The sequence below is a fragment of the Bifidobacterium sp. RTP21102st3_E2_RTP21102_210122 genome, assembly GCF_040916945.1.
Lineage (GTDB): Bacteria > Actinomycetota > Actinomycetes > Actinomycetales > Bifidobacteriaceae > Bifidobacterium > Bifidobacterium longum.
On sequence record NZ_JBCPAN010000002.1, the window covers coordinates 288357 to 345615 of the forward strand.

Annotated in this window: 57 protein-coding genes, 1 tRNA gene and 3 riboswitches (2 of these 61 only partly in view); of the genes, 44 read left to right on the forward strand and 14 right to left on the reverse strand. The window is 61.0% G+C overall.

Annotated features, from left to right (window positions below):
• Together AB5287_RS03180 and AB5287_RS03185 are read right to left on the reverse strand one after the other, a co-directional pair.
• Positions 1-227, reverse strand: partial view of a low specificity L-threonine aldolase gene (locus AB5287_RS03180; RefSeq protein ID WP_007056348.1) — the 5' end (the start) only. The gene continues 799 nt to the left of window position 1, outside the view; the window shows 227 of its 1026 coding nt (coding positions 1-227); the start codon lies at positions 225-227; the stop codon falls past the left edge of the window.
• Between the two features lie 149 nt (positions 228-376).
• Positions 377-452, reverse strand: a tRNA-His gene (locus AB5287_RS03185).
• 336 nt (positions 453-788) lie between these two features.
• On the opposite strand from AB5287_RS03185, the gene AB5287_RS03190 reads away from it, so the two are divergent.
• The 8 genes from AB5287_RS03190 to AB5287_RS03225 all read left to right on the forward strand — a co-directional run bounded on the left by AB5287_RS03190 (position 789) and on the right by AB5287_RS03225 (position 10118).
• Positions 789-1850, forward strand: coding sequence for a bile acid:sodium symporter family protein (locus AB5287_RS03190; RefSeq protein WP_007056371.1), 1062 nt, complete (start codon positions 789-791; stop codon positions 1848-1850).
• A 765-nt stretch (positions 1851-2615) separates the two neighbouring features.
• Positions 2616-2987, forward strand: coding sequence for a 30S ribosomal protein S12 (gene rpsL, locus AB5287_RS03195; protein ID WP_003813881.1), 372 nt, complete (start codon positions 2616-2618; stop codon positions 2985-2987).
• A 5-nt stretch (positions 2988-2992) separates the two neighbouring features.
• On the forward strand, positions 2993-3463 hold the full coding sequence (gene rpsG, locus AB5287_RS03200; RefSeq protein WP_003828652.1) for a 30S ribosomal protein S7: 471 nt from the start codon (positions 2993-2995) through the stop codon (positions 3461-3463).
• Positions 3464-3494: 31 nt separating this feature from the next.
• The gene (gene fusA, locus AB5287_RS03205; protein WP_003832662.1) at positions 3495-5618 is read left to right on the forward strand and encodes an elongation factor G; all 2124 of its coding nucleotides are present in this window, start codon (positions 3495-3497) and stop codon (positions 5616-5618) included.
• A gap of 172 nt (positions 5619-5790) precedes the next feature.
• The gene (tuf, locus tag AB5287_RS03210) at positions 5791-6990 is read left to right on the forward strand and encodes an elongation factor Tu (protein ID WP_007051202.1); all 1200 of its coding nucleotides are present in this window, start codon (positions 5791-5793) and stop codon (positions 6988-6990) included.
• A gap of 207 nt (positions 6991-7197) precedes the next feature.
• Positions 7198-7929: a DUF4391 domain-containing protein gene (locus AB5287_RS03215; RefSeq protein ID WP_007056866.1), complete on the forward strand. Its 732-nt coding sequence runs from the start codon at positions 7198-7200 to the stop codon at positions 7927-7929.
• Between the two features lie 136 nt (positions 7930-8065).
• Entirely contained in the window at positions 8066-8884 is an 819-nt protein-coding gene (locus tag AB5287_RS03220; protein WP_368220630.1) for a LysR family transcriptional regulator, read from the forward strand.
• A gap of 169 nt (positions 8885-9053) precedes the next feature.
• On the forward strand, positions 9054-10118 hold the full coding sequence (locus tag AB5287_RS03225) for a YeiH family protein (RefSeq protein WP_368220631.1): 1065 nt from the start codon (positions 9054-9056) through the stop codon (positions 10116-10118).
• 56 nt (positions 10119-10174) lie between these two features.
• On the opposite strand, the gene AB5287_RS03230 is transcribed toward AB5287_RS03225, so the two are convergent.
• The 3 genes from AB5287_RS03230 to AB5287_RS03240 all read right to left on the reverse strand — a co-directional run bounded on the left by AB5287_RS03230 (position 10175) and on the right by AB5287_RS03240 (position 11636).
• Entirely contained in the window at positions 10175-10654 is a 480-nt protein-coding gene (locus AB5287_RS03230; RefSeq protein ID WP_007051198.1) for a GtrA family protein, read from the reverse strand.
• Between the two features lie 80 nt (positions 10655-10734).
• Complete coding sequence (locus AB5287_RS03235) at positions 10735-11100, reverse strand: CrcB family protein (RefSeq protein WP_368220692.1); 366 nt, start codon at positions 11098-11100, stop codon at positions 10735-10737.
• Positions 11100-11636, reverse strand: coding sequence for a CrcB family protein (locus AB5287_RS03240; RefSeq protein ID WP_368220633.1), 537 nt, complete (start codon positions 11634-11636; stop codon positions 11100-11102). Before AB5287_RS03240 ends, AB5287_RS03235 begins: the two co-directional genes overlap by 1 nt.
• Positions 11637-11698: 62 nt before the next feature.
• Positions 11699-11768: riboswitch (Fluoride riboswitch) on the reverse strand.
• A gap of 271 nt (positions 11769-12039) precedes the next feature.
• On the opposite strand from AB5287_RS03240, the gene AB5287_RS03245 reads away from it, so the two are divergent.
• Both AB5287_RS03245 and AB5287_RS03250 read left to right on the forward strand, forming a co-directional pair.
• Positions 12040-13083: a zinc-dependent alcohol dehydrogenase family protein gene (locus AB5287_RS03245; protein ID WP_007051194.1), complete on the forward strand. Its 1044-nt coding sequence runs from the start codon at positions 12040-12042 to the stop codon at positions 13081-13083.
• Between the two features lie 370 nt (positions 13084-13453).
• Positions 13454-13645 (forward strand): hypothetical protein, encoded by a 192-nt coding sequence (locus tag AB5287_RS03250; protein WP_008782756.1) that lies wholly within the window; start codon positions 13454-13456, stop codon positions 13643-13645.
• A 20-nt stretch (positions 13646-13665) separates the two neighbouring features.
• Here the strand turns inward: AB5287_RS03250 and AB5287_RS03255 are convergent, their stop codons facing one another.
• The 3 genes from AB5287_RS03255 to AB5287_RS03265 all read right to left on the reverse strand — a co-directional run bounded on the left by AB5287_RS03255 (position 13666) and on the right by AB5287_RS03265 (position 15643).
• Positions 13666-15045, reverse strand: coding sequence for an ATP-binding protein (locus AB5287_RS03255; protein ID WP_368220635.1), 1380 nt, complete (start codon positions 15043-15045; stop codon positions 13666-13668).
• Positions 15046-15308: 263 nt separating this feature from the next.
• On the reverse strand, positions 15309-15479 hold the full coding sequence (locus AB5287_RS03260) for a hypothetical protein (RefSeq protein ID WP_007051191.1): 171 nt from the start codon (positions 15477-15479) through the stop codon (positions 15309-15311).
• Between the two features lie 23 nt (positions 15480-15502).
• A complete protein-coding gene (locus AB5287_RS03265; protein WP_368220636.1) occupies positions 15503-15643 on the reverse strand; it encodes a hypothetical protein in 141 nt (46 codons plus the stop codon).
• Positions 15644-15868: 225 nt separating this feature from the next.
• Between AB5287_RS03265 and AB5287_RS03270 the strand changes: the two genes are divergently transcribed.
• From AB5287_RS03270 to AB5287_RS03290, 5 genes are all read left to right on the forward strand, one after another.
• The gene (locus AB5287_RS03270; protein ID WP_368220638.1) at positions 15869-16246 is read left to right on the forward strand and encodes an ArsR/SmtB family transcription factor; all 378 of its coding nucleotides are present in this window, start codon (positions 15869-15871) and stop codon (positions 16244-16246) included.
• Complete coding sequence (locus tag AB5287_RS03275; RefSeq protein WP_368220639.1) at positions 16243-18747, forward strand: excinuclease ABC subunit UvrA; 2505 nt, start codon at positions 16243-16245, stop codon at positions 18745-18747. The genes AB5287_RS03270 and AB5287_RS03275 overlap by 4 nt, the downstream gene beginning before the upstream one ends.
• Positions 18748-18804: 57 nt before the next feature.
• Positions 18805-20163, forward strand: coding sequence for an MATE family efflux transporter (locus AB5287_RS03280; RefSeq protein WP_007056328.1), 1359 nt, complete (start codon positions 18805-18807; stop codon positions 20161-20163).
• A gap of 16 nt (positions 20164-20179) precedes the next feature.
• Positions 20180-20863: an endonuclease III domain-containing protein gene (locus AB5287_RS03285; RefSeq protein ID WP_007053630.1), complete on the forward strand. Its 684-nt coding sequence runs from the start codon at positions 20180-20182 to the stop codon at positions 20861-20863.
• Positions 20864-21024: 161 nt separating this feature from the next.
• Positions 21025-21699, forward strand: a complete 675-nt coding sequence (locus tag AB5287_RS03290) for a sugar O-acetyltransferase (protein WP_007053629.1) — start codon at positions 21025-21027, stop codon at positions 21697-21699.
• Positions 21700-21708: 9 nt separating this feature from the next.
• On the opposite strand, the gene AB5287_RS03295 is transcribed toward AB5287_RS03290, so the two are convergent.
• Positions 21709-21972: a DapH/DapD/GlmU-related protein gene (locus AB5287_RS03295; protein WP_007051184.1), complete on the reverse strand. Its 264-nt coding sequence runs from the start codon at positions 21970-21972 to the stop codon at positions 21709-21711.
• Between the two features lie 164 nt (positions 21973-22136).
• Between AB5287_RS03295 and AB5287_RS03300 the strand changes: the two genes are divergently transcribed.
• Both AB5287_RS03300 and AB5287_RS03305 read left to right on the forward strand, forming a co-directional pair.
• Positions 22137-23225, forward strand: coding sequence for an AEC family transporter (locus AB5287_RS03300; protein WP_007051183.1), 1089 nt, complete (start codon positions 22137-22139; stop codon positions 23223-23225).
• 106 nt (positions 23226-23331) lie between these two features.
• Positions 23332-23607 (forward strand): glycoside hydrolase family 2 TIM barrel-domain containing protein, encoded by a 276-nt coding sequence (locus AB5287_RS03305; protein WP_014485062.1) that lies wholly within the window; start codon positions 23332-23334, stop codon positions 23605-23607.
• Positions 23608-23684: 77 nt separating this feature from the next.
• On the opposite strand, the gene glnA is transcribed toward AB5287_RS03305, so the two are convergent.
• From glnA to AB5287_RS03325, 4 genes are all read right to left on the reverse strand, one after another.
• Entirely contained in the window at positions 23685-25121 is a 1437-nt protein-coding gene (gene glnA / locus AB5287_RS03310) for a type I glutamate--ammonia ligase (RefSeq protein WP_022527433.1), read from the reverse strand.
• Positions 25122-25440: 319 nt separating this feature from the next.
• A complete protein-coding gene (locus AB5287_RS03315) occupies positions 25441-26223 on the reverse strand; it encodes a DUF4191 domain-containing protein (RefSeq protein ID WP_368220642.1) in 783 nt (260 codons plus the stop codon).
• 83 nt (positions 26224-26306) lie between these two features.
• Complete coding sequence (locus AB5287_RS03320; protein WP_207121896.1) at positions 26307-27797, reverse strand: NAD(P)/FAD-dependent oxidoreductase; 1491 nt, start codon at positions 27795-27797, stop codon at positions 26307-26309.
• Positions 27798-27945: 148 nt separating this feature from the next.
• Positions 27946-28569, reverse strand: coding sequence for a DUF3043 domain-containing protein (locus tag AB5287_RS03325; protein ID WP_013582465.1), 624 nt, complete (start codon positions 28567-28569; stop codon positions 27946-27948).
• Between the two features lie 91 nt (positions 28570-28660).
• On the opposite strand from AB5287_RS03325, the gene AB5287_RS03330 reads away from it, so the two are divergent.
• The 15 genes from AB5287_RS03330 to AB5287_RS03400 all read left to right on the forward strand — a co-directional run bounded on the left by AB5287_RS03330 (position 28661) and on the right by AB5287_RS03400 (position 46298).
• Positions 28661-30028: a dipeptidase gene (locus tag AB5287_RS03330; RefSeq protein WP_010080809.1), complete on the forward strand. Its 1368-nt coding sequence runs from the start codon at positions 28661-28663 to the stop codon at positions 30026-30028.
• 90 nt (positions 30029-30118) lie between these two features.
• Positions 30119-30223: riboswitch (TPP riboswitch) on the forward strand.
• A gap of 104 nt (positions 30224-30327) precedes the next feature.
• On the forward strand, positions 30328-30927 hold the full coding sequence (locus tag AB5287_RS03335; RefSeq protein ID WP_008782764.1) for an ECF transporter S component: 600 nt from the start codon (positions 30328-30330) through the stop codon (positions 30925-30927).
• Positions 30927-32402, forward strand: a complete 1476-nt coding sequence (locus tag AB5287_RS03340; RefSeq protein WP_007053620.1) for an ABC transporter ATP-binding protein — start codon at positions 30927-30929, stop codon at positions 32400-32402. The genes AB5287_RS03335 and AB5287_RS03340 overlap by 1 nt, the downstream gene beginning before the upstream one ends.
• Complete coding sequence (locus AB5287_RS03345) at positions 32399-33226, forward strand: energy-coupling factor transporter transmembrane protein EcfT (protein ID WP_007053619.1); 828 nt, start codon at positions 32399-32401, stop codon at positions 33224-33226. Before AB5287_RS03340 ends, AB5287_RS03345 begins: the two co-directional genes overlap by 4 nt.
• 156 nt (positions 33227-33382) lie before the next feature.
• Complete coding sequence (locus AB5287_RS03350) at positions 33383-34261, forward strand: RNA methyltransferase (protein WP_007053618.1); 879 nt, start codon at positions 33383-33385, stop codon at positions 34259-34261.
• 65 nt (positions 34262-34326) lie between these two features.
• Positions 34327-35382, forward strand: coding sequence for a phenylalanine--tRNA ligase subunit alpha (gene pheS / locus AB5287_RS03355; protein ID WP_007053617.1), 1056 nt, complete (start codon positions 34327-34329; stop codon positions 35380-35382).
• Between the two features lie 7 nt (positions 35383-35389).
• Positions 35390-37999 carry a phenylalanine--tRNA ligase subunit beta gene (gene pheT, locus AB5287_RS03360; protein ID WP_368220646.1) on the forward strand — a complete coding sequence of 870 codons (2610 nt, stop codon included), beginning with the start codon at positions 35390-35392 and terminating at the stop codon, positions 37997-37999.
• Between the two features lie 30 nt (positions 38000-38029).
• The gene (locus tag AB5287_RS03365; RefSeq protein WP_008782767.1) at positions 38030-38716 is read left to right on the forward strand and encodes a hypothetical protein; all 687 of its coding nucleotides are present in this window, start codon (positions 38030-38032) and stop codon (positions 38714-38716) included.
• A 98-nt stretch (positions 38717-38814) separates the two neighbouring features.
• The gene (gene argC / locus AB5287_RS03370) at positions 38815-39909 is read left to right on the forward strand and encodes an N-acetyl-gamma-glutamyl-phosphate reductase (RefSeq protein ID WP_032736218.1); all 1095 of its coding nucleotides are present in this window, start codon (positions 38815-38817) and stop codon (positions 39907-39909) included.
• Positions 39906-41081, forward strand: a complete 1176-nt coding sequence (gene argJ, locus AB5287_RS03375) for a bifunctional glutamate N-acetyltransferase/amino-acid acetyltransferase ArgJ (RefSeq protein WP_131203515.1) — start codon at positions 39906-39908, stop codon at positions 41079-41081. The genes argC and argJ overlap by 4 nt, the downstream gene beginning before the upstream one ends.
• A 136-nt stretch (positions 41082-41217) precedes the next feature.
• A complete protein-coding gene (gene argB / locus AB5287_RS03380; RefSeq protein WP_011068277.1) occupies positions 41218-42174 on the forward strand; it encodes an acetylglutamate kinase in 957 nt (318 codons plus the stop codon).
• Positions 42164-43459, forward strand: coding sequence for an acetylornithine transaminase (locus AB5287_RS03385; protein ID WP_368220648.1), 1296 nt, complete (start codon positions 42164-42166; stop codon positions 43457-43459). Before argB ends, AB5287_RS03385 begins: the two co-directional genes overlap by 11 nt.
• A gap of 43 nt (positions 43460-43502) precedes the next feature.
• Positions 43503-44468 carry an ornithine carbamoyltransferase gene (gene argF, locus AB5287_RS03390; RefSeq protein WP_013582467.1) on the forward strand — a complete coding sequence of 322 codons (966 nt, stop codon included), beginning with the start codon at positions 43503-43505 and terminating at the stop codon, positions 44466-44468.
• Entirely contained in the window at positions 44465-44977 is a 513-nt protein-coding gene (gene argR / locus AB5287_RS03395) for an arginine repressor (protein ID WP_013582468.1), read from the forward strand. Before argF ends, argR begins: the two co-directional genes overlap by 4 nt.
• Positions 44978-45059: 82 nt before the next feature.
• Positions 45060-46298, forward strand: a complete 1239-nt coding sequence (locus tag AB5287_RS03400; protein WP_007053609.1) for an argininosuccinate synthase — start codon at positions 45060-45062, stop codon at positions 46296-46298.
• Positions 46299-46516: 218 nt separating this feature from the next.
• Here AB5287_RS03400 and AB5287_RS03405 read toward each other — a convergent pair whose 3' ends face one another.
• Positions 46517-46765: a type II toxin-antitoxin system YoeB family toxin gene (locus AB5287_RS03405; protein ID WP_007056372.1), complete on the reverse strand. Its 249-nt coding sequence runs from the start codon at positions 46763-46765 to the stop codon at positions 46517-46519.
• On the opposite strand from AB5287_RS03405, the gene argH reads away from it, so the two are divergent.
• From argH to AB5287_RS03465, 12 genes are all read left to right on the forward strand, one after another.
• Complete coding sequence (gene argH, locus AB5287_RS03410) at positions 46745-48217, forward strand: argininosuccinate lyase (RefSeq protein WP_007051162.1); 1473 nt, start codon at positions 46745-46747, stop codon at positions 48215-48217. The two genes, AB5287_RS03405 and argH, sit on opposite strands and share 21 nt — an antisense overlap.
• 70 nt (positions 48218-48287) lie before the next feature.
• A riboswitch (TPP riboswitch) is annotated at positions 48288-48391 on the forward strand.
• 174 nt (positions 48392-48565) lie between these two features.
• Complete coding sequence (thiS, locus tag AB5287_RS03415) at positions 48566-48760, forward strand: sulfur carrier protein ThiS (protein ID WP_007051161.1); 195 nt, start codon at positions 48566-48568, stop codon at positions 48758-48760.
• An 11-nt stretch (positions 48761-48771) separates the two neighbouring features.
• Positions 48772-49641, forward strand: a complete 870-nt coding sequence (locus AB5287_RS03420) for a thiazole synthase (RefSeq protein ID WP_003828815.1) — start codon at positions 48772-48774, stop codon at positions 49639-49641.
• Between the two features lie 76 nt (positions 49642-49717).
• A complete protein-coding gene (gene thiF / locus AB5287_RS03425; RefSeq protein ID WP_007056327.1) occupies positions 49718-50527 on the forward strand; it encodes a thiazole biosynthesis adenylyltransferase ThiF in 810 nt (269 codons plus the stop codon).
• Positions 50528-50583: 56 nt separating this feature from the next.
• The gene (locus tag AB5287_RS03430) at positions 50584-50940 is read left to right on the forward strand and encodes a rhodanese-like domain-containing protein (protein WP_007051158.1); all 357 of its coding nucleotides are present in this window, start codon (positions 50584-50586) and stop codon (positions 50938-50940) included.
• 161 nt (positions 50941-51101) lie between these two features.
• The gene (locus tag AB5287_RS03435) at positions 51102-51635 is read left to right on the forward strand and encodes an HD domain-containing protein (protein ID WP_007051157.1); all 534 of its coding nucleotides are present in this window, start codon (positions 51102-51104) and stop codon (positions 51633-51635) included.
• Positions 51632-52399 carry a putative ABC transporter permease gene (locus tag AB5287_RS03440; RefSeq protein WP_007051156.1) on the forward strand — a complete coding sequence of 256 codons (768 nt, stop codon included), beginning with the start codon at positions 51632-51634 and terminating at the stop codon, positions 52397-52399. Before AB5287_RS03435 ends, AB5287_RS03440 begins: the two co-directional genes overlap by 4 nt.
• A 125-nt stretch (positions 52400-52524) precedes the next feature.
• Positions 52525-53847 carry a tyrosine--tRNA ligase gene (gene tyrS, locus AB5287_RS03445; protein ID WP_007051155.1) on the forward strand — a complete coding sequence of 441 codons (1323 nt, stop codon included), beginning with the start codon at positions 52525-52527 and terminating at the stop codon, positions 53845-53847.
• A 27-nt stretch (positions 53848-53874) separates the two neighbouring features.
• Positions 53875-55662 (forward strand): lipopolysaccharide assembly protein LapB, encoded by a 1788-nt coding sequence (locus AB5287_RS03450; RefSeq protein ID WP_011068271.1) that lies wholly within the window; start codon positions 53875-53877, stop codon positions 55660-55662.
• A gap of 8 nt (positions 55663-55670) precedes the next feature.
• The gene (locus AB5287_RS03455; protein ID WP_007053603.1) at positions 55671-56711 is read left to right on the forward strand and encodes an HAD-IIA family hydrolase; all 1041 of its coding nucleotides are present in this window, start codon (positions 55671-55673) and stop codon (positions 56709-56711) included.
• A gap of 4 nt (positions 56712-56715) precedes the next feature.
• Complete coding sequence (locus AB5287_RS03460; RefSeq protein WP_007051152.1) at positions 56716-56862, forward strand: hypothetical protein; 147 nt, start codon at positions 56716-56718, stop codon at positions 56860-56862.
• Positions 56863-56967: 105 nt separating this feature from the next.
• Positions 56968-57259 carry the beginning of a TlyA family RNA methyltransferase gene (locus AB5287_RS03465; RefSeq protein ID WP_007051151.1) on the forward strand. It continues 482 nt past the right edge of the window, so only the first 292 of its 774 coding nucleotides appear in the window; it begins with the start codon at positions 56968-56970; its stop codon lies off the right edge, out of view.

Consider the following 57259-nt stretch of genomic DNA (forward strand, 5'->3'; position numbering starts at 1 on the left):
TACGCCGGGGTGATGGTGTCGATGACGACCTGGTTGGTCTGCGTGCCGCCGACGAGGAACCACACATCCGCGTCCGGCTGGCCGCAGGCCTCGCGGATCTTGGCCTTGGCCTGATCGCTCAGTTCGTCGGACCCGTAGCCCGAATACAGATGGTTGTTGGCTTCAGCCACGGCTTCAAGCACCGCGGGATGGGCGGCGCGGGAGTAATCGTTCTCAAAAGACAGCATGACGGACCTTTTGTCCTTATGTTCGGTGAATTGGATATGCCCTGAGTGTACAACGCGGTGGTTCCCGGCATGCCTATTTGGCCTATAACCCAGGAGCGGGGAATTCAGGGAGAAAAAACAAAACCCTTCCGCGAACGGAAGGGTTTTACTGGGGTGGCCAACGCGGCTCGAACGCGCGACCTTCTGAACCACAATCAGATGCTCTACCAACTGAGCTATGGCCACCATAGTGCCGTATTCAGCAAGCTGAATTCGCGCAACAGGTGAATACTATACACAACTTTGCGGATGTGTGCTCATCGGTGTGTCGCGATGGAATCAAGTGGTCGGTTTCATTCTTGGGGCCAGGCTGCGGGCTGTCTCAGATGGCGGGATGTGGATGAGTGGGTCTTGTGCGGCGATTGATGAAAAGTCAAGGCACACGACGGTGTGATGGTACGACCGGGGATTGCAGAAATGATTACGTGAGTGTTCGCAATGTGAGCATTATGTTTCATATCAACCGCGACCCGCCTAGTTTCATGCGATGTTACCTACACCAAACAAGGGAAGAGAAACACCATGGAAAAGGTTAAAGCCTTTGCAGATTGGCTGACCAAGTGGTTTACGGTCATCGTCATCGTCTGGGCCGTCTTCAACTACTTCGTGCCGGCCGCCAGCTTGTGGGGCAAGGCGTACACCGGCTACATGCTGGGCATCGTGCTGTTCGGCATGGGCCTGACCCTGACGCTGGACGACTTCAAGCGCATCCTGACCCAGCCGCTGATGGTCATCGTCGGCACCGTAGCTCACTTCATCATCATGCCGCTCATCGCCGTGGCCCTGTGCGCGATCTTCCACCTGTCCGGCCCGCTGGCCGTGGGCGTGATTCTCGTCGGCTGCTGCCCGTCTGGCACCTCCTCCAACGTGATGAGCTACCTGTCCCGTGGTGACGTGGCCCTCGATGTCTCCATCGGCATCCTCTCCACCCTGTGCGCCCCGTTCATGATTCCGCTGCTGATGCAGCTGCTCGCTTCTCAGTACGTGTCCGTGCCGACTCAGTCCCTGTTCCTCAACGCCGTCAAGGTGGTGCTCTTCCCGATCGCCCTCGGTGTGATCTGCCACATGATCTTCGGCAAGAAGATCGAGAAGGTTACGGTCGCCCTGCCTATCGTTTCTCAGGTGGCTATTCTGCTTATCATCGGCGTGGTCGTTGCCGCCAACGGTCCGAAGCTGTTCGTGGCCAGCTCCCTGGTGGCCATCCCGGTGGTCATCCTGCACAACCTGTGCGGCTACTCGCTGGGCTTCGGCTTCTCCAAGCTGATGTACAAGATCTACCCGAAGGGCTTCCGCTACGCACAGCAGAAGGCCATCACCTTCGAAGTCGGCATGCAGGACTCCGCTCTGGGCGCAACCCTGGCCCTGACCTCCTTCGCAACCAACCCACTCGCTGCCGTGCCGTCCACCTTCTTCTCCGTGTGGCACAACATCTCCGGCTCTATCCTGTCCAGCTGGTGGCGCAACCACGATGACAAGCACGAGATCCACTGGGATTCCGACAATGGCGAGAAGGGCTCTGCCAAGAGCACCGTTTCAGCGGCCCACCCGTTCGACGCCGATAAGGCCGCCAAGGTCGCTGCCTGAAATCCTGAAATGGTGAGAAAGGTCGGGTAAGGCACGACTCCAGTCAGTCGGTCATCCACCTTTCCTACCTCGCATAACATAGCCGCTCCCGCTTACTCCCGATTGAGGTATCGGGCGTTTCGCGAGGGCGGTTTTGCTATAATTGGTAATGCAGAAAGCGGCAAGGTAATACGGCAAAGAGGCCGGGTCGCTAGAGGTTCCCATCGGATATGGAAGAGCACGAGGATGTGCTGGAAACAGATAACACAGAAGCGGATGTGGTGAAAAGAAACATAATGTAACCTCCTTGGCGGTGCCCCCGTGTGACATAGTCTCCGCGGGGGCACCTGCTGTGTGGCGTTCCCTTTTTGCGACGCATTCCCGGGAATATTGCGTTGGGAGAATAGTTGGGTGTGTGTTTTGCGACGCATTGGAATATTGCGTTGGGAGGAGAGGAAAAGTACGGGGGCGCAGGAGGTCCCCAAACCAGTGAGTTGTGGCTCGGCGCGTCGTTGTCCGGAGGAATCGTAATATAGATATTCGTGTGTGCCAACAGCACGCCTTATGTAACAGGCGAGCATGCTGGGATATCCTTCAAACCGCTGATCGCACGCAGTAATGCGCCGACGGGAGGGGCGAAGGCCATCGGGCCGGTGGACTGGGCTATCTTTTCCGATTCGTCGGGTGCCGCCAACAGGCGGATACCAAGCGAGTGTGCTGAAAAGTGTGGGTGCAGTGCGGCGGTCACACAAAAGCAAGAGAAACCACTGAATCGGAGAATTCAAGTTGCCTACTATTGAACAGCTCGTCCGTAAGGGACGTCAGGCAAAGCCGAAGAAGTCCAAGACTTTGGCCCTGAAGGGCAGCCCGCTGCGTCGCGGCGTGTGCACCCGTGTCTACACCACCACCCCGAAGAAGCCGAACTCGGCTCTGCGTAAGGTCGCTCGTGTGCGCCTGTCCTCGGGCATCGAAGTCACCGCCTACATTCCGGGCGAAGGCCACAATCTGCAGGAGCACTCCATCGTGCTCGTGCGCGGCGGCCGTGTGAAGGATCTCCCGGGTGTGCGTTACCACATCGTGCGTGGCGCGCTCGATACCCAGGGTGTCAAGGACCGTAAGCAGGGTCGTTCCCTGTATGGAGCAAAGAAGGCGAAGTAAGAGATATGTCACGTAAGGGACCTTCCAAGAAGCACGTCGTGCTGCCCGATCCGATCTACGGTTCCACCGTGGTGGCGCAGCTCATCAACAAGATTCTGCTTGACGGCAAGAAGTCGATCGCCGAAGACATCGTCTACTCCGCGCTCGATATGGTCAAGGAGAAGTCCGACCAGGAGCCGGTGGCTGTGCTCAAGCGCGCCCTGGACAACATCCGTCCGTCCCTCGAGGTTCGCTCCCGCCGTGTCGGTGGCGCCACCTACCAGGTGCCGGTCGAGGTCAAGCCGAACCGCGCCAACACCCTGTCGCTGCGCTGGCTGACCGACTTCTCCCGCGCCCGTCGTGAGAAGACCATGGCTGAGCGTCTCGCCAATGAGATCCTGGATGCCTCCAACGGCCTCGGTGCTTCTGTCAAGCGCCGCGAGGATACTCATAAGATGGCAGAGGCTAACAAGGCCTTCGCTCATTACCGCTGGTAATCACTCGCCCTGAGTAAAACTAAGGAAAAAGATGGCTGAAGAGATTTCGGACCTCCACGACGTCCGCAATATCGGCATCATGGCCCACATTGATGCCGGCAAGACCACCACTACCGAGCGTATTCTGTTCTACACCGGTAAGAACTACAAGATCGGCGAGACCCACGACGGCGCCTCCACCATGGACTTCATGGCGCAGGAGCAGGAACGTGGTATCACCATCCAGTCCGCTGCTACCACCTGCTTCTGGAGCCGTCAGTCCCACGACACCAAGGACAAGTTCCAGATCAACATCATCGATACCCCTGGCCACGTGGACTTCACGGCCGAGGTGGAGCGCTCCCTGCGTGTGCTCGATGGTGCCGTTGCCGTGTTCGACGGCAAGGAAGGCGTGGAGCCTCAGTCCGAGACCGTGTGGCGTCAGGCTGACAAGTACGGCGTTCCGCGTATCTGCTTCATCAACAAGATGGACAAGCTGGGCGCGAACTTCTACTACTCCGTCGACACCATCAAGGAGAAGCTGGGCGCTACTCCGATCGTGATGCAGTTGCCGATCGGTTCCGAGAACGACTTCACTGGCGTTGTCGACCTGGTTGAGATGCAGGCTTACGTGTGGAACGGCACCGAGGAGCTCGGCGCCAAGTACGACACCACTGAGATCCCGGACGACCTCAAGGACAAGGCTCAGGAGTACCACGAGAAGCTCGTGGAAGCCGCTGCCGAAGCCGACGACGACCTCATGAACAAGTTCTTCGAGGACGGCGACCTGTCCAAGGAAGACATCCGCGCTGGCGTGCGTAAGCTCACCATCGCCAAGGAAGCCTTCCCGATCTTCTGCGGTTCCGCCTTCAAGGACAAGGGCGTTCAGCCGATGCTGGACGGCGTTGTCGATTACCTGCCGTCTCCTGAAGACGTGCCGGCCATCAAGGGCTACAAGCCTGGCGATGAGTCCGTCGAGATCGACCGTCACCCGGTCAAGTCCGATCCGTTCGCGGCTCTGGTCTTCAAGATCTCCACCCACCCGTTCTACGGCAAGCTCGTGTTCGTGCGCGTCTACTCCGGCTCCGTTGTGCCGGGCGACTCCGTGCTCGACTCCACCCGCGAGAAGAAGGAACGTATCGGCAAGATCTTCCAGATGCACGCCGATAAGGAAAACCCGATGGACCGCGCTGACGCCGGTAACATCTACACCTTCGTGGGCCTGAAGAACGTGACCACCGGTGACACCCTGTGCGCCATCGACGATCCGATCACCCTCGACTCCATGACCTTCCCGGATCCTGTGATCCAGGTGGCCGTCGAACCGAAGACCAAGGCCGACCAGGAGAAGATGGGCATCGCCCTGTCCAAGCTGGCCGAAGAGGATCCGACCTTCCAGGTCACGACCGACGAAGAGTCCGGCCAGACCCTGATCGCCGGCATGGGCGAGCTCCAGCTCGACATCATCGTCGACCGTATGCGCCGCGAGTTCAAGGTTGAGTGCAACCAGGGCAAGCCGCAGGTCGCCTACCGCGAGACCATCCGCAAGGCCGTCATGGACCAGGGCTACACCCACAAGAAGCAGACCGGTGGTTCCGGCCAGTTCGCAAAGGTCCTGATGAACTTCGAGCCGCTCGACACCACCGAGGGCAAGACCTTCGAGTTCGAGAATAAGGTCACCGGCGGCCACATCTCCGCCGAATTCATCGGCCCCATCGAGGCCGGTGTCAAGGAGGCCATGGAGTCCGGTGTTCTCGCCGGCTTCCCGGTCGTGGGCGTCAAGGCCACCGTCACTGACGGCCAGATGCACCCGGTCGATTCCTCAGAAATGGCCTTCAAGCTCGCAGGTTCCATGTGCTTCAAGGAAGCTGCCCCGAAGGCCAAGCCGGTCATTCTCGAACCGATCATGAAGGTCGAAGTCCGTACGCCGGAAGAGTACATGGGCGAAGTCATCGGCGATCTGAACCAGCGCCGTGGCAACATCCAGTCCATGACCGACGGTGTCGGCGTCAAGGTCATCGACGCCAAGGTCCCGCTGTCCGAGATGTTCGGCTACATCGGCGACCTGCGTTCCAAGACCCAGGGTCGTGCCATGTTCACCATGGAGATGGACTCCTACGACGAGGTGCCGAAGAGCGTCTCCGAGGAGATCATCAAGGCCCAGCGCGGCGAGTGACACGCGCCACTGCATGAAGTAGCCAGTGTCTTCAGTCAGCGGTAATATCGTATACCGCTGACTGGGTTCTGGCTCTTCAAAGTGGCACATAACCCAGAAACCCAGTAGAATAAGCGAGTTCCTGTGCGAAAGGGTGCAGGAAACTCACGAGACGTCCAGGAGGACAAAAGTAATGGCAAAGGAAAAGTACGAGCGTACTAAGCCGCACGTTAACATCGGTACCATCGGCCACGTCGACCACGGTAAGACTACCCTGACTGCCGCCATCTCCAAGGTGCTGCACGAGGAGTTCCCGGATGTCAACCCGGAGTACGACTTCAACCAGATCGATTCCGCTCCGGAAGAGGCCGCCCGCGGTATCACCATCAACATCGCCCACATCGAGTACCAGACCGAGAAGCGTCACTACGCTCACGTCGACTGCCCGGGCCACGCCGACTTCGTGAAGAACATGATTACCGGTGCTGCCCAGATGGATGGCGCTATCCTCGTTGTGGCCGCCACCGACGGCCCGATGGCCCAGACTCGCGAGCACGTGCTGCTCGCCCGTCAGGTTGGCGTTCCGAAGATCCTCGTCGCTCTGAACAAGTGCGACATGGTCGACGATGAAGAGCTCATCGAGCTCGTCGAAGAAGAGGTCCGCGACCTCCTCGACGAGAACGGCTTCGACCGTGACTGCCCGGTCATCCACACCTCCGCTTACGGTGCTCTGCACGACGACGCTCCGGACCACGAGAAGTGGGTCCAGTCCGTTAAGGACCTCATGGACGCTGTCGACGACTACATCCCGACCCCGGTTCACGACCTGGACAAGCCGTTCCTGATGCCGATCGAGGACGTCTTCACCATCTCCGGCCGTGGTACCGTTGTCACCGGTCGTGTCGAGCGTGGCCAGCTGGCCGTCAACACCCCGGTCGAGATCGTTGGTATCCGTCCGACCCAGCAGACCACCGTCACCTCCATCGAGACCTTCCACAAGACCATGGACGCCTGCGAGGCTGGCGACAACACCGGTCTGCTTCTGCGTGGTCTCGGCCGTGACGATGTCGAGCGTGGCCAGGTTGTGGCCAAGCCGGGCTCCGTCACCCCGCACACCAAGTTCGAGGGCGAAGTCTACGTGCTGACCAAGGACGAAGGCGGCCGTCACTCGCCGTTCTTCTCCAACTACCGTCCGCAGTTCTACTTCCGCACCACCGACGTCACCGGCGTCATCGAGCTGCCGGAAGGCGTCGAGATGGTTCAGCCGGGCGACCACGCTACCTTCACCGTTGAGCTGATTCAGCCCATCGCTATGGAGGAAGGCCTGACCTTCGCTGTGCGTGAAGGTGGCCACACCGTCGGCTCCGGCCGTGTGACCAAGATCCTCGCCTGATTTTCATCAGACAAGAATCTTCGCTTGAACTAGCGTTATAGGAAATCCCCTTCGAGGAAACTCGGAGGGGATTTTCTATAACCGCAGCAGGATATGGATATGTACCACGACTTCCGGCCTGGATGCGCTAGTGTTGCTTTCCAATAGATAAACGGACTGCTGCACTGCGAGGATATGACACTGATGGCAGGCCGGGAAAGAAGGTCGATGATGACTGGTGCACAGGCCGCTCACTGTGGTTCTGTATCCGCAATTTCGCTGGGACTGCCCGTTTCCACGGCGATTCCCGAAGCCAAAGGCACACTGCCGAAAGCCTTGTTCGTAGGCAAAGCGCCGATTTCCGGCAAACTCAAGCAGCGATTGGTGAACGAGATCGAATCCATCACCATGCTGGCGTTGGCCCGGTCGGCCAACACGGGGCTTGCGGACGGCAAACTGATCCCGGAAGTGCTGGTCATCGGACTGAAGCTTACGGCCAAAGCCACCGGCATACCGAACGAAGTCATCGACCTGATCGCCGGACAGCGCAAATCGGGCATCGTGTTCGTGTGCGTACGCGACGTGCCGTTCGAGGGCAGCACGCGTGAGGAATGCGCGTTCGCCGTGCGCCGCGCCATACCGGGGCGTGCCGGGCACACGCCGATCTATCAGGTATATGCCGGCGACTGGCAGCCGGCGGGGGAGGCCCAGCTGGAGCTGGCCGGCTCTACTATTGATGAGCTGTGGGCATCGCTGTGCTCACAGACCATTTTGGGTACGCCGGAGGTCGAGAATCTGGATGCGCGCATCATTCGCCATACTGAAATTGCTCGGCTCGAATCCGAAGTGGACAAGCTCACTCGTGACCATCAGCGCGTCAAGAACCCGGCCCAGCGCAACGAGATCTATGCCAAACTCCACAAGGCCAAGGCGCAGCTCGCAAAACTGCGCGAGGCATAGTGATGTGAAAGCCATTGGGCTTCCGCTGGCGGGAGCTGGCTCGCGAAGCGAGACTGAGGGTGGTCCAGGTCCGTGGCCTAGGGCTACGCCCAAGCTAATTGAAATATTCGTGCATCATACAGCGTACAGTTAAACCATGTTCCCTCTGCTCGAAACCCTGGTCGCCGTATACGAGGTGGGTCAGTTCACGCTGGCCGCCGATGAGCTGAAGGTATCGCAGTCGACGGTGTCGTCGCGTATCGCCCAATTGGAGCAGATGGTCGGCGCGCCGCTGTTCGTGCGCAATGCGAAAAGTGACGTGACGCCCACACAGGCCGGGCGGATGCTGTACCAGACTGCCATCGGCATCGACGGATTATGGCGGGATACGCGTGAGCAGATCGCCCGCGTGCAGGAGGCGCGTGAGCCGCTGGCCGTGTCGTTCTCGCACACGACCGCGGCGATTCTGCTGCCGAAGGCGTTGCCGGTGATGGCTCGGGACATGGACGGTTTCGACTTCGCTGTACACGTGATGAACTCGGATGCGATTCTCGAACAGGCCAGCATGAAGGCCGTGCAGCTCGGCGTGGTGGAAAAGCCGATCGTGAACGATTCGGTGGACCGCGTCACCCTGTGCGAGGACCGGCTGGTGTTGGCGGGGGAGCCTGACGGCGTGTGGATGGTGCGCGAACACGGTTCCGGCGTGCGGTATTACACGGATCTGTATTTCAAGACCGCTCAGGTTGTGCCTGCACGCACGATGGAAGTGTCCAGTAATGCGGCGATTGTGGCGGCGCTGCCCGCCGGGTTCGGGCAGTCGTTGATTTCGGAAGCCGCCGTGCCGGCGGGCGTGCCGGTGCAGCGGGAGCTTGGCGATGAGTTTGTGCGGCGGTTCTATGCGCTGGTGCCGAGATCCGGTCTGACGCACGATCAGCGGGAGTTGGCGGAGACGATTATTGCTGCGCTGCGCGGGTAGTCAGATAGTCGACTGAGGGGAGGTTGCGAACGTTGTTTCTCTCCCTCCGTCCGCCTGCGGCGGCCACCTCTCTCATCAGAGGGAGATCAATTAGGTATCGACAAAATCGATGATATGTATTGGTTGCAATGATTTGACCGATGTAAACGCTTGAGCTTCAATAGACATCATGAGAGAGTTCTGTACAAAATGGTGGAAGCGCATTGCCACCGTTGACATGCTGTTCATTGGTGTTCTGACTCTGCTGGCCTCGCTGTTCGCCTCCTGGCTCAAGCAGTTCCCCGGATTCAGCCTGTTCGGCGCGCTCATCATCGCGCTGCTCATCGGTATGATCATCCAGTTCCCGATCCGCAGTGCCTACGTCGGTTCCAATGATGGCCGCAAGGCAGGCGTCAAGGACGCCGCTGGCCTGATTTCCAACAAGCTGCTGCGCCTCGGCATCATCCTGCTCGGTTTCAAGCTCAACCTCGCCGTGCTGTTCACGCAGGGCATCAAGTGTCTGCCGATCGCCGCTGTGGTCGTTACGCTGACCATCATCGTGTGCTATGCCATCGCCCGCAAACTCGGTGTCGACCCGATGCTCGCCATCCTGACCGCCGGTGGCACCGGCATCTGCGGTGCGGCCGCCGTCATGGGCCTGGCCGGTTCCATCAAGGTGCCTGAGGACAAGCAGGACGAGAAGGACAACGACGTGACCATGGCCGTGGCCATCGTAGCCATTATGGGTACTGTGTTCGCGTTGCTGGAGATCGCGCTCGGCCCGCTGACCGGCATGACCAAGGACCAGCTGGGCATCACCGCCGGTGCTTCCCTGCACGAAATCGCCCACGCGGTCGCGGGCGGCGACGCGTTCGGCGCGGTGGACATCGCCACCATCATGAAGCTTTCCCGCATGCTCATGCTTGTGTTCGCGGCCATCATCATCGCCATCTGGTGGGAGAAGAAGCATTCCGAGGTTCAGAGCACCGGCAAGAAGACCGTGGCCTTCCCGTGGTTCATGCTCGGCTTCATCGGCGCTTCGATTATCGGCACCTTCGTACCGTTCGTCACCTCCATCACCCCGCAGCTCGTGGACTTTGCGTACATCGTGCTCGGCATGGCCATGGCCGCGCTCGGCATCAACGTGAACTTCAAGGCCATCGCTTCCAAGGGCAAGAAGCCGATGCTCGCCAGCTTCCTGACCTCGATCCTGCTCATGTGCTTCGCGGCAGGTGTTGCGATGCTGTTCTTCTGATAAGCGCTCCAAATACAAATAGGCGAAGGCGAACGACAGTGAGCAATTGGAATGTGTCACCTAAAAATCACGTACTTGCACAACGGATAACCCCAGCCGAACTGGCAGGCCATCGCAATGAACTTCACCACATATGGACTCAGCCCGGTCGCACCCGGCATCCAGCCGATCAGCAGCGTGCTGAACGTGAAGTTCCAGATCCACAGCAGCACGAACAGCGCCACGGAACGGGTGAAGTTGCTGGACGATTTGAATGTCACGTTGCGGTTCATCACGAAGTTGTAGGTCGCCGAACACACCACGGCGATGCCGTTGGCGATCTGTGAGGGTACGCCGATCAAGTGCAGAATGGCGAACGTCGCATACTCCACAATGGTCTGCGTGGCGGAAACACCCACATACTTGCCCAGCACGGCGAGTCCATTTTGCTTCGGGGTTGCCGTGCCCACGGTATTTTCCGCAGTATTCGTTGTGGTCGAGGTATTTGTGGCGCCCACACCTTGATTCGGCTTCACATCCGCTCCATTGTTCGCCATACCCATATACCTCCCGGATGTACCTGTGACGTTCGACCTCGCAATGATACCGCTGACCGCGTCGGGAATCGGCGTGGCGGTCAGACGAGAAAACCGCAGGCCGCAGCAACGACCGGCACACCCGGCGACAGCACCAGATAGGCCGCTGCGGTGGGGTAGCGGTGTTTGCGGAAGAGCGTCACCATTTCGTTGATTGCGGTCGAGAACGTGGAGAAGCCGCCGAGGAAACCGGTGGCCAGCACTAGCCGCCATGGTTCATCAAGTGTCCCGCCGAGTGCCAGCGCCGCGACCAAACCGGCTAGGAATCCGGCGATGAGATTGATGGTGAACGTGGAAAGTGGGAATGCGCGCTGCCAGTACGTTTTGATGGTCACGTCAAGCAGATAGCGGCAGGAGGCGCCTACGCCGCCGCACAGGCAGACCAAGATTGGTAGGAATACGGTCATCACGCCTTACCTCCCTTGCTGGTCGTAGCGGCATTCGTATCAGCGGACGCTTCGGCGGATACGTTCGAGGAGCCGGCCAGATGCGTTCCTGCCCACACGCCGGCAGACGCACAAACCAGACCCAGCGCGAACGTCACCAGTAGATAGGCAATGCCGGCCGCCACCTGACCGTCGCGGATTGCGGTAAAATCTTCCAGCGCGAGTGTCGACATCGTAGACAAACCACCGCATACGCCCATGCCGAGTCCGCGACTGGCAAGTTCTTTGGAACGTGCGCCGAACCGGGAAGCGCCGGCCAAGTAAGCGGTCAACCCTGCATAGCAGAAGCAAGCCAGCATGTTGGCCACAAACGTGCCGGTATGGAAGCTGCCAGCCGCGGGAATCTGTGCGAACGCATAGCGGATAGCGGTGCCGATCGCACCGCCGCAGAAGACGACCAACACAATATCAAGATGAATATCGGGGAGCTTGCGCGCCGGGGGAGTGGTCGTGTGCGTAATCGGCCGGGCACCTGCGGATGGGGATTGCGAATCCATAATAGCCTTTCCTGAAACCGCTGAATCCTGCTGAAGACACAACGATTCCATGCAATATCAAATCGTGTGTAGGAACTATCAGCAGTGTGCGGTTCGAAACGAGTTCAGGCGGGTTCCATCGCCGGTTCCTTAGCCTACTCGTGGCGGCGACAACAAACGGCAGCAGTATCTCGGATATTGGCCTATCGCGGTGGATTTCGGCAAGAGACTTCTGCAATGCCGATGAACTTGGTTGCCGTGAGGCGATAAAGCACGTAGATGAATTGCTTGGTTGCTTCCATACCTCGTGGGTATGGCTCAACATGGTTTATGGCTATTGGCTAATACAGATCGATTGTCGTTTAATGGAACATGAGGATAACGGGCCCTAATCGCTCGGTGCCGGAAACAAGGAGTTGTGAATATGTCTGAAACCATGAAAGCCGCGATTTTCGTTGAGCCTGGCAAGATGACCGTGGAAGAAGTGCCAAAGGCGGCACTTCAGCAGGATGATGACATCGTAATTCGCATGGTGCGCACCTGTGTATGCGGCTCTGATTTGTGGTTCTTCCGTGGGCTGAGCGGACAGGCCGCACACAGTCAGGTGGGCCACGAAGCCATTGGCGTGGTCGAGGAGACTGGCGCGGCGGTCGAATCCGTTAAGCCAGGTGATTTCGTGGTCGTGCCATTCCCGTACAGCTGCGGCAAGTGCCCGGTATGCAAGGCCGGCTTCGAATCCGTGTGCCCGCACGGGGGCTACTTCTCCGCTTGTCAGGCCGAATACCTGCGTGTGCCCGAGGCGGACGGCACCGTGGTCAAGGTGCCCGGTTCACCGGAAGATTATTCCGATGAACAGCTCGCATCGCTGCTGACCATTTCCGATGTGATGTCCACCGGTTATCACGCGGCGGTTTCTGCCGAGGTCAAGCCCGGTGACACAGCCGTGGTCATGGGCGATGGTGCAGTCGGCCTGTGCGGTGTGATTGCCGCCAAGATGCGTGGTGCCACGCGCATTATTGCCATGAGCCGTCACGAGGATCGCGCGGCGCTCGCCCGCGAATTCGGTGCGACTGATATCGTGCCCGAGCGTGGCCAAGAGGCTATTGACAAGGTGCTGGAGATGACCGGTGGCTATGGTGCGGACGCGGTGCTCGAATGCGTGGGCTCCAAGCAGTCCTTCGACACGGCGATTGGCCTGATTCGCCGCGGTGGCGTGATTGGTCGTGTGGGTCTGCCGCACGACGTGGAGATCAGCGCCGAAGGCACGTTCTACGGCAACATCGGCATCAAGGGCGGCCCGGCTCCCGTGCGCCACTACGATATTGACGGTGGTCTGCTGGATGCGGTGCTTAAAGGCGAGATTAACCCTGGCCGCGTGTTCACCGCCGAATATGACCTCGACCATATTCAGGACGCTTATGAGGCTATGGACCAGCGCAAAGTTATTAAGGCGTTGATCCGGTTCTAATCGCGTGGTGTGACGGGGTTTACCGCAGTGGTATTTAACGTCCGTATGTATGCGTCCCCTTTGTAGGGCCGCATACATACGGACGTTGTGATGTGTCTGACGCGGTTTACGCTGAACGATTGTGGTGACGCAAACCGGTCACCTGTTACTCGGCGAGCAGTGCCTTGTACTGTGCAGCGGACTGGGCGAGGGCCTCGTCGGTGATGCCGAAAGCGCCGCACGTGGCGAACGGCTTGAGTCAGGTCGCGCCGATGTATAAGCCGTGCCCTCGATCGGAATAAGCAGCTGCTCGATGGGGTAGTGGCCGGGGTGCCGGTCTGGTAGGCCGATTCCGGCGAACCGGTGGACACTGCGCATCGCGTCGGGAACCGTGGCCAAGGCGTACACCGAACTCGCCGACTGCGGCATCATCGACACCGGTGCCGGCCGCGCGGCGCGTGTAAAACGGGTCAAGCCGATTCCCGAACCGCTGGTGCGCGCGGCCAAGACCTATGCCGACGAGGCCCGCCGGCTTGGCGCGAGCCTCGATGACGCCTTCAACGCCCTGTGCGCGCAGTGGTAAAGCGCGCACCGATGCGAAGCCTACACGGGGTGCACCGTCAGCGAAAAGTCGCCGATGGTGCTGACGGTCGAGGGTGAGGCCAGATTGCAGACATCTCGCAAGCAGTACGTGGCATACAGCGGAAGATAGGTTGTTCCGCCGTCCTGCGCAATATTGGAGCGGGACAGCACCACGCCCTGCGAGATGCGATATTCGGCATTGGCCAATACGGCGTCGATGGCGGCGTGCGTGCGGTAGCTGCGCCCCGACTTGACCTCGAACGGCATCACAGAATCGGCGTTCGTGTCAGCGATGAAATCGACTTCACCATGTTTCTTTGCCATGTAGTAATACAGCGGAATGCCTTGCGCCGTCAGCTCCTGAGCAATCACGTTCTCGTAGATGGCACCCAGATTCGGTGAGGAATCATCAAGGTATGCGGCTTGCGCGGTCGGTTGCGGGTATCGTGCCATGAGCATACCGGTATCAGACTGGTACAGTTTGAACTTCGGTGATTGCGCCGTGCGTTTCAATGGTGTTTTCGGCTCGGTGACGCAGTTGGTTTTCAATGCCACACCCGCATCGACAAGCCAAAGAAAATCCTTCTGATTGCGGTCGTACCGAGCGCCGGTGCTGATGGAGGAGACGGCGAATCTGCCGTTACCGTCAATCAGCTGAGTGGGGAGCTGGTCGAAGATCTCCTGCACCTGCAATGCGCGATTGCCTGCGTACTGCGAAATATCGTGGCGATATTGCCGGTTCAACTCGTTCTGCGCCGCGCGCACAGCCGCCAAATCACCCTTGGTGTCCAGAAAACGTTGCACGACTTCCGGCATGCCGCCGACTACCAGATAGGTGCGGAAGTTCGTCATCATTGCATCGTGAATGTACCGGTCGATTGGCGTGACCGACCGGCAGGATTCTCGGATGTTTTCAAGTGTCGACTTCTGTACGCCGATGGCCCAACAGAATTCCTCAAAATCCATGGGACGCATGGTTTTTTCGATGACCGAGCCAACGGGGTAGGAGCGTACGCCCTTGAACTCAGTGCCGAGCATGGAACCGGAGAACACATAATCGAAACGGCCATCGGCCACCAGAAACTTGACCATGGTCATCACATCCGGTGCCTCTTGCACCTCGTCGATGAAAATCAACGTATCACCGGGAATGAGCGTTGAAGGTGAGAACAAGGTAAGGCGGCTGATGAACTCCTGCACGTCGTTCGCCGATGCGAGCGCTCGGGCCGCCTGCTTGTTCTCGTACAGGTTGATTTCAAGGTAATGGGCGTATTCGTGCTTGGCGAACTCGCGTACCGCGTAGCTCTTGCCGATCTGGCGAGCGCCGGTCAGCAGCAGTGCTTTGCCGGTACCGCTCCGCTTCCATTCCAGCAGATCGTCCGAGATTTTGCGCTCAAGCATGGCAGCTCCTTTCCGAATCCCTTATGAGGGTAGCATTTTCTGCCTTGTATGTGCAAAATGCCGCATTTCAAAATGGGGCTTTGGTGCAAAATGCCGCATTTTAAAGTAGGGTTTTGGTGCAAAATGCCGTGTAAATGGTGAATTGGACGTGCTTGTAAGGGGAGCTGGATGATCGTGCGGCTGGATGACCTTGTAACTAAATGATTGAACGATTGCGCGGCCGTCGTTTGCGTGGCCGCAAAGTTGTGTGGGCTGTTCGCGAATTATGCGCGGTCGGCCGTCATGTGCCTGCGCTTGGGGTGCTCGATAAGTAGCGCTCGCTTCTTGGCGTCCTCGGCGGTCGAAGCCGGTACGCCGTCGGAGGAGGCGTCGATGATGCGCTGCAGGTAGCCGTATAGGGTGTGCAGCTCGTCGTCATTCAGACAGTCCAGCATAGAGGGGCCTGATCAAAACCAGTTCACGAGGTCCTTTTTGCTTTAATCTCCGCTGAGAGCGCGTAGCGCCGGAGGATGATCGGATGCCGCGACGCCGAATCAAGATTCAGCCGCTCGCCGACCAGCCCGACCAGCAAGGAACCGGATTCGCGCATCGGCGGCATGCGCGCTGCTATTCGCGCTGAAACAGCATGGCATGGGTGCGCTGACACCGCGCCGGCGCAAAGGCCATCAGTGAAACTGGGGAATCGGATTGCAGGTGGCGGACGGTGCCCAAGACGAAAGATTCTCGTCCGGCGTTCAGCCGCCGTCGTTGGCCGTGATGATACTGGAGACCATGAAACTCAGGCGGCGGCAGCCAAGGGCGAAGTCGAGAAAGAGGTGACGGCGTGACACTTGAACAGAGGTCAGATAGCGCGGCGGCAGGCCACGAGGCATGTGACCAGCCGATCAGGAGCCTGGAAATCCTCAACCAATGCGTTCCGCTGTTCGAGACGCTGAAGGATCCGAACCGGCAGCAGTTGCTGGTGCAATTGGTGTGCCATGGGCCGCAGGCGGTGGGGGAGCTGGCCGAATCGTCGGCACTGTCCCGCACGGCCGTGTCCCATCACATCAAACTGCTGGAACAAGCCGGATTCATCGAAATCAGCAAAGACGCCACCCGCCGCATTTGCTCGGTGCGTGCGGATCGATGGCTGCCGCTGCTCGATGAACTGTCTTCCGCCCTGAAAGCCGACCTTGCGGCGGCGGAGCAGTGCCGAGCATGAGCGACGATCAACGGCCGCAGGCGATTGAGGTGCGCGGTGCGCGCGTGCATAACCTCAAGAACATCGACATCGACATTCCGCTGGGCGAACTGGTGGGCGTGGCCGGCGTCTCCGGTTCGGGCAAAAGCTCTCTGGCGCTCGGCGTGCTGTATGCGGAAGGTTCGCGGCGCTACTTGGAAGCGCTGTCCACGTACACGCGCCGTCGACTGACTCAAGCCAGCCGCGCCCAGGTGGACGAAGTGCTGCATGTGCCGGCCGCGCTGGCCCTGCACCAGCGGCCCGCTGTGCCCGGCATCCGTTCGACGTTCGGCACGATGACCGAATTGCTCAACAGCCTGCGACTCCTGTTTTCCCGCGTCGCCTCGCACGTGTGCCCGCATTGCGGGGCGCGCAATGAACCGACGCTGAACGTGGCGGCCGGCCTGCCCATCACCTGTGCTGGCTGCGGCAAGGAATTCCACGCGCCCGGCGCCGAATTGCTCGCCTTCAACTCGGCCGGCGCCTGCCCGACCTGCTCCGGCACCGGCATCGTGCGCGAAGTAAACCGCGCGGCCCTGGTCCCGGACGAGTCGAAAAGCATCGACGACGGCGCGGTGCTGCCATGGGGTTCGCTCATGTGGGACCTCATGAAACAGGTGTGCGGCGCGATGGGCGTGCGCACCAACGTGCCGTTCAACGAACTCACACCCGAAGAACGCGACATCGTATTCAACGGGCCGGCCGTCAAAAAGCATATTCTTTACAAGCCGAAGAAAGGCGACGATTTCGCCGAACTCGACTTCACCTACTTCAACGCCGTGTACACGGTGGAGAACGCGCTCGCCAAAGCCAAGGACGAGAAGGGCCTGAAGCGTGTGGTCCGGTTCCTCAAGGAAGGCCCATGCGCCGACTGCGGCGGCACACGACTGAGCGTCGCCGCCCGGGCCCCGCATGTGCGCGGGCTGAACTTGGCCGAAGCCGGCGCGATGACCTTGGACGCGGCGGCGGATTGGGTGCGCGGAGTGCCGGAATCCCTGCCCGCCGACATGCGGCCGATGGCCGCCAACATCTGCGAATCGTTCTTGGATGTGGCCCGACGGCTGCTCGATCTGGGCCTCGGCTATCTGGCGCTTGACCGCGCCGGCGCCACGCTTTCGACCGGCGAACGCCAGCGTGTGCAGCTCGCCCGGGCCGTGCGCAACCGCACCATCGGCGTGCTGTATGTGCTCGACGAGCCGTCCATTGGCCTGCATCCCTCGAACGTGGATGGGCTGCTCGGCGTGATGCATGACTTGGTGGCGGACGGCAATTCCGTGGTGGTCGTGGACCATGACGTGCGCGTGCTCAAGGCCGCCGACCATCTTATCGAAATGGGACCGGTTGCCGGCGCCGAAGGAGGGCATGTGATCGCGCAAGGGACGGTAGACGAAGTGGCGGCGAATCCAAGTAGTCGTATTGCGCCGTTCTTGGCCGATAATGTGAGCGCGCGCATCCGTGAGCGCGTGGCGGAACCGCAGGTGTTCGACCTTGGCCGCATCCGCATGACAACCAGCCAGTTGCATACGGTCAAGCCGCTGGACGTTGATATTCCGCGCGGCCGGCTCGTGGCGGTGACAGGCGTCTCCGGCTCCGGTAAAACCACGATGGTGCTCGAATCGCTGATTCCCGCGCTCAAAGCGCAGGCGGCGGGGGAGCGGTTGCCGGAACATGTGCGTGAACTTGAGGCCGAGGGCATCAGTCGCGCGAATCTCATCGACGCCACGCCGATTGGCGCAAACGTACGCTCCACCGTGGCCACCTATGCCGATATTCACGACGAACTGCGCCGCGCCTTCGCCCGATGCGATGCGGCCAAGACGGGCGGCTGGAAGGCCGGCGATTTCTCGTACAACACTGGACGGCTGCGTTGCCCCACGTGCGACGGCACCGGTTCGATCTCACTCGACGTGCAGTTCCTGCCGGACGTGACCATCGAATGCCCGGACTGCGGCGGATCCCGGTATGCGCCCGAAGCCGGCGCGATTCGGCGTGCCGTTAAGGGAGAATCGCACCTTTCGTTGAGCCTGCCGCAGCTGATGGCGATGAGCGTGGACCAGGCGCTGTCCGTGACCGGCGACCTCAAGAAGGTCCACGCACGTCTGACCACCTTGCATGATTTGGGTCTTGGGTATTTGACACTCGGCGAACCGACGCCGGCGCTTTCGGGCGGCGAAGCCCAGCGGTTGAAGCTCGCCAGCGAAATGGGCAAAGCCCAATCGGACGCGGTATTCGTGTTCGATGAGCCGACCATCGGTCTCCACCCGCTCGACGTGCGTGTGCTGCTGGGCGTGTTCGACCGGCTTGTGGCGAGCGGCGCAACAGTCGTGGTCATCGAACATGACCTTGACGTGATCGCCAATGCGGACTGGATCATCGACATGGGTCCGGGCGGCGGCGAAAGCGGCGGACACATCGTCGCCACCGGAACGCCGGAACAGGTCGCGGCCAATCCGAACAGCATCACCGGGCGGTATCTGCGCTGACTTGTATGGCGGTCACGCGCCTTTGCATAGGACCCTGCGCGAGTAGGATAGCCGTCCATGGTGCAGATTCATGGCATTAGACGCGCAAGCGCGGACGCGAAATATCGGCAGATGACCGGGCAGCCGGTCAAACCGCTGATCCTCAAACTATGCCTGCCGGCCGTCATTTCCAATCTGGTGACTACTGCATACAACCTGACTGATACCTTTTTCATCGGCCAGCTCGGCACCGCGCAGTCCGGTGCTATCGGCATCGCGTTCTCCATCATGACCGTGATGCAGGCGCTCGGCTTCTTCTTCGGCAACGGCGCGGGCAACTCGATGAGCCGCGAACTCGGCAAGCAGAACAATGATCGCGCCTCCCGACTACTGGCCGTGGGCTTTGCGGGCGCGGTGATCTCCGGTCTGGTGATTGCCACAATCGGACTGCTGACCCTGCGGCCACTTGTCGTCATGCTGGGCTCGACCTCGACGATTGCCCCATACGCCGTGCAATATCTGACGCCGTTGCTGGTCGCCGCACCCTGCGTGTGCGGTTCGTTCGCACTCAACGGATTGTTGAGATACCAAGGTCAATCGGCGTTCGGCATGATTGGTCTGGTGTCCGGCGCGCTGTTGAATTTCCTGCTTGCGCCATTGTTCATTTTCGTGGCCGGTCTGGGGATTTTCGGTGCCGGCCTCGCCACCGCCATCTGCCAGACGGTGAGCTTCACGATTCTGACCACGATGAGCCGCAAATTCGGCGTGATGAAACTGTCCCTGCGCAATTGCAAACCGGATATGCTGCTCATGCGCGAAGTGGCTGGCGGCGGCCTGCCTTCGCTGATCCGCCAAGGCGCCGGCTCGATTTCCGTGACTTGCGTGAACATTGCCGCCAATCCATTCGGCGACGCGGCCATCGCCGGCATGGCCATCGTGATGCGCATCATGTTGGGCGCCAATTCGGTGATCGTGGGCCTCGGCCAAGGTTTCCAGCCGGTGTGCGGATACAACTACGGGGCCGGCCTGTTCGCGCGAGTCAAAGAGGGATATTGGTTCTGCGTGCGGCTCGCCACCTGCGTGCTCGTGGCGTTGGCAGCGCTGCTGTGGATTTTCGCGCCGCAACTGGTCGAGATCTTTCGTTCCGACCCGGCCGTGGTGGCGGTGGGCGTGGCTGCGCTACATATTCAATGCTGCACGGTGATTCTCAACGGCTTTAACATGATGGGCAATATGATGACCCAGACCATGGGCCGCACCGGCATCGCCTCGTTCCTGGCCTTGTGCAGGCAAGGCCTGTTCCTGGCGCCAATCGTGCTGATTTTGCCGATGATGTTCGGCGTGCTCGGCGTGGAAATGGCCCAATCGGTGTCCGACGTGCTGACGTTCGTGGTCACCATCCCGTTCATGCGGCGAATCCTGCATGAATTGCGGTGAATGGTAGATGGCAACTATGAATAATCGAAGTGCAAAGCGGGTGCCGGGCGTTCCTTCTCCCGCGTATATCGAATCGCTGTACCGCACCATGGCTGCCGCCCTTGGCCCGACCGGATGGTGGCCGGCTGAAACCACATTCGAGATTATGGTGGGCGCGGTGCTGACGCAGAATACGGCGTGGGGCAATGTGAATCGTTCGCTTGCGGCGTTGAACGCGGAGGGTGTGCTCGAACCCCATAAGCTGGCGATTATGGGGCCAGCGCATCTGCAGGAACTTATTCGCCCGTCCGGCTTTTATGTCAACAAATCCAAGACGGTACAGTCACTGAGCCGATGGTATGTGGAGCGTTGCGGAGCCTCACCTGAGGGCGCGGCAGATATTCCCGACGCCGAATTGCGGACCGAATTGCTCGGATTATTTGGTATCGGGGGCGAAACGGCCGACGACCTGATGCTATATGTGTTTTCGCGCCGCACATTCGTGGCCGATACTTATGCTCGCCGACTATTCGCCTTCCTCGGATTTGATGTGCCAGCCGGCTATCTGGCATTCCACAAGGCCTATTCGCCCGTGGTGCTGGATACGAGCCTCAGTGTCAAGGATTTGCAGGAATTCCATGGGCTCATTGACGAGTTCGGCAAGGCCTACCGCGACGACGCGGCCAAAAGCGAGTCCTTTTTGGGTGGATGGAGGGCTTGACTGCACGGCGAATCGTTCTCAATAAGAAAAGTGTGAGGCCCGCACGGTGCCAATCGCACATCTGAATCCTTGACTGGCTGCGCTCGATGCTGGGTGTCGAAAACGAGTCTGTGACAGAATAGTTCGACCGACGCAATCGCCAAAACGCCGAACAGGAGCCAATGATGACCGAAGACAAGCCGATCGCCAAGCCGATTATCGATGATGCGACGCGCGAGAAAATGGCGCTTATGTTCTCTGGCGAGGTCTACCTGCCGGATGATGTGGACGGCTTTTTTGATCTGCAGGCCGCCCAGCGTGATCTCCAGCTCGAACTCAACGCCACGCCGCTGACCAACCCGAAGCGCCGTACCGAACTCATGCAGGCGTTCTTCGGCGCGGCGGGGGAGGGTCTGTACCTCGAATGCCCGGTGTATGCGAACTGGGGCTGCAATACTTATTGGGGCGAGCGCTGTTACGCCAACTTCAACCTGACGCTGGTGGACGATGGTGAGATCTTCATCGGATCCCACACCATGATCGGCCCCAACGTCACGCTTGTAGCCACCGGCCATCCCGTGCGTCCGGACCTGCGCTATCAGGGTGCCCAGTATTCGTTGCCCGTCCACATCGGCGAGAACGTCTGGATCGGCGCGAATGTCACCGTGCTGCCCGGGGTCACCATCGGGGACAACGCGGTCATTGGCGCCAACTCGCTGGTCACCAAGGACATCCCCGCCAACACGGTCGCCTATGGCAGCCCGTGCAAGGTAATTCGCGAAATCAACGAACGCGACGACGTCTACTACTGGCGCGACCGCCAATTCAGTGAGCGTTTTAAGCTCAAAGAGCAGTAGCGCGAAAGCTCACTCCCACACGTCGAGCTTGCGATTTTTGTAGAAATACTCGCGGTCCTTGTCGCCGATTTCACGCACGACCTCGCAGGGCGCGCCGTAGGTGACGGAGTTGGCGGGGATGGAATGTGTCACGACCGAACCGGCGCCAATCACGCAATTGTCGCCGATGGTCACTCCCGGCAGAATCGACACGTTCGCGCCGACCCACACGTTGCGCCCGCTGATCACCGGAATGCAATACGTGTAATGGTGCTCGCGCAGCACCGGCAACACGGGGTGGCCGGCGGCGCATTAGCACGGGGAACGGTTGAACGAGAAGTGGATTGGCATGTGATGGTATCGAACATACTGATGCGTGTGCCGCCGAGCCTGTCCAGATGGCTGCCTATATGAACCAGTGACAGAAAAGCACGGGAACGCGAGCGAGAGGAGTGTGCATGGGGCAGTTCGGCGTCATGATTGGCCAGTTAGTCGGATTTCTGATCATGCTGATGGTCGGGTATGGATGTGTGAGGCTTCGATTCTACGGTCAGACGGCGTTGGACGGCATGTGCTCGTTGCTGCTCAACGTGCTCATCCCCGTGCTTGTGTTTTCGAACGCCGTCGATGGTGCGGACCGCGCGCAGCTTGCCTCTAACTGGGGCGTGATGCTGCTGACCGCCGTGATGTACGCGCTGCTCATCCTGGTGTTCTGGCTGGTCGCCGAACTGTTGCGGCTCAAAGGTTCGCGTAGCCATGTATTTCAGGCGTCGCTTATTTTCGGCAACGCCGGATTCATCGGCATTCCGTTGATTATGGCACTTTGGCCGCAGAACGGCGCGATTTACGTGGCGCTGATGTCGATCATCGACCAGACGCTGCTCTGGACGTACGGCGTATGGCTGTGCGAGCCGGTCGACGAAACGACTGGCGGCAACGCAATTGGCGCGCGAGGTGCGGTCGTGAACGGTTCGGTGAACGGCGCCGGTTCGGTGGGCAATGCTGGTTCGGCGAGCAATGCCGCAAACGGTGGTTCTCCGGCCGTCGTCCGCCCCTCGCCAGGCACCCGCGTCCTCGGCCTGCTTAAACGATTCGTCAATCCCGCCTTCGTCGGCGTGATGCTCGCCCTGATTCTGATTCTGCTCGGCGTCAAGGTGCCGGACATCATCCTGAAGCCGCTGCACACCATCGGCAATATGGCCACGCCGATGTCGCTAATCTACTTGGGCGGCCTGTTCGCGCTGACCAAGTGGTGGGGTGTCCTCAAACGCTACGAACTCTATGCTGGCCTAGTCGCCAAGATGATCGCATTCCCGCTCGCCTTCTACGCGCTACTGACCGCGCTGACCGGCGCATTGCCGCAACTGCCGATCACCCATGACATGGTGCTGATGATTACGGTCATCGCCGGACTGCCGACCATGACCACCATTGCCATGTTCACCGGTCGCAAGAACAACATGCCCGAGTATGCGGTCGGCTTCGTGCTCGTAAGCACGCTGTTCTCGCTGGCCTCCCTGACGATTGTGTCGGCAGTTGTGTTCTGAATTGTCCCCTTCGACGAAAAGAATGCCGGGGGCCTCCGGCGCTTGGGATCTCATTCATAAATAAATGCTGGCTATTCTTTTTACCACGAATCAGAACCATTTTCTGTTGTTCTGGCCGAAAGATAATCTCAAGGGTTTCGGTCGTCACGAAGACAGCATTATCAACGGTCGCGGCGAGAATCCGGCCGTCATCAAGCGCGACTACGAACTCATGAAATGGGTCAACGCGAACTCCTTCCGTACCTCGCACTACCCGTATAGCGAAGAGAACCTCAGGATGGCTGACCGCGAGGGCTTCCTGGTCATCGATGAATGTGCGGCCGTGGGCTTTATGTCCAGCCTAAAGAACCTCGTGAAACGAATTTCACGAGGTTCTTTCTAGTTACGCTGAATGACTCCCATTAGACTCCCACAAGAGAAGAGCAATGGCGGAACTCCAACGTTGCTAAGCTCTCAAACTCAGATGTGGAAGTAGAGCTCGTACTCGAGCGGGGTCGGAGACAGGCGAGCCTGGTCGATCTCGTCGCGCTTGAGGCCAATCCAGGTCTCGATCAGGTCGTCGGTGAACACGTCGCCGGCGGTGAGGAAGTCGTGGTCCTCTTCCAGGGCGTCCATAGCCTCAGCCAGGGAGCTCGGCACCTGCTTGATGCCGGCGTGCTCTTCCGGCGGCAGCTCGTAGAGGTCCTTGTCGACCGGCTCCGGAGGCTCGATGTGGTTCAGGATGCCGTCCAGGCCAGCCATCAGCTGAGCGGAGAAGGCCAGGAACGGGTTGCAGGACGGATCCGGAGCGCGGAACTCGATGCGCTTGGCAGCCGGGGAGGTGCCGGCCAGCGGAATACGGATGGCGGCAGAACGGTTACGAGCGGAGTACACCAGGTTGACCGGAGCCTCGAAGCCCGGAACCAGACGGTGGTAGGAGTTCAGGGACGGGTTGGTGAAGGCCAGCACGGAGGAGGAGTGCTTGATCAGACCGCCGATGTACCAGCGAGCCAGATCGGACAGGCCAGCGTAGCCCTTCTCGTCGTAGAACAGCGGCTTGCCGTCCTTCCACAGGGACTGGTGGCAGTGCATACCAGTGCCGTTGTCGCCAGCGATCGGCTTCGGCATGAAGGTCGCAGCCTTGCCGGCCAGAGCGGCGGTCTCGTGGACGACGTACTTGTACTTCATCAGGTCATCGCCTGCGTGCTGCAGGGTGTTGAAGCGGTAGTTGATCTCCTGCTGACCAGCGCCGGCCACCTCGTGGTGGGAACGCTCGAGAATCAGGCCGACCTTCTGCAGGTTGGCGACCATATCGTCGCGCAGGTCCTGAGTGTGGTCAATCGGCGGAACCGGGAAGTAGCCCTTCTTGACGCGGTTCTTGAAACCGATGTTCGGGGTGCCGTCTTCCTCAACGTCAACACCGGAGTTCCACGGAGCTTCGATGGAGTCGACCTCGTAGAAGGAGCGGTTCATGCCGTTCTCGAAGCGGACCTTGTCGAAGATGAAGAACTCGGCCTCAGGAGCGAAGGAGGCGGTGTCGGCGATACCGGTGGACTTCAGGTAGGCCTCGGCCTTGCCGGCAACCTGGCGCGGGTCGCGGGAGTACGGCTCGTCGGTCAGCGGGTCGACGATGGAGAAGGCCACGTCAAGGGTCTTGTGCTTGCGGAACGGGTCAACGAAAGCGGTCTCAACGTCCGGGACCAGCTTCATGTCGGACTCGTTGATGGCCTGGAAGCCCTGAACGGAGGAACCATCGAACGGCATGCCGTCGGTGAAAGCGTCCTTCAGGAATTCGCTAGCCGGCACGGTGAAGTGCTGCTGAACGCCGATAAGATCGGTGAAACGGACGGAGACATACTCGATGCCTTCCTTGTTGATAAGGGCCTCGGCGTCTTCCTTGGACTTGAGTTCGGTCACGGGACCGCTCCTTTCGTATGAAATATAACGGTATCCATCGTAAAATCGTGCGTTTCGCCGGCTCGAAACTTGGGTTACGAGAATGTTTCGTGACTGTGGCCGACAATCGCGCAGGCGCGTTATTTCAACGAAACATCATTACAGAATGGAAACGGAGGCTATCGGGGGAGTGGGTAGAGGTGTCCGCAACGTGGACAGTGGATATTGACAGGTGACGTAGGTGGATGTATGTGGACGCGATTATGAGACATATGACGAAGCCCCGGAACCGATTGAACGGATTCCGGGGCTTCTGTGCGATTTGGTGGTGTGCTGCCGATCAGCGACCGCGCATCGCGCGGCGGGAGATCTTCTGCGGGTGGTTCGGGTCCATGCCCTTGGGGATGGCATAACCCTTCTTGGCCTGCAGCGTGCGCAGACGATCGTTCAGCGTTTCCATCTCGGCCTTGGTCAGCAGGAAGCGACGACGCGGATGAATCTTGGCGATCAGTGCGTTCTTGTGGTTCGTGGGCTCATAGCTCTTGGACTTGGTCACCGTGCTACGCAGCTTGTCCAGTGGCACCTGCTTGGGGCCGTGGCCCACGGAGATGCGGTACACCGGAATGGAGGAGCCGGCGGTGACGCCCTTGATATCGTGTTCCTGACGATCCATCGCCTTCATGATGCGACCGTATTCGCCTTCGCCGATCAGGTAGATGCCGTTCATCGAAGTGCCGCGCCAGATGGCATCCTTGGTCTTCGGGTCGATCCACACCGGTTCCTGCGGGAAGTTAAAGCCGGCTTTCTGCATGTTGCTCAGCACGCCGATGGCGGCACCAGGCTTGCCGTCAATCTGCTTGTAGCCGACTGCATCCGCGCGGCGGGTGAGCATCATGGTGGCCAGCAGAATGCCGAGCATGATGGCGGTGATCATGGTGAAGATCCAGGTCAGCCAGGTCCACTTGGCAATCAGACCGATGATGATCATCACGACTACAGGCAGCAGGAAAGCACCGGCCTCAAGCCACGGCAGGGCCTTGTCTTCCTTAGCCGTGTACTTGTAGATCTGGATGATCTGCTTGATTGTGCTCTGCTTCTTCGGCTTCGCGTCCTTTTCCACCATCACTTCTTCCTTTGTTGGGACGAAACACACTAAACAACATCTTATCAGGTGCGCTGGTCCGAACTTGCTTGTGCTGGTTGGTCTCAGCGTGTGTGTAACGGCCGTCCGTCGGCCTTGAGCAGCGCCTCGCCGAGCGTTTCACTGAACGTGGGATGCGGGTGAACGAGGCGGGCTGCGTCGGCGAGCGGCACACGGTTGCCGACCAGCTGTTCGGCTTCGGCGATGATGTCGGAGGCCATCTGGGAGACCATGTGCACGCCGAGCACGCGCGGGGTGTCCGGGTTGGTCGCGTCGCAGCCGGAGACGATGGTCAGTGAACCGGCCGTGCCGCTCATCAGCATGCGCGCGTTCGCCAGCATCGGATAGTTGGTCTCCTTGATTTCAATGAGATCCTCTCTCGCCTGCGCCTGTTCGACGGTGAGCCCGACCGACGCCGCTTCGGGGAAGGAGAACACGATTTGCGGCACGGTGGCTTCGTCCACCGGCTTGGGATTGAGTCCGGCGATGGTCTCCGCGATGACGATGCCTTGCTCAAAAGCACGATGCGCCAGCGCGTGACCGGCCGTCACATCGCCCACCGCCCATACGCCCGGTTTGTCGGTGCGGCCGTACGCATCCGTGGCGACATGTCCGTGGTCGTCAATCGTCACGCCCCATGCTGGGTCGGTGATCGGGTCACGCCCGATGGCGACAAGGGCGATTTCGCCCCAGACGCTTTGTTCGCCGTCCTGGCCTTCGCACGTGTAGTGCACGGTGGCACCAAGGTTCGCGCCGGTGTCCACATGGGTGACGCTGGCGCGGGTGATGATGTTCACGCCATGACGTTTGAGCTCACGGGTCAGCGTGGTGCCGACTCTCCGGTCCCAGGCTGAGAGCACACGGTCCTTGCGAATCAGCAAGGTCACCTTCGAACCGGCGGCGTTCCACATCGAGGCGAATTCAAGGGCGATGGCCCCGGCGCCGATAATCACCGCCGACGAGGGAAATTCGTTGACTTCCAGCGCCTGTGTGGAGTCGATGAGGGCGCCGGCGAACGGGTTGCCGGGCAATGGGCGTGGCTTGGCACCGGTGGCGATGACGATGTTCGTGGCCGTGAGGTCCATCGTGGGGCCGCTGGGCTCGGGGACATCGGCCTTGTGATAGGTGAGGATGTCGCTTTGGTCGGGGGAAGGGACGAGGTGGACGATGTGGTTGGAAGTTGCTGGAGCGGTCTCATCCGCATGGAACGCGGCATTGGCTCGGAACACGGTGATGCCGCGATGGGCAAGCAGTCCGGCCAGTCCTCCCACCATCGTCTTGACCACGCGCAGGCGATAGTCGCGCAGCGTGCCGAAGTCGATGCCATTCACCGAGGCGTTGACGCCGAGCTCGGCCGCACGGTGCACGGTGTCGATGGTGTGGGTGGCGGTGATGAGCGCCTTGGAGGGGATGCAGCCACGGTTGAGACATGTGCCGCCTACGGTGGCGTCACGCTCGACGAGTGCCACTTTCATGCCGAGTTCGGCGGCGCGCAAGGCCGTGGAATAGCCGCCGGGGCCGGCCCCGATGATGACCAGATCAAACTGTTCGCTCATGATTGCCTCCTTGATACATATAAGTATGGCTCCCACGCTAGGGAGCCATATGCGGCTATCGCCGCCACTTCGCCTAAAAACAGTCCACTGGACTGTTTTCTTTACGGCTCAGCCCCTCAACGAGGGGAGCCAGAGTATATATGGACAATCAGTCCGCCGGCCAGTGACCGCGCTTCGGGTAACGCGGCTTGGGAAGCCTCCAACGACGCATCTGAATCGAACGGCTCCAAGCGTAGGAGAAGGAGCGGGAGCCCTTGGACACGGACCGTTCGCCGTACTTGGCGATGAGCTTGGCCTTGAGCTTGCGCCACATCAGCCATACGTCGATGATCACGGCAATCAGGTAACCGTACATAAGCGCCATCATGATGATGGAAGCCCACTGGTTCTGCATCAAAGAAGTGACGAACATGGAAACGATCAGAATCGCGAAGGCCACCGGGATGAACCATTCGCCAAGGTTGAAACGGGCATCCACATAATCACGGATGTAGATACGCCAAGGCAGGCGTTCCGCCTTGGGCATGTGGTTGATATCGCCATTCTGCATCGCCTCGTACTCGGCGTTCTCCTTCTCACGCAGACGGGCTTTGGCGGCCTTGGCGCTGGCCCTGCGGTCCACCGGAACCAGCGGACGGATACCGGCGGCCTGAGCCTGCTTCATCTTCGGGGTAGGACGGCCTTTTTTCTCAGAAGGATTGGCGGCCTTCTTCGGGGCCTGCTCAACAGGAGCCTGGACCTCTTCTTTTTTCTTAAACGGATTCCATGTCATGCTTTGAGGTTACGGTGACGTTCAGACACTTGTACACTGGCGCAGCCATTGCAATGACGCCGCTCACACATATATATAAAGGAGGACCATCATGACAACGCTCACCGCTGACGAGATTCGTTCGCGCGTCGAAACCGATTGGAACCGCATCGTCAAGGTGCTGGCCGAAAAGGTCGCGCTGCAGTCGATCTCCGCCAAGGGCATCACCGCCGAACATATGAAGCGCTCCGCTGAATTCGTGGCAGACGAACTGCGCCTCGTGGGTGTGGATACCAAGGTGGTTCAGGCTTCCAATGCCGACGGCACTCCGGGCGCATGGGAGGTCATCGGCTCGCATATCGTTTCTCCGGACGCCCCCACCGTGCTGCTCTATGCCCATCACGACGTGCAGCCTGTTCCGGACCCGGCCGAGTGGAACACCGACCCGTTCGTGGCCACCGAAATCGACGGCCGCCTCTACGGCCGTGGCTCCGCCGATGACGGCGGCGGCATCGCCATCCACTCCGGTGCACTGAAGGCCCTGGGCGACGACCTCAACGTCAATATCAAAGTGTTCATCGAAGGCGAAGAGGAGATGGGCTCGCCAAGCTTCATTCCCTTCATCGAGGCTCACCGCGACGAATTCGCCGCTGACGTGATTATCGTGGCCGATTCCGGCAACTGGTCGGCGGACATTCCTTCTTTGACCACCTCGCTGCGCGGCAACACCTGTGTGGACGTGACCGTGCAGGGCCTTGAGCATCCGGTGCACTCCGGCCAGTACGGCGGCCCGATTCTCGACTCCAATACGTTGGCCGCCATGCTCATCGCTTCCATGTATGACGAGAACGGCGATCTGGCCGTACCCGGCGTGACCGCGGAAGAGCCGATCGGCGGTTTGCAGCACGACCTTGACGAAACCACCGTGCGCGAGGATTCTGGCGTGGTGGCCGGTTACGAGTTCGCCGGCACCGGCTCGCTGGCCTCACGCCTGTGGACTAAGCCGTCCGTGACCGTGATCGGCTTCGACGCCCACCCGGTCGAGGGATCCTTCAACGTGATCGCCCCGGAGACCCGCTTCCGTCTGTCGCTGCGCACCGCGCCCACCCAGCACCCTGAAGAAGCGCAGGAAGCACTGGCTGCATTCCTCGAATCCCACGCGCCGTTCGGTGCCAAGGTCACTGTCGAACGCGGCGAAAACGGCATGGGCTGGGCCATGGATCCGACCGCCGTGGCCACCAAGGACGCGCTGGAAGCCATGACCGAGGCCTTCGGCGTTGAGCCCATCAACAAGGGCGAAGGCGGCTCCATTCCGTTCATCCCCGAACTGCAGCGCATTTTCCCCAACGCTCAGGTGCTGGTCACCGGTCCCGAAGACCCGAAGGCCAACGCCCACAGCCCCAATGAGTCCATCTCCCTGCCCGGCCTCAAGAACAACGTGATCACCGAGGCTTTGCTGCTGGACAAGCTCGGCAAGTAGCCGAACCGCATCGGTAATGGTAGTGAGCCGCCGTCAGGTAGGTCACAGATGTGGCTATTGCCTTTGACGGCGGCTTGCTTTATAGTCGGGAGTTGACACGGGAGCTGCCGTTGGGCGGCTGAGAGGAGACTCATAGTCTCGACCGATGGAACGTGACCGGATAATGCCGGCGCACGGAAATGTCGCTCTTACCCACCCGTGCCTGAACCAACCCGCGCGTGGCCACGAACATATGCATCATGTGCGTACATATATCCACGTATGTTCGGCCTGCGTGCGAGCAGAAGAAAGGCACATTCATGACTGAAGCTGTGGCCAAAGCCAATTACAAGTGGCGCGTCGTCGATATCGTCGTCGCCGCAATCATCGCCGTCGCATCCGGCGTCATTTTCTGGGGCTGGGACATTGTCTGCTCCGCCCCGCTGGCCCTGTTTGAAGGCGTGACCCCCGGTTTCGAGGGTCTGCTCAACGGATTCTGGCTGTTCGCTGGCCCGCTCGCTGCAATCATTGTGCGCAAGCCCGGTGCCGCACTGTTTGCCGAAACCCTCGCCGCCTTCCTTGAGCTTACGCTGGGCAACCAGTGGGGCGTCGGCGGCTCGCTGATCGTCGGCATCATCCAGGGTCTGGGTGCCGAAATTGCCTTCGCCGTCTTCGCTTGGAAGAAGTGGAACATCGGCACCACCATCCTGTCCGGTGCGCTCGCCGGCGTGGGCTGCTGGGCCTACTACTGGGCCACCAACCCGGGCTGGAACGGCCTGCGCGTCACTTGGTATCTGGTGGGCTCCATCATCTCCGGCGTCGTGATCGCCGGCGTGGTGGTCTGGTACTTGTCTCGTGCGCTCGCCGTCACCGGTGCTCTGGAGCGTTTTGAATCCGGCCGCAGCAAGGCGCGCGTCTGATGCAGATTAATCCGGCTGCGGTAGAGGCCAGCGGCTGGGGATGGCGGCACGCCACGCGTAAGGACTTCGCGTTGCGTGCCGTCGATTTCACCATCCGGCCAGGTGAACGTGTGTTGCTGCTCGGTGCTTCGGGCGCGGGCAAAAGCACGATGATGGCCGGTCTCGCAGGCGTACTTGGCGGCGATGAGGAAGGCGAGCAGGAGGGCTCGCTCACCATCGATGGCGTCGATGCGCGCGAGGCGCGAGGTCGCGTGGGACTGGTGCTTCAGGACCCGGACTCGCAGATCATTCTTGAACGACTGGGCGATGACGCGGCCTTCGGCTGCGAAAACCTCAACGTGCCGCGCGAGGAGATTTGGCAGCGAGTGCGCGAATCATTGGATATGGTGGGACTCGGCGGACTCGAACTGGATCGGTCCACCCGCCATCTGTCCGGCGGTCAGCGTCAACGTCTCGCGTTGGCCGGCGTGCTGGCTATGAAGCCCGGTCTGCTGTTGTTGGACGAACCGACCGCCAACCTCGATCCCGAAGGCGTGGTCGAAGTGCATGACGCGGTCAAAAAGGTCATCGAGGCCACCGGACAGACCATGGTTGTGGTCGAACATCATATCGATGTATGGCTCGATCTGGTCGATCGCGTGATTGTGCTCGGCCGACCCGATGCAAGTTCGCCCACGGGTGCGGTCATTGCCGACGGCAAGCCGGACGAGGTGTTCGCCGAGATGGGCGACGTGTTGGCCGCCGGTGGCGCGTGGGTGCCGGGCCGTGCGATTCCCGATTACTCACCGAAGCAGGAGTCTGCGCACGATGCGCCGGTGCTCAGCACCGAGAACTTAAGCTTTGGCCGTGGGGCCGCTCTTGGCGTTGGTATCAATCTGGATTTTTATCCCGGCGAAGTAACGGCTCTGATGGGTCCGAACGGCGCGGGCAAATCGACCTTGGCCTTGACCTTGGCCGGGCTACTCAAACCTATCGCCGGCAAGGTGCTCATCGCCGACAACCTCAAGCCCGCGCATGCCGGGCGTGAGCCGATCGACTGGAAAAGCAAGGAACTGCTGGGCCGTATCGGCATGGTGTTCCAGGAGCCCGAACACCAGTTCGCTGCCAACTTTGTGCGTGACGAGGTATCCATCGGCCCCAAGTCGATGGGGCAGAGCCAAGACGAGGCTTATCAGACCGCCGACCGCATGCTTGAGCAGATGAATCTCACGCGCTTCGCCAAAGCCAACCCGTACACCTTGTCTGGCGGGGAGAAGCGGCGACTGTCCGTGGCCTCCATGCTGGCCGCCGCACCCAAAGTGTTGGTGATGGACGAGCCGACATTCGGACAGGATTTCAGTACGTGGAATGAAATGGTCAAGCTGATCGCCGCCATCCGCGACCAAGGCTCGTGCGTGATCATGGTGACGCACGATGAGGCGCTGGTGGATGCGCTGGGCGCACGACGTGTGATGTTCGAGGAGGCGAAGGCATGAGTGACGTGGTAACCGTCAGCCCGCAGGAAACGCGCGTGGAGCCGGTCAAAGCCTCATCGCCCTCATGGTTCATCGCGCGCATCAACGCGGTCAGTCGCATCATCGGTGCGCTGTTGCTGTGCATTCCGATGTTCATCAGTCTGGATGCGGTATCCGCATCCACGGCGCTCGGCATCGAATTCGTGCTGCTGTGGATTGGTGGCGTGGCTCCGTGGACCGTATGCCGTAAGACCTGGCCGGTATGGATCGCCGCCGCCGGCAGTTTTATCTCCGTGTTCCTCTACGGCCGCACCTCGGGCGAGATCCTGTGGCAGGGTGGCTGGATTGTGATCAGCGAGGGATCCATCAATCTGGCCATCGCCACGGCTATCAGGGTGGCGGCCATTGCCGTACCCGGCGTGATTCTGGCCTTGGGCCTCGATCCCACTGATTTGGCGGACGGTCTGGTTGAGATTCTGCACTTCTCACCGCGATTCGTATACGGCGGATTGGCCGGATTGCGCATGTTTACGCTGCTGCAGGAAGATTGGCGCGCACTCGGCTTGTCCCAGCGTTCGCGCGGCCTTGGTGACGGTAACGCCATCGCCCGTGCCCTCTCCCAAGCGTTCGGACTGCTGGTGCTCTCCATCCGGCGTGCCACCAAACTTGCCACCGCCATGGAAGCGCGCGGCTTCGGCTCCGGCGCCCCACGTTCCCAAGCCCGCATCTCGCGTCTGAAGCCTATCGACTGGATCTTCTACGTCATCTGTCTGGCCGTCCCGCTGGCCTCCATAGGCGTAGCCGTCGGCACCGGGAATTGGCACTTCGCCTTTCAGGGTGTCTGAAAGGCGGCAGACTGGCACAGTGCCTTTCAGGGTGTCTGAACGCCTTATGATGCCCCCGCTGGCGGGGGCTGTCGGCGTAGCCGACTGGGGTGGTTCCAGCCTCGACCACCCTCAGTCTCGCGACTGACGTAATGACCCGGCAGTAGGGTAGTGGCTATGCCCATCAACGCCCAGATTCTTGATAATCCGAAATCCGACCGCGTGCGCCGCATCGCCGATCTGACCCGCGCCAAAGGCCGCGAACGTTCGGGCCGTTTTCTTATCGAAGGCCCGCAATCCGTGCGCGAGGCCGTCACTTGGCGGCCGGACGTGGTGCAGGACCTGTATGTAGAGGTTTCGCAGGCGCTGGAACATCCGCGTATCATCTCCTCCACGTTGGAGAAGATCGTCGAAACCTCGCAGGATGCCACGATTTATGTGCACTACTGCACCGGCGACGTGATGCGCCGCATCAGTCCGGACGCCCAAGGCATCGCGGCCGTCGGCAATGCCGAGTCCATGCACGCCGGAGCCGATGACGTCGAACTTGGCAAGAACGGTCGGGCCCCGCAGATTGCCGCCTTCTGGCAGGTGCGCGACCCGGGCAACGCCGGCACCGTGATCCGTGCGGCCGATGCGGCCGGCTGCGACGCCGTAATCTTCGTGGACGACTGCGTGGACGTGCTGAACCCCAAGGTCATCCGCTCCACCGCAGGCTCCCTGTTCCATCTGCCGGTACTCGCCATGAGCACCGACGAATTCTTCACCTGGACAGGCGACCATAATATGGACGTCTGGGCCGCCGACGTATACGGCACCGAAGAACGCAAGCCGGAAAGCCTGCCCGCAGTACTGGCGGACAAGGCGGCGGTCGAGGCTCCGAAAGCCGTGCTGTTCGGCAATGAGGCGCGTGGCTTGGAACCGGACATCCTCACGCGCTGCGGCCGCATCGTCTCCATCCCGCTTTATGGCAAGGCCGAATCGCTGAACCTCGGCACCTCGGCCGCGGTGATGCTGATGTCGCTGTCTATGTCGGGTCATGTTGAAAGAATGTGAAACCGGTAAAAACGCTGTGAAACGCTGAGAAAACATCAGACGAAAGGGTTCTCGTGGCAGAACAAATGGTGTTCGACGCCGACCAGGTGACCGCTGAGGTTGCCGAGGGCATCGAGAAAATCCAGAACGCCTCCAACCTGGAGGAGCTCAAGGCCATCAAGACAACGTACGCAGGTGCCGATTCGGCGATGACCAAGGCCAGCAAGGCCATTGGCTCCCTGCCCGCCGACCAGAAGAAGGAAGCCGGCAAGCTCATGGGCAAGCTGCGCGCCGACTTCGGCCGCGCCTATGGTCCCAAGGAGGTCGAGCTCAAGGAAGCCGCCGAGAAGGCCGCGCTTGCCGCCGAAACCGTGGATATGACGCTGCCGGTGAGCCGTAAGCCTCTGGGCGCCCGTCACCCGCTGCCTAAGCTGATGGAGGACGTCGAGGACTTCTTCATCTCCATGGGCTGGCAGATCTCCTCCGGCCCGGAAATCGAAGCCGAATGGTACAACTTCGACTCCCTGAATTTCGGCCCGGACCATCCGGCCCGCCAGATGCAGGACACCTTCTACGTCAAGGGCAATCAAGCCAAGGACGCCGCCGGTTTCGTCGGCTCCAACATGGTGGTGCGTACGCAGACCTCCTCCGATCAGGTCCGTGCCCTCCTGACCCGTGGAGTGCCGCTGTACATCGCGTCCCCGGGCCGCGTGTTCCGCACCGATGAGCTGGACGCCACCCATACTCCGGTGTTCCACCAGTGCGAAGCCCTCGCCGTCGACAAGCACCTGACCATGGCCGACCTGAAGGGCGTGCTGGACAAGCTCGCCGTCGCCATGTTCGGCCCTGAAGCCAAGACGCGCCTGCGCCCGAGCTACTTCCCGTTCACTGAGCCGAGCGCCGAACTCGACCTGTGGTTCCCCGACAAGAAGGGCGGCCCCGGCTGGCTCGAGTGGGGCGGCTGCGGCATGGTGAACCCGAACGTGCTGAAGTCCGCCGGCATCGACCCGGACGTCTACACCGGTTTCGCCTTCGGCGTCGGCATGGAGCGCACGCTCCTGCTGCGCAGCGACATCAACGACATGCACGACCTGGTCGAAGGTGACGTGCGTTTCGCCGAACAGTTTGTGATGGGGGAGTGATTCAGCCATGCCTATGATCGATATCGATTGGCTCAAGGACCATGTCGAGGTTCCCGAAGGCCTGACCTACGAACAGCTCGCCAAGGACCTTGTCAAGGTGGGTCTTGAGGAAGAGGAGATTCACTCCTCTCAGGTGACCGGCCCGATTGTGGTCGGCTACGTGGTCGACGCCACCCCCGAACCGCAGAAGAACGGCAAGACCATCAACTGGTGCCACGTGGACTGCGGCGACGAATGGAACGAGACCGACGAAGACGGCAACAAGGTGCCGCGCGGCATCATCTGCGGCGCGCCCAACATGAAGGCCGGCGAAAAGGTCGTCGTCACCCTGCCCGGTGCCGTGCTGCCCGGCGACTTCAAGATCGAACCGCGCAAGACCTACGGCCACATCTCCAACGGCATGTGTGCCTCCGAACGTGAGCTGGGTCTGGGCGACAACCACAATGGCATCATCCTGCTGCGTCAGTATGGCTTCTCCGAGGCTGAATACGAGGCTCTGAAGCCTGGTCAGGACGCCATGCACCTGCTGCACCTCGACCAGCCTCTGCTTGAGATCAACATCACCCCGGACCGTGGCTACACGCTGTCCTACCGTGGCGTGGCCCGCGAATACCACCACTCCACCGGTGCCGCCTACACCGATCCGGCCGTGGCACTCAACGAGAAGGCCCCGGAACCTGCTGACTACCAGCCCGGCACCCCGGTGGACATCGATGTTGAAATCGACGATAACAATCCGATTCACGGCGTGCCCGGTTGCGACCGCTACTACGCGCGTATCGTCAAGGACTTCAATCCCAACGCCCACACGCCCAACTGGATGCGCCGCCGCCTGATCCGCGCCGGCATGCGCTCCATCTCCTTGGCCGTGGACGTGACCAACTACGTGATGCTTGACCTCGGCCAGCCGATGCACGCCTACGACCTCGACAAGCTCGAAGGCCCGATTGTCGTGCGCCGCGCCAACGAGGGTGAGAAACTCACCACCCTGGACGGCAAGGAACATGACCTGAGCGTCGAAGATCTGCTTATCACCGATTCGCCGAACGGCGAACGCGGCTCGCGCATCCTCGGCCTTGCCGGTGTGATGGGCGGCCTGTATGGCGAAGTGACCGCCGACACCAAGAACATTCTTCTGGAGTCCGCGCACTTCGATCAGGTGACCATCGCCCGTTCGGCCCGTCGCCACAAGATTCCATCCGAGGCCTCCCGCCGCTTCGAACGTGGCGTCGACACCGCGCTGCAGCCTGCCGCCACCCAGATGGCCGCCGAACTCATGGCCAAGTACGGCAACGGCGAGCCCAGCGAACACCCGAACGACGTGAACAACACGCCGCGCGCCAAGGCCATCCACTTCAAGGCCTCCGAAGTGGCCCGCGTAGCCGGCCTCGACGTGGACATCAACCGCATCTCCGACATCCTGACCGACATTGGCTGCACGGTGGCCGGTGGCGGCAACGGTGAGTTCGCCGTAACCGCGCCGAGCTGGCGTCCGGACTTGAACGAGCCGTGCGACCTGGTCGAGGAGATCGCCCGACTGGTCGGCTACGACCAGATTCCGATCACCGTGCCGCCGGCACCGGTCGAGGGTCTGGTGGGCCTGACCCCGGACCAGCAGCGTCGCCGTCGCGTGGCGGACGAGCTCGCCGAGTTCGGCATGGTCGAATCGCTGAGCTACCCGTTCGTGGGTGACGACGATTACAAGGCCTTCGGCTTCGACCCGGAAGCCACCAAGAAGGTCAGCGTCGAGATCGCCAACCCGCTCTACGGCGACCGTCCGTACCTGCGTCGCGAGATTCTGCCGACCCTGGCCACCACCGTGCAGCGCAACATCCGCCGCGGCATCGAAAACGTGTCCCTGTACGAGCTCGGCCACGTCTACCTGTGGGATCCGAACGCGCCCGCCATCCCGGCACTGCCCGGCGGCGTGCGCCCCACCGACGAACAGCTCGCCGCGCTTGACGCCGGTCTGCCCGAACAGCCCGACCATGTGGCCGGCATCCTGACCGGTCTGGCCGAGGACGACGGCTGGATGGGCGGCAAGCGCCCGGTCGACTGGTCCGACGCCGTCGAGGCCGTGCGCCGCATCGCCGGCCGTATCGGTGCCGCAATCGAACTCGACCAGCCCGCCGCCGACGATGTGCCAGTCCAATGGCACCCCGGCCGCGCCGCCCGCGTCATGGTGGGCGACGTCTTCACCGGCTGGGTTGGTGAACTGCACCCGCGCGTCAACGAGGCGCTCGGCTTCCCGGCCCATTCCGCGGCCTTCGAGCTGAACCTCACCGCGCTGTTCGCCACGCTGACCGGCAAGCCCGTCCAGGCCAAGCCGATCTCCACGTTCCCGCCGGTCAAGCAGGATTTGGCCTTCACCGTGGACGAGACCGTGACCGCAGGCCAGCTTGAGAACGTGATTCGCAAGGCCGCCGGCGCGAACCTCGAATCCATCGAACTGTTCGACGTGTTCACCGGCGAACAGGTGGGCGAGGGCAAGAAGTCCCTGGCCTATGCGGTGGTGTTCCGTTCACCGAGCAAGACGCTGTCCGCCGAAGACAGCGACGCCATCCGCAAGGCCATCGTGGCTGAGGCCGCCGAAATCGGCGCCCAGCTGCGCGCCTGACCCAACCAATCATCCGAATCGAGGAGCGCCATGAGCCAAGCGGAGCAGGACAAGCCGAAATACGGGCAGTACCAGCAGCCTGAATATGGTGCTATGTCTGGCCAATACGGGCCGAATTACAACCCGTATATTTATGGCGCTCCCGAGCCGGATACTAAGAAGGATTCCGCCGCAGCCGCTGGCGACAACGGTGGCGCGGCACAATCTCAGCAGGCTGGCCAGCCGTATGGTCAGCAGCCGGCGTGGCCCGGCAATCAGCAGGCGGGCGGCTGGCCGTACGCTCAAGGCGGCCAACAGTCCGGTCCGGGCGCATATCCGGGCGGGTACCCGGGCATGCAGGGCCAGCCGTATGGTCAACAGCCGAACGGTCAGCCTCACCAGCCGCATTATTACCACGGCATCGACCTGAACGATCCAAACCAGAACCCACTCTACGGGCACTGGGATTCGTATGCGATCATCTCCTTTATCCTCGCCCTGTTCTTCCCGGTGCCAGTGCTCTCGGCACTGATGGGCGCGGTGGCAATGTGGCGCACGCGCACTTTCCATATGAAGGGCTTCGGTTTGGCCGTGGCCGCCGTGGTAATCAACGTGCTGTACACCATCGCCGTCATCTGGATGGCCTTCAATGGCTATGACGCCATGAGCCTTTACCAGGAAGCCCTCCAGCAACTGACCGGCGGCACCGGCTCCTCCTCCGACTCCATCTCCGCATAAGTAGCGTTCACATACCAACACACCCACTGCATAAATATGCAATAGTCTGCATAATCGCGTATACTCATCCGAAGACACATCAGTGAAAAGAGATGAGTATGGCGAAATATACAGTGGCCGTGGCCGGTGCCACGGGCTATGCCGGCGGTGAAGCGCTGCGCATTCTGGCCGCGCACCCCGACTTCGACATCACCTGCGTGGCAGGCCATTCCTCAGTGGGGGAGTCGATGGCCAAGCACATGCCGCATATTCCCCAACTGGCCAATCTGGTCGTTGAAGATACCACGCCCGAAGTGCTGAACGGGCATGACGTTATCATCCTCGCACTGCCGCACGGTGCTTCGGGCAAGCTCGCCTCGCAGCTCGATCCGAATGCCGTGGTTGTGGATTTGGGCGCCGACCATCGCCTCGAAGAACAGGCCGCTTGGGATGAGTTCTACGGCGGCGATTTCTATGAGCATTGGACCTACGGCATGCCCGAGCTCATCACCGGCAAAGCTGCGGACGGCTCCTACACCCGCCAGCGTGCGGCGCTTCCTGGCACCAAGCGCATCGCAGGTCCTGGCTGCAACGTCACCGCCACCACGCTGGCCCTCCAGCCCGGCATCGCCGAAGGACTGGTTGAATCGCAGGATATCGTGGCCGATCTGGTCGTCGGATACTCGGGTGCCGGCAAGAATCTCAAGCGCACCAACCTGCTTGCCGCCGAGGCCCTGCAATCCGCCCTGCCGTATTCGGTGGGCGGCAAGCACCGCCACATTCCCGAAATCCTGCAGAACTTCGCCCACGCGGCCGGCAAGAGCGCGGCCGAAGCCAGCGAATTCACGCTCGGCTTCACACCGATTCTCGCCCCCATGTCCCGAGGTATCCTCGCCACCGTGTCCGCCCGCATGACGGACAAGGCCAAGGCACTGAGCGATGAGGAGATTCGCGCCGTATGGTCCAAGGCCTATGAAGGTCAGGACTTCATGGTGCTGCTGCCCGAGGGCACGCTGCCCGCCACCGGCAACATCATCGGCTCCAACGCAGCCCACCTGCAGGTCGTCACCGACCGCAAGGCCGGCCGCATCTACGCTTTTGCCGCCATCGACAACCTCAATCGTGGTACCGCCGGACAAGCGGTCCAATCACTGAACATCGCACTAGGCCTGCCGGAAGACGCGGGCCTGACCAAGATCGGAGTAGCACCGTGAGCGTTACATTTGCACAAGGTTTCTCCGCCGCCGGCGTGGCGGCTGGTATTTCATCCGTCGAAGGCAAGAAGGACTTGGCCCTCGTGGTCAACAACGGCCCGCTCGACGCGGCTGCAGGCGTGTTCACCTCGAACCGTTTCTGTGCCGCCCCGGTGCAGTGGAGCCGTAAGGTCGTCGCCGACGGTCACGTCAAGGCCGTGATTCTGAACTCCGGCGGTGCCAACGCCTGCACCGGCGAGGCCGGTTACGCCCAGTCCGTCGCCACCGCGGAAACGGTCGCCGGTCTCATCGGCGCCGAACCGAATGATGTGGCTGTCTGCTCCACCGGTCTCATCGGTGAACTGCTGCCGTTGGACAACGTGCTGGCTGGTGCCAAGAGTGCCCATGAGGCTCTTGCCGCCACCGCCGAAGCCGGTGCCGACGCCTCCCACGCCATCATGACCACCGACACCAAGCCGAAGACGGTCGAACTGACCGGCTCCAACGGCTGGAAGATCGGCGGCATGGTCAAGGGCTCGGGCATGATTGCCCCGCAGCTGGCCACCATGCTGTGCGTCATCACCACCGATGCGGTTGTCTCCGCCGGTCAGATGCAGGCCGCACTCGCTGTGGCTGCCGAACATTCGTTCAACCGCATCGACGTGGACGGCTGCATGTCCACCAACGACACGGTCCTGCTGCTCGCCTCCGGTGCCTCTGGCGTCGAACCGGACAAGGACGAATTCAACAAGCTGGTGCGTGAGGCCTGCGCATCCCTGTCCCGCCAGATCATCGGCGACGGCGAAGGTGCCTCCCACGACATCCGTATCATCGTCACCGGTGCCACCAGCGAAGACGCGGCACTTGCCTGTGGTCGTGCCGTCGCCGCCTCGAACCTGCTCAAGTGCGCCATCTCCGGCAACGATCCGAACTGGGGCCGCATCGTCAGCTCCCTGGGCACTGTGCCGCCTGAAGTCGCGCCTTACGATTCGAACAAGGTGACCGTGGACGTCAACGGCGTGCGCATCTGCGAGAACGGCGGTGCCGGCCGCGACCGTAGCGAGGTCGACATGACCCCGCGCGAAGTCCACATTGACATCGACCTGAACACCGGCTCGGACGCCGAGGCCACCGTCTGGACCGACGATCTCACCCACGAATACGTCCACATCAACGCCGACTACGAAAGCTGACAAACAGCCCAGTGGGCTGTTTGTAGCAGCCGGCAGCGATAGCGTCGCCGGCGTCGCATATAACGCAAACAGCCCAGTGGGCTGTTTGTAGCAGCCGGCAGCGATAGCGTCGCCGGCGTCGCAGAAAAGAGAAAAATTGTCTACAGAATTGAAGGGACCTGGGTTCCATTTCGACGTGCACACCGATTTGCGCGCCGATCAGAAGGCAGAAGTGCTTATTGAAGCGCTGCCATGGCTGGAGGAGTTCGCCGGCCAGCGTATCGTCGTCAAATACGGCGGCAATGCCATGGTCGATGACCATCTGAAGCAGTGCTTCGCCGAAGACATGGTCTTTCTGCGTCAGGTGGGTCTGCACCCGATCGTCGTGCACGGCGGCGGTCCGCAGATTTCCCACATGCTCAAGGCCCTCGGCATCAAATCCGAATTCAAAGGCGGCCTGAGGGTCACCACCCCCGAGGCCATGGATGTGGTGCGCATGGTTCTGACCGGCAAGGTGTCACGCGAACTGGTAGGCCTGATCAACGCGCACGGCCCGCTGGCCGTAGGCATGTCCGGTGAAGACGGCGGCCTGTTCTCGGCCATGCAGCGCAGGCCCGTCATCGATGGCAAGCCCACCGATATCGGCCTGGTCGGCGACGTGGTTTCCGTCGATGCCTCGGCAGTCGAGGATCTGGTGGCTGCCGGTCGTATCCCGGTCGTCTCTTCCGTGGCTCCGAACGAAGAAGATGCCACTGAAGTGCTCAACGTGAACGCTGATTCCGCCGCCGCCGCTTTGGCTGCCGCTGTGGGCGCGCACAAGCTCGTTATCTTGACTGATGTGGATGGTCTGTACGCCGATTGGCCGGATAAGAATTCTCTGATTGGCCGGATCGGTGTGGAAAACCTGCGCGATATGCTGCCGGACCTGGAATCCGGTATGCGACCCAAGATGGAGGCCTGTGTCAGGGCCATCGACGGTGGCGTGCCCCAAGCCCATGTCATCGACGGGCGCAAGCCGCATTCGATTTTGAACGAGATATTCACCTCCGCAGGCATCGGTACCATGGTTATGCCCGATGAAGGACTGGAAATGAGGAGCTCTTATGGCTACTGAGCATGAGGAAAAACTAGGTACGGAAGACAGCAAGTGGCTGGGAGAGTACTCTCAGGTCCACATGAATGTGTTCGGTACGCCGTTGCGCGTCATGGATCACGGCCAAGGTGCCCACATCTGGGATGTTGACGGTAACGAATACCTCGATTTCCTGGCAGGCATCGCCGTCAATTCCCTCGGATACGCCCACCCCAAGTGGGTCAAAGCGGTTGCCGATCAGGCTGCCAAGGTGGCGCATATCAGCAACTATTTCGCGTCCGAGCCGCAAATTGAGCTGGCATCCAAACTGGTCAAGCTGGCTGGTGCACCTGAAGGCTCCAAAGTCTACTTCGGCAACTCCGGTGCTGAAGGCAATGAAGCTGCCCTCAAGCTTGCCAAGCTGTATGGCCGCACCTTGCCTGGTGCCCTGCCTTCCATCGGCGGCAAGCCCGCACGCATTCTCGCAATGACTCACGGCTTCCATGGCCGTACGATGGGTGCGCTGTCCGCCACATGGAAACCCGGTATCCGCAAGCCGTATGATCCGCTGGTGCCGAACATTGAATTCGTACGCGCCGGCGACAAGGTCGCCCTGCACGACGCTTTTGCACAGACCGGTCTCGGCCGCTATGGCAAGGGTCCGGTGGCTGCTGTGATTCTGGAACTTATCCAGGGCGAAGCCGGCGTGCAGCCGTTGGGCGCCGATTACGTCAAGTTCGTGCGCGAACTGTGCGATATCAACCACGCGCTGCTTATCATCGATGAAGTACAGACCGGTATCGGACGTACCGGCAAGTGGTTCGCATTCCAGCGTGACGATCTGTCCGGCGGCGTGACGCCGGATATGGTGACTTTCGCCAAGGGTGTGGCAGGCGGATTCCCGATGGGCGGCATGATCGCTTTCGGCGAGAAACTTGCGGCTCTGTTCACTCCTGGTTCCCACGGCTCCACCTTTGCCGGCAATCCGCTGGGTGCGGCTGCGGGACTCGCCACTCTTGGCGTGATTGAAGACGAGAATCTGGTGGCCAACGCCGAAGCTCGCGGCGAACAGCTGCGCGATGGCATTATGGCCACCGGTAATCCGCTGTTCGTTTCCGTACGCGGTCGTGGTTTGCTGGACGCCGTCGAGCTCAAGCATCCCTGCTCCCACGCGGTGATGAACTACTGCCTCGAACACGGGCTCATCGTCAACGCGGTGGCTCCCAATGCGCTGCGTTTCGCACCGCCGCTGATTATAACCGCACAAGACGTGGATCAGGCACTTGCCATCCTCAAGGATGTGCCTACGGACCTGCCCAACGACTGATTTCTCTCCGTCACTGCCGCCCCACCGATCCAAGGAGATCATCATGACCCCAGAACTTCGCCACATGCTGCGTGACGACGACCTCAACCATGAGGAACAGAAGCAGGTGCTCGAACTTGCCATCAAGTTCCACCACGACCGCTTCTACAAGCAGCCGTTCGCCGGTCCGCAGGCCGTCGCCGTACTGTTCGACAAGCCCTCCACCCGCACCCGTTCCAGCTTCTCCATCGGCGTTGCCGAGCTTGGCGGTTACCCGCTGGTCATCGACAAGTCCGGCTCCCAGCTGGGCCGTGGCGAGCCCGTGGCCGATACCGCTCGTGTGCTCGACCGCATGGCTTACGGCGTGGTGTGGCGCACCTTCGGTCAGGACCGCGTCGAAGAAATGGCCAAGTACTCCACCCATCCGGTGGTCAACGCCCTGACCGATGACTTCCATCCCTGCCAGATTCTCGCCGACTTCCAGACCATCGCCGAGCACCGAGGCGGCGTCGACAACCTGAAGAACCAGACCATCGCCTACCTCGGTGACGCGGCCAACAACATGGCCAACTCCTACCTGCTCGGCGGTGCCGTGGCCGGCATGGACGTGCGCGTGGCCGGCCCCCACGGCTACCTGCCCCGCCCGGACATCGTGGCCGACGCCAAGCGCATCGCGGCCGAGACCGGCGGCTCCATCCTGGTCACCACCGATGCCAAGGAAGCGGTGCAGGACGCCGACTGCGTGTTCACCGACACCTGGGTCTCCATGGGCGAGGAAGCCGAATACGCCATCCGTTCCAAGCCGTTCTGGGATTACCAGGTCAACACCGAACTTATGGCATTGGCCAAGCCGGATGCGCTCTTCCAGCACTGCCTGCCCGCCTACCGCGGCAAGGAAGTCACCGCTGAAGTGATCGACGGCCCGCAGTCCGTGGTGTGGGATGAGGCCGAGAACCGTCTGCACGCACAGAAAGCGTTGCTGACTTGGTTGACCGGCAAGGCCCGTGGAGACGAAAGCCTGCTCGCATGAGTGAAACCGGTCCGTCCCTGCAGCGCCCTGCCACCAGGGCGGCGCGGCTGAGTGCCATAGAACAGGCGCTCGCCACGCATATCATCACCTCGCAATCACAGCTGTCCAAAATCCTTATCGACGAGGGCATTGCGGTGACTCAGGCGACGCTGAGCCGCGACCTTGATGAGATGCACGCGGTGAAGACCCGGTTGAAGGACGGTACGGTGGCCTACGCGGTGGGTCGCAGCGTCGTTGCTTCAGAAGGTGAGGATGTAGGGGAGCGCGGTGAGGCACAGATGTCCCGCGTGCTGAACGGACTGGTCACCTCGGTGGCCGCCGCCGGAAATCTGGTTGTGGTGCACACGCCTTCCGGTGCCGCACAATACGTGGCCTCGGTGATTGACAGGCAGCCGATCGAAGGCGTGCTGGGCACCATCGCCGGAGACGACACCGTCATGGTGATTTGCACCAATGACGACACCGCCGTCTCCCGCTCCGACTGGCTACTAAGCCTCGCCTCCAAATGACCAACACGCCGTGCATAAATATACAGTCCTCTGTATATACTTGCATCAGTTTGTTTTTCAGACCTTGAACGAAAGGGAACCAATGGCAGATAACAAGCGCATTGTTCTGGCCTACTCCGGCGGTCTTGACACCTCCGTCGCCATCTCGTACCTGAAGGAGCGCACCGGCAAGGACGTCGTGGCCGTGTCCCTCGACGTCGGCCAGGGCGGCGAAAGCCTCGAGACCATCAAGCAGCGCGCCCTTGCCTGCGGAGCCGTCGAATCCTACGTGGTCGACGCCCGTGACGAGTTCGCCAACGAATATTGCATGAAGGCCCTCAAGGCCAACGCCATGTACGAAGGCGTCTACCCGCTGGTCTCCGCCATCTCCCGTCCGCTGATCTCCAAGCACCTCGTGCGCGCCGCCCACCAGTTCGGCGCCGACACCATCTCCCACGGTTGCACCGGCAAGGGCAACGACCAGGTTCGTTTCGAGGTCTCCATCGCCTCCATCGACCCGACGCTGAAGGCCATCAGCCCGATTCGCGACCTGTCCCTGACCCGCGACGTCGAGATCGCGTTCGCCAAGGAGCACAAGTTGCCGATCACCCAGACCGAGAAGTCCCCGTACTCCATCGACCAGAACGTATGGGGCCGCGCCATTGAGACCGGCTTCCTTGAGGATCCGTGGAACGGCCCGACCAAGGACTGCTACTCCTACACCGACGACCCGGCCTTCCCGCCGGTCGAAGATGAAGTCGTCATCGAGTTCAAGGAAGGTGTGCCGGTCAAGATCGATGGACGTGACGTCACCCCGCTGCAGGCCATCGAAGAGATGAACCGCCGCGCCGGAGCCCAGGGCATCGGCCGCATCGACCTCATCGAGGACCGCCTGGTCGGCATCAAGTCCCGCGAGCTGTACGAGGCTCCGGGGGCCGTGGCTCTGATCACCGCTCACCAGGAACTCGAAAACTGCTGCCTCGAACGCGAACAGCACCGCATCAAGCGCGACATCGACAAGCGCTGGGGCGAGCTGGTTTACGATGCGCAGTGGTTCTCCCCGGCAACCCAGTCGCTCAACGCCTTCATCGAAGACACCCAGAAGTACGTGTCCGGTGAGATTCGCATGGTCCTGCACGGTGGCCGCGCCGTGGTGACCGGCCGTCGTTCCGACTCCTCGCTGTACGACTACAAGCTCGCCACCTACGATTCCGGCGATACCTTCGACCAGAGGTCCTCCAACGGCTTCATCGACATCTATGGCCTGCCGTCCCGCGTGGCCGCAGCCCGCGACGTCAAGTTCGGCAACGGCATCGAGGTCCCGAAGAACACCGTCGAGTAATCATTTACTTTGGCTCCCCTCGTTGAGGGGCCGCGCCGTAAAGCAAACAGCCCAGTGGGCTGTTTGCAGGTGAGGTGCGAACGACAGTGAGCCAACAATCAGCAGCCGTCAGGCTGTCCGTAATTACAGGACGCTGTCGCCGCAGATGACTGAGGGGAGTACGAGCAAAGATTATGCTCGTGCTCCCCTCGTTTTTTTTTGCCGATGACGGAAGAAGCTCAGTGCTCTCCGTAATGAGTTCGGCAGACGGCTATTTCCAGGTTTTGAACATCGTTACCCGTAATGCGGTATACGATGCGGTTCTTTTCATCAATACGACGTGACCAGTATCCCTGACATTGCCGCCATGGAATACGAACAACTTGAATCCACCGGTATGTAGCCCAACGCTGATAGTCTGACAAGCAGTCTGATTTGTTTGCAATCCATGGTTTCAAGGAGCCTTCATGACTGAGAACAACGAACATCTGGCCCTGTGGGGTGGTCGCTTTACGTCTGGTCCGTCGCCGGAATTGGCCCGACTGTCCAAGTCCACGCAGTTCGACTGGCGCTTGGCCGACGACGACATCGCCGGTTCCCGCGCCCACGCCCGTGCTCTCGGCCGTGCGGGACTTCTGACCGCCGACGAGCTGCAGCGCATGGAGGATGCGCTCGACACGCTCCAGCGCCACGTTGACGATGGCTCCTTCGCCCCCATCGAAGACGATGAGGACGAGGCCACCGCCCTCGAACGCGGTCTGATTGACATTGCCGGTGATGAACTCGGCGGCAAGCTCAGGGCCGGCCGTTCCCGCAACGACCAGATCGCCTGCCTGATTCGCATGTGGTTGCGCCGTCACTCCCGCGTAATCGCCGGACTCCTGCTTGACCTCGTCAACGCCCTGATCGAGCAGAGCGAAAAGGCCGGCCGCACCGTGATGCCGGGCCGCACCCACATGCAGCACGCCCAGCCCGTGCTGCTCGCGCACCAGCTCATGGCCCACGCTTGGCCGCTGATTCGCGACGTGCAGCGACTGATCGACTGGGACAAGCGCATCAACGCCTCCCCGTACGGCTCCGGCGCACTGGCCGGCAACACGCTCGGCCTCGACCCGGAGGCCGTGGCGCGTGAGCTCGGCTTCTCCCGCGTGACCGACAACTCCATCGATGGCACCGCCGCACGTGATCTCGTGGCCGAATTCGCGTTCGTGGCCGCCATGACCGGCGTGGACATCTCCCGCCTGTCCGAGGAGATCATCATCTGGAACACCCAGGAGTTCGCCTTCGTCAAGCTCGACGACGGCTATTCCACCGGCTCCTCCATCATGCCGCAGAAGAAGAACCCGGATATCGCCGAGCTCGCCCGCGGCAAGTCCGGCCGACTCATCGGCGATCTGACCGGCCTGCTGGCCACCCTGAAGGGCCTGCCCACCGCCTACGCTCGCGATCTGCAGGAAGACAAGGAGGCCGTGTTCGACCAGGTCGATACGCTCGAAGTGCTGCTGCCCGCCTTCACCGGCATGGTCAGGACCATGCACTTCGACGGCGACCGCCTGGAAGAGGAAGCTCCGACCGGCTTCGCGCTGGCCACCGACATCGCCGAATGGCTCGTCAAGAACGGGGTGCCGTTCCGCCACGCGCACGAGCTCTCTGGTGCCTGCGTCAAGCTCGCCGAAGGCCGCGGCCAGGAACTGTGGGATCTGACCGACAATGACTTCATCGAGACCTTCGCCGCGTTCCTGCCGGCCGACAAGGCTCCGGGAGTACGCGAAGTGCTCTCCAGCCACGGTTCGGTCGACTCCCGCAACGGCAAGGGCGGCACCGCTTACGGTCGCGTGCGCGAGCAGATCGCCGACGCCAAGGCCGAGGTCGAAGAACTCAAGCTCTTCCCCGCATCCACGTCGGATGGCTCCGCCTACAAAGCCCCCGGCACGTTCTAGTCCCAATGAAGCTCCCTCTGATGAGGGAGCTCTATTTTGTTGTTGTCACTGCAACGGCATACACTGAGAAACCGTAACGAACGGGAGCCGTGAGGCTGAGAGGAAGTCGCCAGACTTCGACCGGGGAACTTGACGCGGGTCATGCCGCCGTAAGGAATCGTTGTCGCAGATTTGCCGGGTTCTCCGATACAGCTTTCATTCCGTTTGCATAATTCAGCCGTGAGACGGTCGTGATGGAGCCAATACATCACAGCGGTCGAACGGTCGCATGATTGGGTTCATGAATGGGCGCACCACTTAAGGTACGGTTCGTTTCGTGCACCCTTTTTTACTATCTGAAAGGATATTATGCAGGTCAACGGAGAGCAGGTCACGCTCGAGACGCCGGTCAGCGTCGCCGATTATCTCGAAGCGCACGGATTCCGCGCCGAGCGTGTGGCCATCGAACTCAATGGTGAGATTATCCCGCGCGATAAGCGTGCCGACGCCATGCTCGACGACCAGTGCGTCATGGAAATTGTGCAGTTTGTACAGGGTGGATGAAAGGAAAAGCTATGAGCAATATTAATCCGGTTACTGAAGCATCTGTTGAGGCGACTCCGCTGCCGCCGCAGCCCGCCGTCACCAATCCGGTCGGCACCGCCGCGCCGATTCTCCCGGTGGAAGACAAGCCGCTGAACCTGGGCGGTCACGAGTTCCAGTCGCGATTCATTCTGGGCTCCGGCCGCTACGACCTGAACCTCATCAAGGCTACGGTCGAACATGCAGGCACGCAAATCGTCACCATGGCACTGCGCCGCGCGCAGACCACCGAGAACAGCGTGCTCGACTACATTCCCGAAGGCATTACGCTGCTGCCCAACACCTCCGGTGCGCGCAACGCCGAGGAAGCCGTGCGTATCGCCCGACTGGCACGCGAAGTGTGCCACACCGACTTCGTCAAGGTCGAAATCGAACACGAGACCAAGTACCTCTTGCCGGACAACGCCGAAACCATCCGAGCCACCGAAATGCTGGCCAAGGAAGGCTTCGTGGTCATGCCCTACATGTTCCCGGACCCGATTGCGGCCCGTCAGCTGGAGGAGGCCGGTGCCGCTGCCGTTATGCCGCTCGGTTCGTTGATCGGCTCCAATATGGGCCTGCGCATGCGTGACTTCATCGAAATCATCATCGCCAACGCGCATGTGCCGGTCATCATCGACGCTGGTATCGGCCGTCCGAGCCAGGCCTGCGATGCGATGGAGATGGGTGCGGATGCGGTGATGGCGTACACGGCCGTTGCCTCTGCTGGCAATATCCCGCTGATGGCTGAGGCGTTCAAGCACGCCATCGATGCTGGTCGTGCGGCGTATTTGTCTGGCCTTGGCAAAGTGACCGAGGGACAGGCTGTGCCGTCCAGCCCGACTACGGGGTATTTGCACTGACACTTTTATTAGCTCCCCTCTCTGAGGGGAGCTGGCCGCGTAGCGGACTGAGGGGAGATGGAAACATGGAGAAAACATGGCATTGACTGATGAACAGGTGGAGCGGTACGCGCGCCATCTGATTTTGAAGGGTGTGGGGGTCAAAGGGCAAAAGCGGTTGCTGGCCTCCAGCGTGCTCATCATCGGAGCGGGCGGTCTTGGTTCTCCGGCCGCCCTGTATCTGGCGGCGGCCGGCGTCGGCCATATCGGACTGGTGGACGGCGATGTGGTGGATATGAGCAATCTGCAACGCCAAATCATCCATACCACTGCACGTGTCGGAGCGCCCAAAGTGGAATCCGCGGCCACAGCCATCCGCGCGCTCAACCCGGATGTGACGGTTGATACCTACTACGAGCTCGTCGACGCGAGCAACATCGCCGGCCTCATCGAACCGTACGATCTGGTGATCGATGCCACCGACAACTTCGCCGCAAAATTCCTCATCAATGACGCCTGCGTGCTGGCCGGCAAGCCGTATATCCATGCCGGCGTGGTCGGATTCGCCGGTCAGGTGATGACCGTCATTCCCGGCGAAGGCCCCTGCTACCGCTGCATCTTCCGCGACCTGCCCGCCGCCGGTGAGATTCCGACCTGCAAGGAAGCCGGCGTACTGGGCGCGGTGGTCGGCGTGATCGGCAGTCTGGAGGCGACTGAGGCCGTCAAGCTGATTGCCGGCGTGGGGGAGCCGCTCGTGGCTCGCATGCTCACTGTGGATGCCCTGACCATGAATATTCGACGGGTCCCACTGCCAAAGCATGTGCCGGATTGCCCGGTGTGCGGTGAGCAGCCGACCATTACTGCTATTGATCCGGCCAACTATATTCAGCCGGCCTGCGCGATTTAGAGCTATGTGGTGCCCCTCCTTGAGGGGTGCCAAGATCAGAACGAGAGGGGAAGAACATGCCTATTGCTTTGCATAATGCGGTCGATGACGATGAGAGCAGTGAAGCATCGTACCGCCGCATCACGCCGGCGGAATTTGCCAAGCTCGACCCGAATACGGTCACGCTGCTCGACTTGAGGGAACCAGCCGACTTCGCCGCCCACCCGGTCGAAGGTGCCATCAATGCACCACTCGACCCTCTGGCCCATGTGCTCAAAACCGTGCCCACAGATCGAACTGTCGTAGTCTATTGTGCTCAAGGATGGTGGAGCGAGGAAGTAGCTGAAATCCTTGCCGATCGCGGCTACGATGTAGCAAGCCTCGATGGCGGTTTTCAAGGTTATCTCGACTATCTTGAAACCCACCACGATTAACGGTTCCCGTTGTCGTTCTTTTGGATGAGTGTGCACGGACATATTTGTGCCCTACAATCGGTCACGGTATTACTCGATGGATTCTTGAATATCGCCGGGTAATCGTAATTCACAACAGGGGATTGCACTGAACCAACCCAAAACGGGAAGGACCGAAAATCGTGGGACATCTGCTCACCCGAACGCAGATTCAACGCCTGGTCGCCAAGCACGGCCGTGAGGTCATCGAGCATCGCCACATGCAGATCGAACGCTGCTGCTACCAGCACGGCAATGTCACCACGTTCGAACATTCCGTGCGTGTCGCCTGCCTGGCTGTGTGGATGGCCGACCGCGCACACCTGTGGTACCGCGTCGACCTCAAATCCCTGATTCGCGCGGCCCTCCTGCACGATTACTTCCTGTACGACTGGCACGACTGGGATAACGGCGAACACCAGTGGCATGGCTTCACCCATGGCCACGCCGCCCTGGTCAATGCCCTGAAGGACTTCAAGCTCAACGATATCGAACGCAACAGCATCGAGAACCACATGTTCCCGATGACCCCGGTGCCGCCGCGCTATATCGAAGGCTATCTGGTCACCTTGGCGGACAAATGCTCCGCCACCGCCGAGACCTTCTCGTTCGACCGGTTCAACAAGCGCGCGTTGCCCGCCGCGAAGCCTTACGCCGAGATCGAAGCCCGTCGATGATCATCACACTCGAACATTATTTCCTCTGGTTTCTGTTCTACAGTTTCGTCGGCTGGATGTACGAGTCCATTCTCGTCTCCTGCCAACAGCACCGCTTGGTCAACCGAGGGTTCCTCAACGGCCCGCTGTGCCCGATCTACGGCACCGGCGCGATACTCGGCGTCGCCATTCTCGGCAACGTACATAACCCGATCATCATCTTCCTGATTTCGATGGTGGGCGCCACGATACTCGAATACACAACCTCGTGGGTCATGGAGCAGCTGTTCCACGCCCGCTGGTGGGATTACTCGAACTTCCGCTTCAACCTCCAAGGCCGCGTCTGCCTGCTGGGCGCGTTGATTTTCGGCCTCGGCGGCGTGGGCGTGGTACTTGGTTCGCAGCCATATGTCGAGCGGGTCACGGATATGATTCCGCTGCCGATGCTGCATACGCTGGTCACGGTACTGGCCCTGATCACCATCATCGACTTGGCGGTCACGGTTGCGGGCATGCTCGAATTCGAGCGGGTGCTCGATTCCGTCTCTCAGGTGGTGCAGGATGTGGCGGCACGCGCCGGTGGCACGTGGCAGTGGGGCTCCAGTGCGGTATCCGACAGGATGCGTGAGCTTTCGCAGGATACGGTTGAGCGTCTGCGCTGGGCCGTCAATGGCGTCATCAACGCACAGCAGAAGCGTATGCTCAAGTCCTTCCCGAAGTTCCAGGTGCCGGATCGTCAGGACATCATCGACTCTTTGCGCGAACTTATGGGCCCGCGCCGCTAGAATAAGGCGTTTTACTGAATCGCGCGGCTCGGCTGGTGTTCGGCACTGTCGCCATGTTCTGCGAAACTTGACTGTGCCCAATTGGGCAGTCTTATTCACAATTCGATAGGGAGAAGCGACAAGCTATGGCTCACGTCACCGACTTCAAGGAAGCGGGTTTCAACACCCTGCTTGAGGAACTGGAATGGCGCGGGTTGATTTCCCAGTCCACGGACCGGGATCGACTCGCAGAAGCACTGAACGGCGAGCCCATCACCTATTATTGTGGCTTCGATCCCACCGCTGCATCGTTGCATATCGGCAACCTCGTGCAGCTCATCAACATGCGTCACCTGCAGCTTGCGGGCCATCATCCGATCGCTTTGGTCGGTGGCGCCACCGGACTCATCGGCGACCCGCGCCAGTCCGGCGAACGTACGCTTAACCCGAAGGACGTGGTGGCCGGCTGGGCCGATCGCCTGAAGAATCAGATCGGCGGCATTCTGGACACCGAAGGCGCGAACGCCGTACGTTTCGTGTCCAATTACGATTGGACCGCCTCGATGACCGTCATCGACTTCCTGCGTGACGTCGGCAAGAACTTCCGTCTGGGCACCATGCTCGCCAAGGACACGGTCGCCCGCCGCCTGAACTCTGAGGAAGGCATCTCCTTCACCGAGTTCAGCTACCAGGTGCTGCAGGGCAACGACTTCCTCCACCTGTTTGACGAATACCACTGCACGCTGGAACTCGGCGGCTCCGACCAGTGGGGCAACCTCACCTCCGGCCTGGACCTGATCCACAAGGTGCGCGGTGTGGACGTCAACGTGTTCACCAGCCCGATTATCACCGATGCTTCCGGCAAGAAGTTCGGCAAGTCCGAGGGCAACGCCGTCTGGCTCGACGCCACGATGCTCAGCCCGTACAAGTTCTACCAGTTCTGGATCAACCGCCCGGACGTGGAGATGGAAAGCCTGCTGAAGGCGTTCACCTTCCTGCCCAAGGCCGAAATCGAACGACTGGTCGAGGAATCCAAGACCAACCCCGGCAAGCGCGAGGCCCAGAAGACCCTTGCCTGGGAGGTCACCAGCTTCGTGCATGGCGAGGCCGCTACCCAGGCTGCCATCGATGCTTCCGGTGCGCTGTTCGGCCGCGGTGGCAACCTCGAAGACATCGACGAGGAAACGCTGGAATCCGTGCTCGACGGTTTCAAGGTGGTCGACGAGAACGGCGAGCACGTCTTCCCCGTCTCCAAGCCCGGCGATCGCGTAATCGACGCCGCCCAGGCTGCCGGACTGTTCAAGTCCGCTTCCGAGGCACGCCGCGCCATCAAGTCCGGTGGCGTGTATCTCAACAACAACCGTATCGAGGATGAGGAGCAGGTGCTGGCCGAAGCCGACTTCCTGGCAGGCCGCTTCGCGCTTATCCGTCGTGGCAAGAAGGCGCTCGGCGCCGTGGAAAACCGTTAATCAACAACGAATTAAGGAAAACAAGTAATGGCAGAAGGTAACGAGCGTTCCGGCAAGTCTTACGGCGGCGGCCATAAGGGGTATGGCGATCGCCGACCGGGCAACCGCGGCGGCAAGGGTTTCAAGCCGCGCGGCAAGGGCGGTTTCAAGCCGCGTCATGATGGTGAGGGTTTCAAGCCGCGTCGCCGTGAGGATGGCGAGGGCTACGCGCCGCGCCGTGACGGTGATGGCGAGGGCCACGGCGGCTACCGCAAGTCGTACGGCAAGTCCGGCGGCTTCCACAAGGGCGGCCGCTCCGGCTTCGGCGGCAAGGGCGGTTACCGCGGCAATGGTCCGCGCCGTGACGGCGAAGGCTTCAAGCCGCGCCGCGAAGGCGGCTACCGTTCCCACGAAGGCGAGAACGGCGAGAATCCGCGCTACCAGCACCGTGATAACGATCGTCGTGATTTCCGCCGCGATGGTGAGCGTCGCAGCTTCCGCCGCAACGACGACCGCCGAGATTTCCGTAGGGACGACCGTCGCGATGGGGACCGTCGTGACTTCCGTCGTGACAATGACCGTCGTGACTTCCGTCGCGATGACCGCAGGGATAACGATCGTCGTGATTTCCGCCGCGATGGTGAGCGTCGCAACTTCCGTCGCGACGACGATCGCCGTGATGGCGACCGCCGCAACTTCCGCAGGGACGACCGCCGCGATGATCGTCGTGACTTCCGCCGTGACGATCGCCGCGACAACAACCGTCGTGACGGCGAATTCCGCGAGTTTTCGCAGGAAGAGAAGCGCCAGTACCGTGAGGAGAAGCGCTCTGAATACATGAGGCGCCCGCGCCGTAACTCCGACGGCACGATGAGCTTCCCCTCGCAGAACCCGTACACCGACCGTCGTCCCGACGAGCCCAAGATGCCCAAGGGCATGGAATGGTCGATGCTGTCCAAGGATGAGCGCGAACGTCTGCGCGGCCTGTCCAAGGAGCACGCGGAGAACATTGGTCTGCACATCCTCGCCGCTTTCGCGCTGGAGGAGAGCGACCCCGAACTTGCCTTGGAGCACGCCAAGTGGGTGGCCCGTCAGGCCTCCCGCATCGACTTCGCCCGCGAGACGCTTGCGTTCGTGGCCTACCGTCAGGGCGACTACAAGCTGGCCCTGCGTGAGTTCCGCACCGCCTACCGTATGAACGGCTTCCTCGACTACCTGCCGTTCATCGCTGACTGCGAGCGTGGCGTCGGAGAGCCGAAGAAGGCCGTGGAACTGGCGCTGTCCGATGAGGGCAAGCAGCTGCATGGCGCTCCCAAGGTCGAGATGTTCCTGGTGTACGCCGGTGCCCTTGGCGATTTGGAGATGTGGGACAAGGCCATTGAAGTGGTTCACACCGTCGGCCGTTCCCAGGGGCTGCCGGGTGAGTACCGCATGCGTGCCGTGCAGGCCGAGCAGTACTTCCTTGAAGAGGCCGGCCGCAGCAAGGAAGCCGAGCAGCTCAACGACCTGCTGGACCGTCTTGAGGACCAGTATGCCGACGAGGAGATTGACGAAAACAGCGACGACGTGGTGATCGATCACGATCTCGAAGACATCACCGACGACTCCGACGTGCTCGAAAAGCTCGGCATCGATCCGGATGAGGCGCAGTACGCCCCGGATCCGGAGCAGGAATACGGCGATGAGGATGACGAGGCTGAAGACGGTGATGCCGAGTCTGATGAGGCCGACGAGACCGAGACCGATTCCGCCAATGACGCCGAGGCTGACGATTCCGCCGAATCCGCCGACTCCGACTCCACCGAACCCGAAACCGAAACCGAAACCGAGGAGTGAACGGCGTAATGACCCGTTTCCTCAAAGGCACCGATCGCCCGCTCGCCGAGGCCTATCAGCTTGCGCTGCTGGACCTCGACGGCGTGGTGTATCGCGGCAAGAATCCGGTCGAATACGCGGCCGATTCCATTCGTGCGGCCGAAGCCGCCGGCATGACCATCGAATACACCACGAACAACTCCTCGCGCTTCCAGCACGTGGTGGCCGACCAGCTCAAGGGCTTCGGCTTGGACGTGGAGCCGTGGCAGGTCATCACCTCTTCGGTGGTGGCCGCCCGTATGGTGGCCAAGGCGTTGCCCGCCGGCGCGCGCGTACAGGTATTGGGCGCCGAGCATTTGCGCGATGAGGTCACCCGCAACGGCCTGACCATCGTGGACGGTCCTCAGGACCGCCCGCAGGCCGTCATTCAGGGCTGGTATCCGGATATGACTTGGCAGATGATGGCCGATGCCGCGTTCGCGGTCGAGGCCGGAGCCACGTATTTCGTGACCAACCGCGACCTAACGATTCCTCGTGAACTGGGCATCGCCCCCGGTTGCGGATCGATGATTCGCGCCGTGATCACGGCCACCGGCGTCGAACCGGTCGCCTCCGCTGGCAAGCCGGAAGCGTACATGTACGATGAGGCCCGCGAACTGAACGCCGCCGAAGGCCACGATTTGGTGCCCAAGGAGGCGTCCATCGCCATTGGCGACCGCCTCGACACCGATATCGAGGCCGGTAACCGCGGCGACTACGATTCGCTGGCGGTGCTGACCGGTGTCACCAACCCGACCGAACTGATGCTGGCTCCGTCACACCTGAGGCCCACATTCATCGCCCCTGATCTGCGTGAACTCGGCGAAGCCCAACCGGAGCCGGTCCGCGATGAGAGCGGTACTTGGGAATGCCGCAAGGCTAGCGCTTGGTTTGAAAACGGCCAGGTACACGTCAGCGACCCCACCAGTATGGACGGCCTGCGCGCCGCCGTATGCGCCGCATGGGAAGCCGCCGACCAAGGCGCACAGCTTAGCGAGGCCACGGTACCGGTGTTCGCCATCGAGGCATAGTCCTATGCCTACGGATAGCGAACATGCGCCGGTCACCGAGCGATACCCCGAACTTGCGGATATCGATGAACAAGACAACGACCGCAAGCTTGAGACCTATCGCAACGTGCTGGAATCCTTACAACACGAGCTTGATAACAGCCGCAGCTAGCAGAGGTGATTCATTCTCCCGCCAGCGGAAGATGACGTGAAGTGCTGGATGGTGGCTCCATGCCGAGCCACCCCGTTGGTGGATGGTGGGCCGAAAGGAAGATATATGACCGAGCAGCATATCGATCCCGCGACTCCACTTGACCGACTTGACATGATGCTCGTGGCTTCGGGACTGGTCGAATCGCGGGCCAAAGCGCAGCGACTCATCAAGGCCGGGCATGTGCGCGTGGACGGCGAGACCATCACCAAGCCATCGTTCATGGTCAAAGCCGGGCACAGCGAACTCGCCGTGGATAAGGGCGACGACTACGTCTCCCGAGGCGCTTACAAACTCTTGGGCGCGTTCGAAACCTTTGCCGGCAATGGCCTTACCGGGCCGGAAGGCTTGGAATGTC

Coding starts and splice junctions, on each gene's coding strand:
- AB5287_RS03325 (WP_013582465.1), bottom strand. CDS start 28,569: ATGACATGGAATCCGTTTAAGAAAAAAGAAGAGGTCCAGGCTCCTGTT.
- AB5287_RS03285 (WP_007053630.1), top strand. CDS start 20,180: ATGAATAATCGAAGTGCAAAGCGGGTGCCGGGCGTTCCTTCTCCCGCG.
- AB5287_RS03345 (WP_007053619.1), top strand. CDS start 32,399: ATGAGTGACGTGGTAACCGTCAGCCCGCAGGAAACGCGCGTGGAGCCG.
- AB5287_RS03240 (WP_368220633.1), bottom strand. CDS start 11,636: ATGGATTCGCAATCCCCATCCGCAGGTGCCCGGCCGATTACGCACACG.
- rpsG (WP_003828652.1), top strand. CDS start 2,993: ATGTCACGTAAGGGACCTTCCAAGAAGCACGTCGTGCTGCCCGATCCG.
- AB5287_RS03235 (WP_368220692.1), bottom strand. CDS start 11,100: ATGACCGTATTCCTACCAATCTTGGTCTGCCTGTGCGGCGGCGTAGGC.
- AB5287_RS03350 (WP_007053618.1), top strand. CDS start 33,383: ATGCCCATCAACGCCCAGATTCTTGATAATCCGAAATCCGACCGCGTG.
- AB5287_RS03405 (WP_007056372.1), bottom strand. CDS start 46,765: ATGTTCGTTGTTCTCAGTCATGAAGGCTCCTTGAAACCATGGATTGCA.
- AB5287_RS03450 (WP_011068271.1), top strand. CDS start 53,875: ATGGCAGAAGGTAACGAGCGTTCCGGCAAGTCTTACGGCGGCGGCCAT.
- AB5287_RS03215 (WP_007056866.1), top strand. CDS start 7,198: ATGATGACTGGTGCACAGGCCGCTCACTGTGGTTCTGTATCCGCAATT.
- AB5287_RS03255 (WP_368220635.1), bottom strand. CDS start 15,045: ATGCTTGAGCGCAAAATCTCGGACGATCTGCTGGAATGGAAGCGGAGC.
- AB5287_RS03225 (WP_368220631.1), top strand. CDS start 9,054: ATGAGAGAGTTCTGTACAAAATGGTGGAAGCGCATTGCCACCGTTGAC.
- AB5287_RS03245 (WP_007051194.1), top strand. CDS start 12,040: ATGTCTGAAACCATGAAAGCCGCGATTTTCGTTGAGCCTGGCAAGATG.
- AB5287_RS03315 (WP_368220642.1), bottom strand. CDS start 26,223: ATGGTGGAAAAGGACGCGAAGCCGAAGAAGCAGAGCACAATCAAGCAG.
- AB5287_RS03190 (WP_007056371.1), top strand. CDS start 789: ATGGAAAAGGTTAAAGCCTTTGCAGATTGGCTGACCAAGTGGTTTACG.
- AB5287_RS03330 (WP_010080809.1), top strand. CDS start 28,661: ATGACAACGCTCACCGCTGACGAGATTCGTTCGCGCGTCGAAACCGAT.
- AB5287_RS03280 (WP_007056328.1), top strand. CDS start 18,805: ATGGTGCAGATTCATGGCATTAGACGCGCAAGCGCGGACGCGAAATAT.
- AB5287_RS03430 (WP_007051158.1), top strand. CDS start 50,584: ATGCCTATTGCTTTGCATAATGCGGTCGATGACGATGAGAGCAGTGAA.
- AB5287_RS03460 (WP_007051152.1), top strand. CDS start 56,716: ATGCCTACGGATAGCGAACATGCGCCGGTCACCGAGCGATACCCCGAA.
- argR (WP_013582468.1), top strand. CDS start 44,465: ATGAGTGAAACCGGTCCGTCCCTGCAGCGCCCTGCCACCAGGGCGGCG.
- pheT (WP_368220646.1), top strand. CDS start 35,390: ATGCCTATGATCGATATCGATTGGCTCAAGGACCATGTCGAGGTTCCC.
- AB5287_RS03420 (WP_003828815.1), top strand. CDS start 48,772: ATGAGCAATATTAATCCGGTTACTGAAGCATCTGTTGAGGCGACTCCG.
- argC (WP_032736218.1), top strand. CDS start 38,815: ATGGCGAAATATACAGTGGCCGTGGCCGGTGCCACGGGCTATGCCGGC.
- AB5287_RS03385 (WP_368220648.1), top strand. CDS start 42,164: ATGGCTACTGAGCATGAGGAAAAACTAGGTACGGAAGACAGCAAGTGG.
- AB5287_RS03335 (WP_008782764.1), top strand. CDS start 30,328: ATGACTGAAGCTGTGGCCAAAGCCAATTACAAGTGGCGCGTCGTCGAT.
- AB5287_RS03340 (WP_007053620.1), top strand. CDS start 30,927: ATGCAGATTAATCCGGCTGCGGTAGAGGCCAGCGGCTGGGGATGGCGG.
- thiF (WP_007056327.1), top strand. CDS start 49,718: ATGGCATTGACTGATGAACAGGTGGAGCGGTACGCGCGCCATCTGATT.
- AB5287_RS03320 (WP_207121896.1), bottom strand. CDS start 27,797: ATGAGCGAACAGTTTGATCTGGTCATCATCGGGGCCGGCCCCGGCGGC.
- AB5287_RS03265 (WP_368220636.1), bottom strand. CDS start 15,643: ATGCCGCCGATGCGCGAATCCGGTTCCTTGCTGGTCGGGCTGGTCGGC.
- fusA (WP_003832662.1), top strand. CDS start 3,495: ATGGCTGAAGAGATTTCGGACCTCCACGACGTCCGCAATATCGGCATC.
- tuf (WP_007051202.1), top strand. CDS start 5,791: ATGGCAAAGGAAAAGTACGAGCGTACTAAGCCGCACGTTAACATCGGT.
- argF (WP_013582467.1), top strand. CDS start 43,503: ATGACCCCAGAACTTCGCCACATGCTGCGTGACGACGACCTCAACCAT.
- AB5287_RS03365 (WP_008782767.1), top strand. CDS start 38,030: ATGAGCCAAGCGGAGCAGGACAAGCCGAAATACGGGCAGTACCAGCAG.
- argH (WP_007051162.1), top strand. CDS start 46,745: ATGACTGAGAACAACGAACATCTGGCCCTGTGGGGTGGTCGCTTTACG.
- AB5287_RS03400 (WP_007053609.1), top strand. CDS start 45,060: ATGGCAGATAACAAGCGCATTGTTCTGGCCTACTCCGGCGGTCTTGAC.
- tyrS (WP_007051155.1), top strand. CDS start 52,525: ATGGCTCACGTCACCGACTTCAAGGAAGCGGGTTTCAACACCCTGCTT.
- AB5287_RS03290 (WP_007053629.1), top strand. CDS start 21,025: ATGATGACCGAAGACAAGCCGATCGCCAAGCCGATTATCGATGATGCG.
- AB5287_RS03455 (WP_007053603.1), top strand. CDS start 55,671: ATGACCCGTTTCCTCAAAGGCACCGATCGCCCGCTCGCCGAGGCCTAT.
- AB5287_RS03220 (WP_368220630.1), top strand. CDS start 8,066: ATGTTCCCTCTGCTCGAAACCCTGGTCGCCGTATACGAGGTGGGTCAG.
- AB5287_RS03230 (WP_007051198.1), bottom strand. CDS start 10,654: ATGGCGAACAATGGAGCGGATGTGAAGCCGAATCAAGGTGTGGGCGCC.
- pheS (WP_007053617.1), top strand. CDS start 34,327: ATGGTGTTCGACGCCGACCAGGTGACCGCTGAGGTTGCCGAGGGCATC.
- AB5287_RS03300 (WP_007051183.1), top strand. CDS start 22,137: ATGGGGCAGTTCGGCGTCATGATTGGCCAGTTAGTCGGATTTCTGATC.
- AB5287_RS03260 (WP_007051191.1), bottom strand. CDS start 15,479: ATGCTGGACTGTCTGAATGACGACGAGCTGCACACCCTATACGGCTAC.
- thiS (WP_007051161.1), top strand. CDS start 48,566: ATGCAGGTCAACGGAGAGCAGGTCACGCTCGAGACGCCGGTCAGCGTC.
- AB5287_RS03440 (WP_007051156.1), top strand. CDS start 51,632: ATGATCATCACACTCGAACATTATTTCCTCTGGTTTCTGTTCTACAGT.
- AB5287_RS03275 (WP_368220639.1), top strand. CDS start 16,243: ATGAGCGACGATCAACGGCCGCAGGCGATTGAGGTGCGCGGTGCGCGC.